The sequence below is a fragment of the Burkholderia sp. GbtcB21 genome (assembly GCF_019091065.1).
Classification (GTDB): Bacteria; Pseudomonadota; Gammaproteobacteria; order Burkholderiales; family Burkholderiaceae; genus Burkholderia; species Burkholderia pyrrocinia_C.
Window position 1 is genome coordinate 285,360 of record NZ_JAGXKA010000001.1, and the last position, 57,671, is coordinate 343,030.

The following is a 57,671-nucleotide window of genomic DNA, read 5'->3' on the forward strand; positions in this document are numbered from 1 at the left end:
TCGGCTGGGCCGAGCGCGAGACGGCCCATCGCGCGGCGCGCGATGCGGCGCTGCGCGCGCTCGCGTTTCCGCACGGGCAGTTCCGCAGCGGCCAGCGCGAGCTGGCGGTCGCCGTCTATCGCGCGGCGCGCGACGAGCGCTGCCTGATGGCGCAGGCGCCGACCGGCATCGGCAAGACGCTCGGCACCGTGTTCCCGCTGCTGAAGGCATGCGGCGAGGGCGAGCTCGACCATGTGTTCTTCCTCACCGCGAAAACGCCCGGACGCGCGCTCGCGCTCGAAGCGGCGACGACGCTCGGCGCCGGCACGCCGGCGCTGCCGCTGCGCGTGCTGGAGCTCGTCGCGCGCGACAAGGCGTGCGAGCATCCGGACAAGGCGTGTCATGGCGAATCGTGCCCGCTCGCGCAAGGCTTCTACGATCGGCTGCCGGCCGCGCGCGACGCGGCGATCGGCGCCGGGCTGCTGGATCGCGATACCGTGCGCGCGGCCGCGCTCGCGCACGACGTCTGCCCGTACTACCTCGCGCAGGAGCTCGCGCGCTGGTCGGACATGATGATCGGCGACTACAACTACTACTACGACGGCAGCGCGATGCTGCACACGCTCGCGCAGCAGAACCAGTGGCGCGTCGGCGTGCTCGTCGACGAAGCGCACAACCTGCTCGACCGCGCGCGCAAGATGTACAGCGCGTCGCTCGATCCGTTCGCGTTCGCGGCCGCGCGCGAAGCCGCGCCCGCGGCGCTGCGCAAGGCGTTCGACCGGCTCGCCCGCGCATGGGGCACGGTCAATCGCGCGCAGGCCGAACGCTATGCAGCGTATCCGGACATTCCGGGCCCGATCGTATCGGCCGTGCAGAACCTCGTCGCGGCGATCGGCGAACACCTGACCGACGCGCCGCGCGCGAACGGCGACGCGCTGCTGCGCTTTCATTTCGACGCGATCCAGTTCGGCGTGCTCGCCGAAGCCTTCGACAGCGCGTCGATCTTCGACGCGACGCTGCACGGCGAGCCGATGCCGCGCCAGCCGGCGCTCGACGGCGTCGCGTCGGCCGGCCGCCGACGCCGCGTCCAGTCGACGCTGTGCGTGCGCAACGTGATCCCGGCCGGCTTTCTCGCGCCGCGCTACGAAGCCGCGCGCGCGACCGTGCTGTTCTCGGGCACGCTGAGCCCGTTCCATTTCTACCGCGACACGCTCGGACTGCCCGGCGATACGGGCTGGCTCGACGTCGACGGGCCGTTCCGCGCCGAGCAACTGACGGTGCGCGTCGCGAGCCATGTATCGACGCGCTGGCGCGACCGCGACCGTTCGCTCGAACCGATCGCCGACCTGATCGCCGCGCAATACGCGGCGAGGCCCGGCAACTACCTCGGCTTCCTGAGCAGCTTCGACTACCTGGGGCGCGTGGTCGCGCTGATGCAGACGCGCCATCCGGACGTGCCGGTGTGGGCGCAGGCGCCCGGCATGGCCGAAAGCGAGCGCGATGCGTTTCTCGCGCGCTTCGACGCGGGCGGGCGCGGCGTCGGCTTCGCGGTGCTGGGCGGTGCGTTCTCGGAAGGCGTGGACCTGGTCGGCGAACGGCTGATCGGTGCGTTCATCGCGACGCTCGGGTTGCCGCAGGTCAACGATGTCAACGAGCAGATGCGGCGCGCGATGGACGCGCGCTTCGGCAACGGCTACGACTACATGTACCTGTATCCGGGCTTGCAGAAGGTCGTGCAGGCGGCCGGGCGCGTGATCCGCACCGAACACGACGAAGGCGTCGTGCATCTGATCGACGATCGTTATCGGCGGCGGGAAGTACGCGATCTGCTGCCGCGGTGGTGGCGGATCGGGTGAAGGGGGAAGATGCCCGGCCGGCAGACTGCCGGTTGTGGCGCGGGGGCGCTATCCGTTGCGTAGCGGTGCAGCAGGCGTACCCTGGGCCGCGGGGACGCTACAGCACGTTCAGCATCGCGAGCGCAGCTTCCTGCAGGTGCGGCAGCACGCGCCGCACGGCAGCGTCGGTCGTCTCCGTGCCGATCGGCATGTTCGTGCTCAGCGCGGCGACGACTTCGCCGTGACGATTCTTCAGCGGCACCGCGATCCCGCGCACGCCGACCTGCAATTGCTGCTCGATCGCCGCAAAACCTGCGTCGCGCGCGTGGTCGACCTGTTCGAGCAGGCGCGCCTTGTTGGTGATCGTGTGCGGCGTGAACGGCGGCAGTTCGGTGTCGTCGAGCCACGTGCGCACGGCCTCGCGATCCGGATGGTGCGCGAGCAGCACGACGCCCGGCGACGTCAGCGGCGCCGGCACGCGCGCGCCGAGCACGAAGCCGGTCGTCATCACGCGCGACACGCCGTTGCGCGCGATGAACACGAGTTCCCAGCCGTCGAGCACGCTCACGTAAGCCGATTCGTTCAACGACGCGCTCAGTTGCTGCAGATACGGCTGGACCGTGCGCGGCAGCCGCGCCGAGTCGAAGTACGACCAGCCGACCCGCAGCACGCGCGGCGTCAGGCCGTACAGCTTGCCGTCGGTATACACGTAGCCGAGCGATTCGAGCGTCAGCAGGTAGCGCCGCGCGGCCGTACGCGTGAGGCCGGTGCGCGCGGCGGCCTGCGTGGGCGTCATGCGCGCATGCTGGCTGTCGAATGCTTCCAGGATCATCAGGCCTTTTTCGAGGCCGGCAATCCAGTCGCGTCGGTCGAGTTCGGGCTTTTTCATCGTCGGGAGCGGTGCCGTCATGCGCGGTGATCGCGCGGGAGTGGGCGATTATCGCGCAGATCGAGCAGGCTGCGGGCACGCAGCCGGTCGCGTGGTTCGGGCTTGTATGATTCGGCGCAGGATTCTCGGCACCAGCGTGGGGAAACGAACGTCGACAACAACCGAATCACGCGCCATCTCGCATACTGCGCCGTGGCGCTGGTGCTCGCGGCATTGCCCGCGCATGCGCAGACGGCGCCGACCACGCCGGATGCGTGGGCGCTGGCCGTCAAGGAGACTATCGGAACACGGTTGATCGCGCCGACTGGCCCCGGTCATCCGCAGTCTGGATAGAATCGCCGGTTCGACTGGAACAAAAAATGAAAATTCGCGAATCCGCTCTCGCCGTGCTCGTCGCGGCCATGCCGCTGCTTGCCACGGCGAATCCTTCGACTGGCGCGGCACTCCCGAAGCCAACCGTCGACATCCGCGCATGGCCGCGCATGTCGTCGCCGGCATTCGGCTGTACCCTCGAAAAGACTTTCGACTATCACGACAAGCGCTTCAATTGCGCGCTGAAGAAGTACCGGAACACCGGCGACGCATGCAAGAACACGACCGCGTATTACGAAGGCCCCGCATTCCCCGACCGGCTCGCGGCCCGCGTGCATCCGCTCGCGACGAAAGTCGAGCTCGACTGGGAGCATGGCGACCTGCAGATGGTCACCGTCACGCTGAAGGGAACGTGGAACGAGGCGGACGTGCGCAAGGCGTTCGGGTTGCCGCGGACGGAAGGGCGCAAGCTGACCGAAGCGGAGTTGCGCAAGCAGCCGGACAACCTGATGGACACGAGCATCCAGTATCCGTCGAGCCCGACCGACGACAGCCTCGGCAGGCGGCCGAGCGATCCCGCGCACGGGACGACCGCCGTGATGCTTTACGGCTTCGACCACATGGGAGCGGGCGACGTCGAGTGCGGGGAGGGAGAGTAACGCCTGGAAGCGAAGCGGCGATCCTTCAATGCGCGCCGCTTGCCGGGCAGTCTGCCGACGCCGGCCGGGGAAGGAGGGGAGACGGATGCGGCGCCGATTTCACGCGAGCCGCACCCGCCGGAGCGGCATTATTCGCTGCTCGTCCACTCGACGTTCGCGCCGACCGAGCGCAGGTTCTCGACGAAATGCGGATGCGCGCGGCGGATCGGCAGCGCGTTCATGATTTCCGAGCGGCCTTCGATGCTCGCGGCCACCATCAGCAGCGCGATCGCGACGCGGATGATGTACGGGCTCTCGACGCGCGCCGGCGTCAGTTGCAGCCCGCCGAACGTGATCAGCCGATGCGGATCCGACAGCAGCACGTGCGCGCCGAACTTCGACAGTTCGCCGGACCAGCCGAGCGCACCGTCGTAGACCTTGTTCCAGAACATCGCGCTGCCTTCCGCGCGCACGCCGAGCGCGATGAAGATCGGCAGCAGGTCGACCGGCAGGTACGGCCACGGCGCGGCTTCGACCTTGGTCAGGATGTTCTGCGTGAACGGCCGGCGCACGCGCAGCGGGCCGTCGCGTTCCGCGCGCGACCAGCCGTCGCGGTGCGTGACGTTGACGCCGAACTTCGCGAACGTGCGGTCGATCAGCGGGAAATGCTCGGGCGACGAGTTGCGCACGGTGATGTCGCCGCCCGTGATCGCGCCGAGCGCGAGGAACGTCGCGATCTCGTGGAAATCCTCGGCGAAGCGGAATTCGCCACCGCCGAGCTTGCCGCCGCCCGTCACGCAGAGTCGCGACGTGCCGATGCCTTCGATCGTGACGCCGATCATCGCGAGGAACTGGCAGAACTCCTGCACGTGCGGCTCGGACGCCGCGTTCATCAGCGTCGACGTGCCGTTCGCGGCCGTCGCGCACAGCGCGAAGTTCTCGGTGGTCGTCACCGACGCGTAGTCGAACCAGTGATCGTTGGCCGTCAGCGGGCCGTCGGTGCGGACGATCAGCGAATCGGGCGTGCGCTCGATGTGCGCGCCGAAGCGCTCGAACACCTCGACGTGCGGATCGATCTCGCGCACGCCGAGCGTGCAGCCTTTCACGTCGTTCTCGAGGCGCGCGACGCCGAAACGCGCGAGCAGCGGCGGAATCAGCATGATCGACGAGCGCATCGCCTCGGGCAGCCGGTGGACGGCCGGATCGAACTTCGTATTGCGATGGTGGAGTTCGAGCAGGCCCGTCGTGAAGTCGACCGACACGTCGCTGCCGAGCGTGCGGAAGATGTCGAGGATCTTGCGCACGTCGGTGATGTCCGGCACGCCGACCAGGCGCAGCGGCTGATCGGTCAACAGGGTGGCGCACAGGATCGGCAGGACGGCGTTCTTGTTCGCGGACGGCTTGATGTCCCCGCGCAGCGGAGTGCCGCCGTGGACGATGAGATTCGACATGATATGGGGGCGTATCGGTAACTGACGTAGGCCCATATGATGCCATTGGTCGGCGGGCGGCGTGGAATGTTCGGAAGGGAAAAGGGGGATCGGCGCGCGCGATTGACGGTGTTTGACGTTGGGCGAAGAGGTGCCGCCGTTCGGCTGGCGGCCGACGCGGAGAAATGGCCGGCCGCTGATCGGGCCGGCCACGCGCTCACTTCGTCACTGCGCTGCCCGCATCCGCGCGGCAACCACCAGCGAGATCAGGCAGCCCACCGCGAGATAGCCGGCGACGAGGTGCCACGAGCCGCCGGCCAGGGTGACCAGGCCGACCGCGATGAACGGCGTGAACCCGCCGCCGACGACGCTCGCGAACTGGTAGCCGACACCCGCGCCGCTGTAGCGGTATTCGGCGCCGAACAGCTCGGTGAACAGCGGCTGCTGGACGCTCACGACCATGTCGTGCGCGGCGTTCGCGAGCAGGATCGAGAAGATCACGATCCACACGATCGACCGCGCCTCCAGCGCGATGAAGAACGGCACCGCGGATGCAAGGCCGATCAGCGCGCCGATCAGGTAGATGCGGCGCAGGCCGTAGCGGTCGGCCAGCCACGCGAAGCACGGGATCGTCACGCAGCTCACCGCGCCGACCAGCAGGCCGACGTTCAGGAACAGGTCGCGCGACATGCCGAGGTTCGTCGTCGAATAGCTGAGCGCGAACGCGGTGACGATATACATCGTGAACAGTTCGGCGAGCCGCAGCGCGATGATCAGCAGGAACGCCTTCGGATGGCGCGTCAGCGCTTCCAGCACCGGCAGGCGCAGCTTGCGGTTGCCGTGCTCGACCTTCTCGACGAACTCCTGCGATTCGTCCATGTTCTTGCGCACCCACAGCCCGACCAGCACGAGCACGATGCTGAACACGAACGGCAGGCGCCAGCCCCACGACTTGAACGCGGCTTCGCCGAGCGTGTGGCTCAGGATCGACACGATGCCCGTGGCCAGCACGAGCCCGACGCCATAGCCGACCTGCACGCCGCTGCTGTAGAACGCCTTCTTTTGCTTCGGCGCGCTCTCGACGGCCATCAGCGCCGCGCCGCCCCATTCGCCGCCGACCGCGAAACCCTGGATCGCACGCATCAGCACCAGCAGCACCGGCGCCCACCAGCCGATGGTTGCGAAGGTCGGCAGCAGGCCGATCGCGACCGTCGACAGCCCCATCAGCATCACCGTCAGCACGAGCATCCGCTTGCGGCCGAGCCGGTCGCCGTAGTGGCCGAACACGACGCCGCCGAGCGGCCGGAACAGGAAGCCGACGCCGAACGTCGCGAACGCCGCGAGCGTGCCCATCGTCGGGCTGACTTTCGGGAAGAACTCGGAATTGAATACCAGCGCGGCGACGATCCCGTACAGCAGGAAGTCGTACCAGTCGACGACGGCGCCGACGAAGCTGCCGATCGCGGCCTTGCGCGCCTGGCTGCGCGCGCGGGTGCCTGCGGCGGCGTCGAGGGTGTCGAAGGTTGGGGTCATGGCGGTGTCTCCTGGTACGGCGCATCGTGGAATCGTGGCGGCGCCGCGTCCGATGCTGCATTGAAGTCGATGAGTGAACGGAGAATAGGGTGCGCGCCGCACGGCGGCAATTGGCCAATCGGGCAAAGTGCGCGATTATCGTTCAATATCGTGCGATTATCGAACGCTTTTCGGGTTTGCACTAGGCGGCGCGACGATATCCCGTTCGGCCAGGGTGTGCCGCCGTGAACGATCTGGTTAAAATCTGCAGCATGAAAACTCGCCCGCTCGGAGCGGATGCCCGGTCGCCACATCGGCCGCGCATGCCGCCCGCGCCGGGCGCCATCCCCATCGACCGCATGCCCCCGGAGACTGGAATGCCCGGCAATTCCCACCCCCTGTCCAGCGATACGCCGCCCGTCGTCGATCCGGCCGCCAATCCGCTCGGGATGGCCGGCCTCGAATTCGTCGAATTCGCGGCGCCCGTGCCGGAAGCGCTCGCGCAACGCTTCGAGCAGCTCGGGTTCAAGGCGATCGCGCGGCATGTCAGCAAGAACGTCACGCTGTACCGGCAAGGGCAGATGCATTTCCTGATCAACGCCGAGCCCGATTCGTTCGCCGCGCGCTACGCGGAGGAATACGGGATGGGCGTCTGCGCGATCGGGCTGCGCGTGGCCAGCGCACGGCGTGCGTTCGAGCGTGCGATCGAGCTCGGCGCATGGGCGTTCGAGGGCGAGCGGGTCGGCGTCGGCGAGCTGAAGATCCCGGCGATCCAGGGCATCGGCGATTCGCACCTGTATTTCGTCGATCGCTGGCGCGGGCGAGACGGCCAGCGCGGCGGGGTCGGCGACATCTCGATCTTCGACATCGATTTCCGCCCGATCGACATCGCGACCGCACACACCGATCTCGATTGCGCGGGTGTCGGCCTGCAGCAGGTCGACCATTTCACGCAGACCGTCGGCGCGGGACGCATGCGGGAGTGGCTGGATTTCTACCACGACCTGCTGCATTTTCGCGAGATCCACGAAATCGACGCGCACTGGCACGTGTCGGAGGAATCGCGCGTGATGGTGTCGCCGTGCGGCGCGGTGCGGATTCCGGTCTACGAGGAAGGCACGCGGCGTACCGAGCTGATGCACGCGTATCTGCCCGACCATCCGGGCGAGGGCGTCCAGCACGTCGCATTGTCGACTGACGACATCCTGTCGTGCGTCGATGCGCTGCGCGCGAACGGCGTCGAATTCATCGAGCCGCCCGCACGCTATTACGACGACGTCGATGCGCGGCTGCCCGGGCATGGCGTCGATCTCGACGCACTGCGCCGCCGCGCGGTGCTGGTCGACGGCGAGATCGGCAGCGACGGCGTGCCGCGCCTGTTCTTCCAGACCTTCGTCAAGCGCCGGCCCGGCGAAATCTTCTTCGAGATCGTGCAGCGCAAGGGGCACCACGGGTTCGGGGAAGGGAACCTCGCGGCACTCGCCCGCGCGCGCGACGCGGGCTGAGCGGCTCGCGGCGCTCGTCAAACCTCACACGGCATCTCCCGCCCCGAGCTTGCGGCTCTGGCGACGCATGCCGTCGAAGATCGCGTCCGCCACATCCACCGGAAAATCCACCGGGATCTGCGCGGCGACTTCGGCAATCGCAGGCTCCGTGCGCGCGGCAACGGCCGCCATCGCGGCGCGCACGTCGTCTTCGGTCAGGCCGACGCGCCGCCCCTGCGCGATCCAGTGACGCGGCTGGATCTCGCCGATCACGTAGTGCCGGTTCTTCCCGCACACGGCCATCGCGAGCCGCGCGCGGCGCGGCGGCAACTGGTTGCGGCGTGTGCCGATGATCGGATGCGCGGACAGCACGTCGTACAGCGGCGTGCTGCGGTACGTATTGCCGGGCAGGTGCGCGATGCTGAAGTTCTTCGCATGGCCGTCGATCGCCGCCAGCACCCAGAACACGAGCTGTGCGACGAAGAAATTCATCCTGTCGTGCGCGGCGTCGGTCGAATTCGCGAGGATGCCCATGATCGTCTCGATGCCGGGGCCGCCGTCGGATTCGTATTTCGCGCCGGAAGGCGTGCCGGTCGCCTGGCACATGTCCTCCTGCGGCAGCCGCAGGATCCACGTGCCGTCGCGCGAAGGACGCCGGTCGAAGCGCTCGACGATCAGCGCCTTCTGATCGTCGAACCGGCCGATCTCGCACGGCGCGACCGGCAGGTCGTATGCGGCGACGAGCTTCGAGCACAGCCATTCGTTTTCGACGGACGTTCGCATGTCGGCCTGCATGTTCCCGACGCGCCCGAGCGGCAGCTTGAAGATGTGCGTCGTCGGCGTGCTGCCCGACGGCCGCAACCAGCGGTTGCCCTGACGCAGCAAGGCGGTCTTTTCCTGCGCGCCGGCGATCGACAGGCGCAGGTCGCCGTCCGGCTCCCCGCGGCCGGGCAGCGGCGCGGCGGTCGCGTGGCGCAGCACGTCGGCAACGGCTGCGTCGTCGAGCGTCACGCCGTCGATCGTCTCGAGGTCAACGGGCATCTCGTCGGGCGGCAGCATCTGGATCGCGCCGACGCAATCGCGGCCGATCGACGCGAGCAGTTCGAACGGCGCCGTCGATCCGAGCCGGTAACGCTGCGCGATGCGGCGGCGGATCGGCTCGCTGTCCGGCAGCAGGTTGTCAAAGTAGTCGGCGACGATCGCGCCCTGGTGCGGCTGGTTGCCGGGCGTGAAGGGCAGCGACAGCGATAGCGGCCGCCCCTGGGGATCGTCGAGCCAGCCCGGCAGGTAGACGAGGCGCTCGACGCCGCGCCGGATTTCCCAATAGCCGACCGGAATGCCGTTCATCCACAGGTCGAGCCGGTCGTGGCGGGCGCGCGGCGCCATCGTCACCAGTCCTCCCGTTTCGAGGTCCGCGGCTTGCCCGGTGCTGCCGTCGCCGGCCGCTTGCGCGCGGCGCCGGACGTGGCTTTGGTTCGGGCTTTTGCTGCCGTTGCGCCGCGCGCCGGGTCCGGGATGCGCTTTTTCGCGGCCGGCTTGCGAGCCGCCGAGCCGGCATCAGTATCGGACTGAGCGGATTCCGCCGGATCATCCTGCGCGCCCAGGTCGAGCGTCATACGAACGCCAAGCGTGTTCAGCACCTTGAAAAGCCGTTCGATGCTCACCGCCGACGGATTGGCTTCGAGCTGCGCATAGGATTGCTGCGTGACGCCCAGGCGGGCGGCCAATTGCGCCTGCGTGAGCCCCGCGGATTTCCGGAAACCGACGAGTATCGGGCGCAACTGGGTCAGGGTCTGGACAGGAAAGGCCATCGGGCGCTCCGCGGGATAACAGGCGATCGTTTGTAATCGGAAAATACAGTCTATGGCATGTATTGTCAAAATACAAACCCAAGACTGTATTTCACAAAAACAAACGATAACCTGTTATGCGAAAACCCGGCCAACCCTCCGGCCGGCGGGTGCCGTGCACGACGCCCGCGCATCTCCCCGCATCGCGCCGCCCGCCGAGACGTCGCTCGCGCTGCTGCAACGGGCTGACGCTCGAGCAAGCGGCGGAGGAGCCGGGGATCAGCAAGAACACGGCGCACACGCACCTGCGCGCGATCTTCTCGAAGACGGGTGCCACGCGCCAGGCGACGCTCGTACGGATCCTGCTCGGGAGTGTGGTGCCGCTCGGGTCTCGGGTAGCCGATCCATCGGAGTCGGCCAGCATTCGTCTGGCGACACGTCGTCATCGGTCAACGCCTCGCGTGACGCACGGCGATGACGGCATCATGCAAAAAAGCTCGCTCGTACGACGCGAGCCTTTTTGTCATTCACCCCAGCCGATAACCGATAGCGCGTATCGGAGGTTTCACGCGTCGGCGCCATGCACGACGACGGCGACCGCGTTCACGAACCGCGCGTCGAGCGATTCGCCCACGCGGCCAACATCGGCCATTGCGCACCGCCGCGCCGGATGAAACCGGCGCCCGTGCGGATCACGAGCGCGCCGATCGCGAGCGCGGCCACGTCGTCGAGACGGCCGAGGCCGACCAGCGCCGCACTCATCGCGAGCGCCGCCAGCAACGCCGACAACGCATCGGTACGCACATGCCAGCCGCTCGCCTCGAGCAGCGCTGAGCCCGTCTCGCGCGCCTTGCGCAGCATCCAGTGCGAAAGCACGGCCTTGCCGGCGAGCGTGACGGCGACGAGCGCGAGCGTCGTCGCGCCCGGCTGCACGGCGGGCGGCGTGTCGAACCGGTTGACCGCGTGCCAGATCATCTGCGCGCCCGTCGCGACCAGCAATGCGCCGAGACCCGCGAGTGCGAGCGGCTCGTAGGTCGGGCGCCGCTCCGGCGGCAGGCGCGCGTCGAGCCTGCATGCGACGAGGATCAAGGCATCGGCCGCGAGATCGATCGCCGCGTGCGCGACGTCCGCGAGCAGCCCGGACGAATGCGCGGACCACGCCGCAGCCGTCTCGACGGCGAGCAGCAGCAGGTTGATCGCGAGGCTGACGGCGAGGGCGCGGGACGTGGCCGCATAAACGTGGGGCGTGGCGCGCGACGTGCGCTGCATGGCGGATTCGTCTGTCGATAGCGTGGGTGAGCCCCGAACGCTACCGGTCGACGGTGGCAGATCAATGACAGGCGATGGCCGCGGCGTAACCGGTCGGCGATGCTTGCGTGCCGACGGCAGCAGCGCGGCGAAGCGATCCGCACGCACCGGGCGCGGCCGCGGCCGGCACAGATGCGAGACAAGTGGCCGAACAGGCGCTCACCGAGCGTCGCGATAGTGATCCCTGATGAATACGGGAAGATCGTTCGACGGTGGCGCGAAAGGCACCTGATACATCATGTCGCCGACAAAACCGCGGTGATAGGTGCCGTGATTGACGACATGCAACACGATTTGCTCGCGGGTCATGACGCCTTCTCCTCCACCGACAAACTCGAAATGAACGGCTTTCGCAAGATCCACGTCCGACCAGGTGTCGACAAGATCGATGTACCAGCAGTCCATTTCCTGAACCGCTTTCCAAAGATCGGAAACTGCAGGCGTATGGTCGGTGTTGCGCGAGGTATAGGTGTGCTTCTTTCCTTGCAGATGATGTCTGAAAATGTCGTCGACCACATAGACGTGATTCAAGGTATGCACCATGTTTCCGAACCGCGTCGGTCTCTGCCGAAGGGCTTCGCCGGCCGGCAGGTCCATCACGCTCTTGAACGTCAGTCCATTCGCCCAGGACTTGTAGCGCACCAGCATTCTCAGGGTGTCTGCTGCCGAGGCGGGCAGTGCGATGCGATCGGTGGTTACGGATGGAGCAATCCGGTTCTGCGAGGGGGCAGACATGCTGAAACTCCTTGCGTGTTTTCGAGCGTCAGACAACGCTCAGGTTGATCCGGTGCTGTCGCGTCACGCCGGCAAGCAGTCTTGCGAGCAGGCTGTTCGGCGTATGGGGCGACCCGGACAGGCGTCATGTGCGCCAGCTCGCCCGAACATCAGGTTGCCGCTTTCTCGTTTGCCTTTTCAAAAGCCGCGGAGCCGGCCTTCGACATGCGTACGCGTCTTGCCGCCGACCCAGATTTGGCCAGCCTCGTCGCGGGTCAAATGAATGCGGCCATGGCGGCCGACGCGTGTCCCCTGGGCGGCGACATAGTCGTCCTCAACCACACCTGTCGCGAACAGCCACTGCGCCATTGAAGCATTGAGGCTTCCAGTGACCGGGTCTTCGACGATAGCGCCCAGATGGTCGCTGAAGAAGGCGCGAACCTCGAAGGCCGCGTCGCCGCCTGTTGCATGAGGGCCAATAACGCCGACATCGATCCGGCCGGGCCAGTTGCGGAGCGGATCGAGGGCAAGCACCATCTCCGCCGATACCAGCCTGATGCCCAGCCATCCGGGGCCGTTGTCGATCCAGGCGGCATCAAGGACATCGCCGGATTCGATCCTCAGCAGTCGCCGAGCCTGGTCCAGTTCATCCTGTGTAGGCGCGCCGGAGCGGATCAGCGGCGGGGCGGCGAAGGAAAGCCGCTCGTGATTGCGTCGGATCGGAACCAGCCCGGCTCCGCACTCCTGGACGATTTCCGCTTCGCTCTTCGGCACGCGGCCCGTCGAGAGCCATGCATGACAGCTGCCGAGCGTCGGGTGCCCGGCAAAAGGCATCTCCCTGTCCAGCGTGAAGATCCTGACCCGGTAGTCGGCCTCAGGATGCGTGGGCGGCAAGAGAAAAGCGGTCTCGGACAGGTTGAACCACCGCGTCAGCCGCTGCATGTCATCCGTTGCCAGCGCATCGGCACCGATGACGACCGCCAGCGGATTGCCCGAAAGCGGCCCGGCGCCGAAGACATCGATCATATGGATCGCAAAGGTCATGACATCGCTCTTTCAATTCAGATCGGTTCGTGATGGCGCCGACAAACCGGAATATCAACGTTGCCAGGCAAGCAGATTGACTCCCGCAACGGCGAACACCGCGGATAGCGTGCCTTCAATCCAGCGCCGGAGGCTGGTATACAGGGCGATCATCCGGGCGGTCGAGAAGAGGACCGCATAACCACCAAACACGATGACGCCGAGGAACGCGCAACCACCGATGATCGCCGGCAAGGTGCCGCCGGGGGCGTGCTCCTGAAGCCCAAGGGACATGATTGCCATCCAGGCCAGAACCGCCTTCGGGTTTCCGACATGCATGAGAATGCCCTGGCGATAGAGCCGCCGATAGCGAGGCGTCGAGCGTCCTGGTTCGATCTTCGCGAAGCCGGAGCCCGGTTTCAGCGCCGACCTGCCCGTGCGAAACGCCAGGTAGAGCAGATAGACACCCCCAACCATCTTTATGATGAAAAGCGCCTCGGCATAGGCCGCCAGCACGGCGGAAACGCCGGTCGCCGCCAGGATCGCCCAGAAGAGCGAGCCCGTGATGACGCCGGCAGCCAGAACGAGGGCCGGCAGACGGCCGTCGCGCATCGCTGTTCCCATGATCGCCATGTTGCTCGGCCCGGGGCTGGCGGTGGCGATGAGATAGGTGCCGTAGGCGAGTGCGATCTGACTGGCGATCATTCGAGTTTCTCCAGAGATGCGGGGCGTCTCCAGCGTCATGGCTGGAGGTCTCCGCGATGAACGATATGAACCTTGTTCCCGTCGGGGTCGCGCAGATACGCGCCGAAGTAGCCGTCACCGTAGTGGGGGCGTAACCCGGGGGCACCGTCGCCCGTCCCACCGTGCTCGAGACCATTCGCGTAGGCCGTGTTCACGGCTTCTTGCGACGGGGCCAGAAAGGCGACCATGCTGCCGTTGCCGGTGGTCGCCGGCTCGCCGTCGTAAGGGATGTAGACATAGAAACGCGGCAGCGGCGCTTGACCGGTTACCCAGCAAAGCGCCGGAGGCCCGCCATCGGACATGACGACGCGACGCTTCAGTCCGAGCGGAGCGAGCACCGCGTCATAGAAACGGCCTGCCCGCCCAAGGTCACGCGCCCCAACAGTTACGTGGCTGAACATTTGACTCTCCATGCGCCCGTCATGGCGATCAGGCGCCTCCAGAAATGCATGACTTCATCCAATCACATCGCGCATGTTACTCTTTTCATTTATATAAATAGTGTCACGTGACACTAATATCTAGGCGGCGAACATGCTCCTGCAATCTCCCTGGTCACCACGGCTTGCCGACATCGACGCGAATACCGCCGAGCGGTTGGTCCTCGCGCTGGCCGACGACATCGTCGAGGGGCGGCTGACGGGAGGCGACCGTCTGCCCGCTCATCGCGATCTCGCGTTGAAACTGGGGATCGGCCTTGGCACGGTGACGAAAGCCTATGCCGCGCTTGAACGGCGAGGCCTGACGCGCAGCATCAAGGGTCGGGGAACCTTCGTGGCGATCCGCCAGGCGCATCAGGATCGCCAGATCGACCTTTCGTCCAATGTGCCGCCAGCCATGCTCGACGCTCGCTTGCTGGCGCGAACATTGACGGGGATCGCACGCAAGATCGATGCGGACCATCTCAATCTCTATGCCCCGCCCGCCGGGCATATGGAGCACCGACGTGTGCTGGCTCGCTGGCTCGAAACGCTGGGCCTGATGGTGGAACCGTCGCATCTGGTGCTGACGAGCGGCGCCCGCCAGGCGCTGTCATTGGCCTTCGATCTTGCCTGCGGCTCGCAAGGGCTGCTTCTGACCGAGCGGATCACCTATCCTGGCGCGATCGCGCTGGCTCGGCGCAACGGATATCGGATCCAAGGCGTCGACACCGACGCGCAAGGGATGGCGCCGGGGGCACTGGCGGACGCACTCGACGGCACCGCATCGACCGGCAGCAAGGCGGTCTATCTCACGCCGACGCTGCAGAACCCGACCACCGCAACGATGAGCGCGGAACGGAGGCAGGCCATCGTGGATATTTGCCGCCGGGCGGGCGCGTGGATCATCGAGGACGGCGTCTATGCGTCGGCAGAGCCGGCTTTGCCGCCGCTTGCGGCGTTGGCGCCCGAGATCACCTTTCATGTGAACGGGCTGTCCAAATCGCTTGGCCCCGGTTTGCAGATCGGCGTGCTCGTGCTGCCGGCCGGACTCGACGACGCAGCGGAAGACGCGCTGCGGGACCTGCCAATGGCGCCGTCGCCGCTCTCTTGCGCAGTGGTTGAGGAATGGCTGGCCACCGACGTCATCTCCTCGATCCAGCGGGATCTGCACCATGAGGCGCGGCGTCGATCCAATCTGGCCATCTCTCTGCTCGGCGCGAGCGAACTGGTCTCGCATCCCGGCGCCTACAACGCGTGGCTGCCGATGGAGCGTGACGCTGCCAATCGTGTCGCATCCGTCGCTGCAGCGATGCGCATCAAGTTGACCCCGCCGGTATCCATGATGGTGAACCCGGAAGATCGGGCGAGCGGGATTCGACTTTGCCTCGGCGGCCCGTCGTTCGAAGATCTGACAGAAGCACTGACGCTTCTGGCGGGGCTGCTGAAGCAGCGCGCTTGACGCCACCGGACGAGCGCCGGAGGTAATTGGCGGCTCAAAACCGTGCAAACGATCTGCTTCGATTCCACGCGCCATGCCCCCTCGATCATCTCGACATTATAGAAATAATGTCAAATCACTAGACCACGAGAATTGGATATTTAACGGTTTACGTTATATTATTTACGAAATCCCCGACAAAACCCCACCATGTCCGATCTCGCCGCCGACGAACCCCGCCTGACCGCCGAAATCGAGCGCCTCAAGGCCGACTTCCCGAAAACCCGCGAGCTATACCGCGAGGTCTGCGCGCTGCTGTTCTTCCGCTTCGGCATCACACCTACCGCGAACCGCCTGTACCAGCTCGTCCGCAAGGGCAGCATGAGCACGCCGACGGCTGTCCTCGGCGAGTTCTGGGCCGAGCTGCGGGAAAAAAGTCGCATGCGAATCGAACATCCCGACCTGCCAGCCGATCTGCAGGCGGCTGCCGGCGAGCTGGTCGCGGCATTGTGGAATCGTTCGAGCACCGACGCGGCCGCCGCGCTCGACGCACTGCGCGCGGAAGTCGAAGCCGAACGAACGGCGGCGAACGCGGAAGTCGCAACGCTGCAGGCCGAGCTGGCCCGCACCGAAACCGCGCTCGAACAACGCACGGCCGCGCTGCTGGCCGCGCAGGTGCGCATTCAGGAACTGGAGCAGGCGAGGGCGGCCGACGACGCATCGCGGCGCGCGCTGCAAGCGGAGATCGAGCGCCTGAAAGCCGACAACGCGGAAGGCGACCGCGCACTTGCGCAGGCGCGTGCGGATTTCACGACCCAGCTCGACCGGCTGCGCGACGACGCAGGCCGGGCCGAGGAACGCTTGCGCGCATCGGAGAAGCGCGCGCTTCAGGAGATCGATCGCGAACGGCTCGCCGCCGCCCGGCTGCAAAAGGAACTCGACGCGACGGCATCGCGCGCCGAGCAGCGCGATGCGCAGCAGCGGAAGGATGTCGCCGCGCTGCAGGCGCAACTCGGCGATGCACTGCATCGATGCGGGGTGCTTCAGGGGCAGCTCGACGGCGCGCAGGCGACCGATGCGGCGCGCGTCAAGGAGCTCGATGCGTTGAGGCGGGAGATGACGGTGCTCGCGCGGCGGGCACCGCTGCGCGGCACGAAAACGGCTCCGGCCGCACAGCGAAGCGAGCGGCGGGCGCGCACGAGGAAGCGTGCCGACGAAGCGGTGCGCTGACGGCGATCGATTGTCCGGTCGCGATCGGGTAAAGTGCCGCTCAACATGCCGGCCCGGCGTTACTAGACGACCGGTCTAATCGTTGCTACCATACGCCATCATGAATGCATCTTCAGGCGCGGAAGTCCGCCAGCACATCCTGAATATCGCGAAGCCGATCATGCTCCACAAGGGGTTCTCGGCGGTCGGTCTGAACGAGATTCTCGCCGCGGCGGGCATCCCGAAGGGCTCGTTCTATCATTACTTCGGCTCGAAAGAGGCATTCGGCGAAGCGTTGCTCGAAGCGTATTTCGAAGGTTATCTCGCGCATCTCGACAACCTGCTCAAGCATCAGGCCGGCACGGGCGCCGAACGCCTGATGACGTACTGGGGCAACTGGCTGCACACGCAATGCGCGGACGATCCGGAGGGCAAGTGCCTCGCGGTGAAGCTCGGCGCGGAAGTGTCGGACCTGTCGGAAGCGATGCGCGCGGTGCTGCGGCGTGGCACGAGCCAGATCATCGAACGGCTCGCGGGCGGCATCGAGGCAGGGCTGGCCGATGGCTCGCTGAGCGCGGTCGACGATCCGCCGCACACGGCCGCGATCCTTTACGAGCTGTGGCTGGGTGCAACGCTGCTGGAAAAGATTCACCGCAACCGCAAACCGCTCGAAAGGGCGATGGCCGAAACGCGGCGCATGCTGAACCTGCCGCCGGCCGCGCATGACGGAGCGCAGTCGTAACCCGGGCGCGCATCGGCGCGCCTTGTTTTTGCCCCGATTCTAGACGACTGGTCTACTTATCCACGCATGACGAATACCTCGCTCCGCGTTACTCTGTCCCGATTGTTCCAACCGCACGCGTGCAACCACGCCGGCCTGACCGCCGACGCTGCCACGCGTGCGCGCCTTCTGTCGGTCCATCCCTGATCCGATCGTGCCCACGAAGCACGTTTATTCCTGTTGACGGAGACTCACATGCCGCAAAGCAAGACCGCAAACCGCCAGATCATCCTGACGTCGCGCCCGGTCGGCGCGCCGACGCCGGGCAACTTCCGCACCGAATCCGGCGACGTGCCGACGCCCGGTGCCGGCCAGGTGCTGCTGCGCACGGTCTGGTTGTCGCTCGACCCGTACATGCGCGGCCGGATGAGCGACGCGCCGTCCTATGCCGCGCCGGTCGAACTCGGCGACGTGATGGTTGGCGGCACTGTCAGCCGCGTCGTGTCGTCGAACCTGCCGGCGTTCCGCGAAGGCGATCTCGTCGTTGCCGGCGCCGGCTGGCAGGACTATGCGCTGTCCGACGGCCGCGACCTGATTCCGCTCGGCCGCGACTTCGCGCATCCGTCGTACGCGCTCGGCGTGCTCGGCATGCCGGGCTTCACCGCGTACACCGGGCTGCTGAAGATCGGCGAACCGAAGGCCGGCGAGACCGTGGTCGTCGCGGCAGCCAGCGGCGCGGTCGGCTCGGTCGTCGGGCAGATCGCAAAGCTGAAGGGCTGCCGCGTGATCGGCGTCGCGGGCGGCGCCGACAAGTGCGCGTACGTGACCGACACGCTCGGCTTCGACGCGTGCGTCGACCACCGCGATCCGGCGTTTGCCGCAAAGCTGAAGGACGCCTGTCCGAACGGCATCGACGTCTATTTCGAGAACGTCGGCGGCGCGGTGTTCGACGCGGTGTGGCCGCTGCTCAACGACCATGCGCGCGTGCCCGTGTGCGGAATCATTGCGCATTACAACGACGCGGCATACGACGACACCGCAGTGTCGACCGGCCGTGATCGCGTGCCGGCGCTGATGGGTGCGATCCTGCGCAAGCGCATCCGCGTGCAGGGTTTCATCATCCTCGATCACTATGCGACCGGTTATGCGCCGTTCCTGAAGGAGATGAGCGAATGGGTCGCGCAGGGCAAGGTGAAGACGCGGGAAGATGTGGTCCCCGACCTGGCTGACGCACCCGAAGCGCTGATCGGCCTGCTGGCCGGCAAGAACTTCGGCAAGGTCGTCGTGCGCGTGGGCCCGGACGAACTGGCCTGATGCTGCGGCACGGCAACACAAACACACCACGGTTGCACGCTGGCGTCGCGCGACGCCGGCTTGTGGCATGCTCGATTCCGTTTCGAAAGGAGTGACAAGATGGCGCTTCACGTGATTGCTTCGCTGTTCCTGAAACCCGAACACGCACAGGCCGCCGAGGCCGAACTGCGCAGCATGGTCGTCAAGACGCGCACCGAACCGGGCAACCGGCGCTACGACCTGTTCCGCGAGCAAGACGGCTCGCCGAACCTGCACCTGTACGAGATCTACGACGACCAGGCCGCATTCGACGCACACCTCGCCAGCCCTTATTTCGGCGAATTCCGTACGAAGTCGGCCGACTGGTTCACGGCACCGCCGGTGATCAAGGTGCTGTCAGGCATCGACGTGGCCGAGTAACGACGCAGGACCACCGCCGCGGCCCGTCCCCATCCGGGCCGCGCGGCACCCGTCGCGCACCGCGCGACGGCGATGACAACGACGACCCGCGCGGCGCGCCATGCGCGCCGCTTCCCCAATACAACGGCCCCGGAGGCTGAATGGTCACCCTCAACATCAACGGCGAGACCCGCACGGTCGACGCCCCCGACGATATGCCCTTGCTCTGGGTGCTGCGCGACGTCGTGGGCCTCACCGGCACGAAGTTCGGCTGCGGAATCGCGCAATGCGGCGCGTGCACCGTGCATCTCGACGGCGTCGCCGCGCGCTCGTGCGTGCTGCCGGTCGCGGCCGTCGCGGGCCGCAGGATCACGACGATCGAGGCCGTCGGCGCGACGCCGGCCGGCCACAAGGTCCAGCAGGCGTGGCGCGAGCTCGACGTCGTCCAGTGCGGCTACTGCCAGTCGGGGCAGGTGATGGCGGCCACCGCGCTGATCGCATCGAACCCGAACCCGAGCGACGCCGACATCGACGCGGCGATGGCCGGCAACATCTGCCGCTGCGGCACGTACAACCGGATTCGCGCGGCGGTCAAGCAAGCCGCCAAGGGAGCGTGACATGTCGCGAGGACTGATCGAAGCAGGCAAGGCCGCCGGGCAAGCGGCCGGCGCCGGCGTGTCGCGCCGCGGGTTTCTCAAGCTCGGCATGTCGCTCGGCGCGGCGGCGGGCGGCGGCTTGCTGCTCGGCTTCAGCCTGCCGGCGGCGGGCGACGACACGCGCCGTTCGGTGATCGGCGGCGATGGCGATGAAACCGCGCGCGCCGGCGTGTTCGCGCCGAATGCGTTCGTGCAGATCGACCGCGGCGGCAAGGTCACGCTGGTGATGCCGAAGGTCGAGATGGGGCAGGGCGTCTATACGGCGCTGCCGATGCTGATCGCCGAGGAGCTCGAAGTGCCGCTGTCGAGCGTGACGCTCGATCATGCGCCGCCGAACGAGAAGCTGTTCCTCGATCCGCTGCTCGGCGGCCAGCTCACCGGCGGCTCGACGTCGGTGCGCTACGCATGGGAACCGCTGCGCCGCGCGGGCGCAACCGCGCGCACGCTGCTGGTCGCGGCGGCCGCGAAGCAATGGAATGTCGATCCGGCATCCTGTCGCGCCGCGAACGGCGAAGTGCAGCATCCTTCGAGCGGCCGGCGCGCATCGTACGGCCAGTTGGCCGACGCCGCGGCGAAGCTGCCGGTGCCGAAGGACGTCGCGTTGAAGAAGCCGGAGGATTTCAAGCTGATCGGCACGCCCGCGAAGCGGCTCGATTCGCCGGAGAAGGTCGACGGCACCGCGCAGTTCGGGCTCGACGTGCGCCTGCCCGGCATGCTGTACGCGGTGATCGTGAACAGCCCGGTGTTCGGCGGCACGGTTGCAAGCGTCGACGACACGGCCGCGAAGAAGATCCCCGGCGTGCGCCAGGTCGTGCGCGCGGACAACGCGGTCGCGGTAGTCGGCGATCACACGTGGGCCGCGAAGCGCGGCGCGTCGGCGCTCGTCGTGAAGTGGAACGAAGGCGCGGACGCGAAGGTGTCGACGAAGGACATCGTCGCCGATCTCGCGCAGGCCGCCGCGAACGGCAAGGGCGCGGTCGCGCGCAAGGACGGCGACGTCGGCAAGGCGTTCGCGAACGCGAAGACGCGCATCGACGCCGTCTACGAACAGCCGTTCCTGGCGCACGCGACGATGGAGCCCGTGAACTGCACGGTGCACGTGCGCGGCGACGGCTGCGAAATCTGGGTCGGCACGCAGGTGCCGACGCGGGCGCGCGATACGGTGCAGCAGCTCACGGGCCTGCCGCCCGACAAGATCGTCGTGCACAACCACCTGCTCGGCGGCGGCTTCGGCCGGCGTCTCGAGACGGACATGATCGGCCAGGCGGTGAAGATCGCCAAACAGGTCGGCGCGCCGGTGAAGGTGGTCTGGACGCGCGAGGAGGACATCCAGCACGACATGTACCGGCCGTACTACTACGACCGGATCTCGGCCGGCCTCGACGCGAACGGCAAGCCAGTCGCGTGGCAGCACCGGATCGTCGGCTCGTCGATTCTCGCGCGCTTCGCGCCGCCCGCGTTCAAGGATGGCGTCGATCCCGACGCGGTGGAGGTCGCAACCGACTTGCCGTACGACCTGCCGAACCAGTTGATCGACTACGTGCGGCAGGAGCCGCGCCACGTGCCGACCGCGTTCTGGCGCGGCGTCGGGCCGACGCGCAGCACCTTCGTCGTCGAAAGCTTCATCGACGAGCTGGCCGCGCAGGCCAAGACCGACCCCGTGCAATACCGCCGCTCACTGCTCGGCAAGACGCCGCGCGCGCTCAACGTGCTCGACGTCGCGACCAAGGCGGCCGGCTGGGGACCGTCGCTGCCGAAGGGGCAAGGGCGCGGCGTGTCGGTGATGCACGCGTTCGGCAGCTTCTTCTCGATCGTCATCGACGTCGCGGTGGACGACGGCGAGGTGCAGGTCAAGCGCGTCGTGTGCGCGGTGGACTGCGGGATGTTCGTCAATCCGAACACGATCGAGGCGCAGGCGCAGGGCGGCATCATCTTCGGGATCACGGGCGCGCTGTACGGCGAGATCACGATCGAGGACGGCCGCGTCGTGCAGAGCAATTTCACCGACTACCGGATGATGCGAATCAACGAGACACCGCCGATCGAAGTCCATCTGGTGAAGAGCGGCGAAGCGCCGGGCGGGATCGGCGAACCGGGCACGGCCGCGACCGCGGCGGCGCTGTCGAACGCGATCTTCGCGGCAACCGGCAAGCGGCTGCGCAAGCTGCCGGTCGGCAACCAGCTGAAGACGGCCTGAGGGGGAGACGAACATGCGAAACCTCACCCTGAACACGCTCGGTGCATCGCTGCTCGCACTGTCCGCGCTGCTGGCCGGCACGGCCGCCCACGCCGCGCAGGCGGCACCGGCCGACAGCGCGCTCGTCGCGCGCGGCGCGTATCTCGCGAAAGCCGGCGATTGCGTCGCATGCCATACCGCGCCGCGCGGCACACCGTTCGCGGGCGGCCTGAAGATGGCCACGCCGATGGGCGCGATCTACACGACCAACATCACGCCCGATCCGGACACGGGCATTGGCGGCTATACGGAAGCCGATTTCGCGAGCGCGTTGCGTAAGGGCGTCGCGAAAGACGGCCGTCACCTGTATCCGGCGATGCCGTATCCGTCGTACGCGAAGCTGAAGGACGACGACGTGAAGGCGCTGTACGCGTACTTCATGCACGGCGTCGAACCGGTGAAGCAGGCGAACCGGCCGTCCGACATCCCGTGGCCGCTCAACATGCGCTGGCCGCTCGCGCTGTGGAACGCGGTGTTCCTCGACACGACGCCGTATGCCGACAAGCCGGGCAAGGATGCGGCGTGGAACCGCGGCGCATATCTCGTGCAGGGGCTCGGACACTGCGGGTCGTGCCACACGCCGCGCGGTGTCGGCTTCCAGGAGAAGGCGCTCGACGAAGGCGGCACGGCGTTCCTGTCGGGCGCGGCGATCGACAACTGGTTCGCGTCGAACCTGACGGGCGAGCACAACACGGGGCTCGGCCGCTGGAACGAGGCCGACGTCGCGCAGTTCCTGAAGACCGGCGCGAACCGGCACGCGACCGCGTTCGGCTCGATGGTGAGCGTGATCAACCACAGCACGCAGGCGCTGAGCGACGACGATCTGGCAGCGATTTCCCGCTACCTGAAATCGCTGCCGGCCGCGGGCGGCACGGGCGCGCCGCCGTACAGCTACGATCCGAAGCCGACGCAGGTGGTGCTGGGCCGGCCGGCAGCCGACCCGGGCGCGAAGGTGTATAACGCTTACTGCCTGCATTGCCACGGCGCGGACGGGCGCGGCTACGCGCCGCTGCTCGCGCCGCTCGCCGGCAATCCGAACGTGCTCGAAACCGATGCATCGTCGCTGATCAACGTGACGCTGAACGGCAGCGACACGCTCGTGATCGACGGCGTGCCGTCCGCGTATCCGATGCCGGCGTTCTCGAACCAGTTGAACGATCGGCAGATCGCCGACGTGCTGACGTTCATGCGCGCCGGCTGGAACAACGGCGCGCCGGCCGTGCAGGCGGCGGACGTCGCGAAACTCCGCAAGGCGACGGCGGCCGCGCACTGAGCGCGGCCCCATGCGGGACGACGGCAGGCCGGTGTGCCTGCCGTCTGCACCTCCGGGTGGTTGTCAGCCCCGGCGGCTTTGCTCTTTCTGTCAACCGGCGCGCGGCCGCTCGCGGCAGCGCGCGTTTTATCGACGCAATGTAGGGGTGTCTGGATGGCTAACGTGACTTATACGGATACGCAACTGCTGATCGACGGCGAGTGGGTCGACGCCGCGAGCGGCAAGACGATCGACGTCGTGAACCCGGCGACCGGCAACACGATCGGCAAGGTGGCCCACGCGGGCATCGCCGATCTCGACCGCGCGCTCGCCGCCGCGCAGCGCGGCTTCGAAACGTGGCGCAAGGTGCCCGCGCACGAACGCGCGGCGACGATGCGCAAGGCGGCCGCGCTGGTGCGCGAGCGCGCCGACGCGATCGCTCGGTTGATGACGCAGGAACAGGGCAAGCCGCTCACCGAGGCACGCGTCGAAGTGCTGTCGGCGGCCGACATCATCGAATGGTTCGCGGACGAAGGCCGCCGCGTGTACGGCCGGATCGTGCCGCCGCGCAATCTCGGCGCGCAGCAGACGGTCGTGAAGGAGCCGGTCGGCCCGGTCGCCGCGTTCACGCCGTGGAATTTCCCGGTCAACCAGGTCGTGCGCAAGCTGAGCGCCGCGCTCGCGACCGGCTGCTCGTTCCTCGTGAAGGCGCCGGAGGAAACCCCCGCATCGCCGGCCGCACTGCTGCGCGCGTTCGTCGACGCAGGCGTGCCGGCCGGCGTGATCGGCCTCGTGTACGGCGATCCGGCTGAAATCTCGTCGTACCTGATCCCGCACCCGGTGATCCGCAAGGTCACGTTCACGGGTTCGACGCCGGTCGGCAAGCAGCTCGCCGCGCTGGCTGGCCAGCACATGAAGCGCGCGACGATGGAGCTGGGCGGGCACGCACCGGTGATCGTCGCCGAGGACGCCGACGTCGCGCTCGCGGTGAAGGCCGCCGGCGGCGCGAAGTTCCGCAACGCGGGGCAGGTCTGCATTTCGCCGACGCGCTTCCTCGTGCACAACAGCATCCGCGACGAGTTCACGCGCGCGCTGGTCAAGCACGCCGAAGGGCTGAAGATCGGCAACGGCCTCGAGGAAGGCACGACGCTCGGCGCGCTCGCGAACCCGCGCCGGCTGACCGCGATGGCGTCGGTGGTCGAGAACGCACGCAAGGTCGGCGCGAGCATCGAGACGGGCGGCGAGCGGATCGGCTCGGCAGGCAACTTCTTCGCGCCGACCGTGATCGCGAACGTGCCGCTCGAAGCGGACGTGTTCAACAACGAGCCGTTCGGCCCGGTCGCGGCGATTCGCGGCTTCGACAAGCTCGAGGACGCGATCGCGGAAGCGAACCGTCTGCCGTTCGGGCTGGCCGGCTACGCGTTCACGCGTTCGTTCGCGAACGTGCACCTGCTCACGCAGCGCCTCGAAGTCGGGATGCTGTGGATCAACCAGCCGGCCACGCCGTGGCCGGAAATGCCGTTCGGCGGCGTGAAGGACTCGGGCTACGGGTCGGAAGGCGGGCCGGAAGCGCTCGAGCCGTATCTCGTGACGAAGTCGGTGACGGTGATGGCGGTTTGACAACCGGTTGAGCGTAGCGAGGCCGCCGCTTCCGCGTATGGGGGCGGCGGCCTTTTCTTGGCGCGTTGACCGCGGCGAATCTCAGCGGGCCGGCAGAATGCCCTCGAAGACGCCTTTCACTGCGTCCTGCTCGCCGGGGTTCAGATCTCCGTAGGTTCGCGGAACCGCGCCGCATTGAGCGACCTCCGCGCTTGCGACCTTTCCTTTCGCGACTGCCCATTCGGCCGACAGATTGCCTTCGAATATCATGCCGAAGCGGCTATTGGCACCCGCCGCCTGACCCCAGCCGTTCACCATCATCGCTTCCTGCGCTCCGCCCCACGCGATCGGGTGCTTGCCGTTCTGCAACTCGCCGCGGTTCTGGCAGGACCCGGCATTCGGCACGCAGTGGCCCCCGATGATTTGCTCCGGCGCGGCCTTCTTCAGGTCGGCCAGGTCCATCAGCATGTAGTTCTCGAGATTGACCAGATAGTCGCGATTGCTTTCGGCGATCAGGATCGCCGCCATCGCGTTGCCGAGCGCCTGATCGTTCGCGGCGGTTCCGCTCAGGCCGCCCGAGTAAACCGTCTTCATCGCGTTGAGCAGGTCCGCCTGCTTCCTGTCTTTGGTGGCCCTGGCAAACATCGTCGGGTAGTCGCTGGCGAAACACGTGCTCGGGTTCCCGTACGCGCGTCCCCAGAAATGAATGTAGTTCGAGTATTGCCCGCCGCCACACTGGCGATAATAAATGGCCTGGTTCATCGAGAAGAACTGACTCTGGCCTCCTGTTCCCGCGCATTGATAGGCTGCGAGACGCAGGAACTTCAACGGGCTCACGACGTTGCCGAAGTAGTTGCGGGTGCCGGGACCCTCTGCAGGAAGGTGATCGTTCGCCCCGTCGCAACGTTTCGGGTCGGGCGGGGGCGTTACCGGCGTCAACGACGTATTCCCGGCGGCGGTGACTCGCGCGTTCGCGACCTTGAGCGCGGCGTCGCGCAATACATCCGACGTCACGTAGAGCGGCCCTCCGCGCATGCCGACGGCATAGCAGGCGGTCGCCCCCTGCGCCTGCGTGGCGAAAGAAAGTGCGGCGGCAAACGAACATGCGGCGATCCCCAGGGTGCCGCCGATAAGTTTACGATCGATATCCATGAACGGGCTCCAGTGATTTCGTGGATGGGAGAGGGCCCACGAGCGGGCATGCGTCAACGACAAGCAGGCGCACGCAGACGGCCTATGGGCCGAAAGCGCTGCCCGACATCATCGGGCGAAGGACACAGGAGGAAGGGACGTTCGGGGCGAGCGGTTGTGACCTGCCCGGGGAGCGGAGGGGCGCTGTGCGTCAGTCACGCCCGAGCGGCATCACGGGCCGCCGGTCCATTGGCTATTCTCTGATCGATACGAGTATCGGGATTTTCACGGACGGCAACGCGCGCGTAATGGAGAAATGACGATTGCGCCATAGGCTCTTCAACTGCCTCGCCCACAAAAATGCGGACAGGTTCGAATCCAGATCACGGAGTGATCGTTGCCTCGTCCACGACGATCACGTAGCGACCGCCATCCGAGCAGGTTACGGCGATCGTGCGGGTATCGTGCTTGTCTTCCGGCACGCGTGCGCCGATGACATTCATTCTCGCTTCTTGATTGAGCAGTGAGGAAATTCGTGTAGAACCCGGCACGAGGAACAGGGAAAAATATCGTCCGTAATCCCTGTCGAATGGGGGCGACGGCCCTTCAATAGTAGATTCCAGTTCCCAATGTGCATTCAACACCTGTCTGACGCACTTCCAGCCAATCCGTGCGGAACAACGACCGGCTCGAGTGGGACAATCCTGAACGCGCGACACGGTTTGAAGCCCATCTTTTTAAAGCGACGGGAAATGACTTTTCAGCCATCGCGGGCGAAACCGTGCAGTCGCCACACCGAGCGCGCCGTTGGCACCGTTGATCGTCGGGGTTCCTTTGTTTGTCGTGACGAGCAACGTCCGCGGTGGAGCAAACCCGGACCAGTCGAGTGACTGTCATTGCGGGGGGGCGGTCCATCGCCTATTCTCCGATCAGTACGAATATCAGGATTTCACGGACGGCAAAGGCGCCTGTAATAGAAGAACGGAAAATGCGCCATACGAAACGGGGATCATGCTGACAGAACTTGCAACAATCACCGAGCGACGCCATCTGATTGAAACAGTCTGCCTGTGATTCGGCGATCGGCTTGAATTGAGCGATCGGCAAACGATCGATACAGCTTTCAGGCACCCAGGTCAGAACCTGGCACTTTCAACAAACAAAGAAAAAGAGCAGAGGGGCGCAGTTCAGGCATTAACCACCACTACGGAGATATCTTCATGGCCAACTCGATAGCGAATCAATTCGTCGATTGGGGTTCGGAATTTCACAATCCGCCGTGGCAAGCGAACGACAGCATCGCGATTGCCCCCGGCGTGACAACCGTATTCGATCTGCTGACGGCCGACGGCGTGTCGCCCGCTCTCAACCCGCAATCGCAGGGTTCAGGCGCGAGCCTGTTCATTACGGCCTTGGGTGGAGTAGAGGCCAACCAGGGCGGCAACGGCTACTGGTGGGTGTATTTCGTCAACGGCCGGATGCCCGACGTCTCATGTGCGGTCTACACGCTGCAACCCGGCGATAGCGTGGCCTGGGACTACAAGCACTACTCGAGCGGCTTGAAGCAGGCGGTTCATCCGCCGCTGGCTTGACGGTCGTCGCGCGATCCATGCGACGCGGCCGGCATCGGCCCCTTCAATGCCGGCCGCTCCCCCGATAGCTCTCCACTTCCGCGTCGTACGCCGCCAGAAACGCCTTGCCGAACACCGACGCGAAATCGTCCTCGATCGCGAACACCGTATCGCGATGGGTCGCCGCGTAGCGATCCCACATCCGCGCCTTGTACAGCGCGGGCACGCGCTTCTCGTACCAGCGCATCGAATCGTCGCGTTCGCGCAGCCGTTGCGGCGAAAAGCGCGTCAGCAGATCCATCAGCGCGGCGCGCATGCCAGCGACCATGCCGATCTGGTGCGCGTGCAGATCCTGGAACGCATCGCTGACCGCGCTCTGCGGCGACATGAAGCCCGGCAGCGGCAGCCCGAACATCTGCCGCAGCACCGCGCCGCCGTCCGGCAGCAGCTTCAGCGGGTTGTTCTCGCGATCGAGCAGCATCGTCATGTGCGCCTTCACCTCGCGCTTCAGGATGCTGCGCGACGACAGCAGCTCGACCGTGCCGTTCGCGAACAGCGCCAGCAACTGGCCCGCGATGTAGAGCTGTTCGGCCGACCATTGATGCGATTCGGCGGCCGTATCGAGCCCCGCACCTTCGAAGAACGCGTTCAGCAATTCGTCGGGTGTCGGTGGCGCCGGCGCACGCGCGGCCTGCGGCGCCGGTTCGTCGGCCGGACGCACGTCGGCGCGCGCGGCTGCCGGTTGCACGCGCACGTGCTGCGTCCACTCGGGTGCGTGGTCCGCCTGCGTCGCGGACGACGACGCCTCGCGATCCGCATTGCGTCGATCGGCCGACGGCGCCGTGCCCGCCGCGCCGATATCGCCGGACGACTGCGCGAACAGGTCGAGCGGATCGGTCGATAGCTGATCCAGGTCGCGCTGCGACGGCGCGGATGGCATGGCGTGCCGTGCGGCACGGTTCGCCGGCTGCGCCGCATCGGCGCGGGCAGGACCGCCCGGCCCGGCGCCGGTATCCGCCGCCTTGCCGCGCGGGGCGAGACGATCCTGGAGCAGCGCCCACAGCCGGTTGCCGGCGCCTTTCGTGTCGTCGCGCGAAGGCGAGGGCGAGGGGGGCGGCGAAGGCTGCGCCGATCCGGCCGCCTCCGGCGCGCCGCGCCTGTCGATGTGCACGCCGCCGGTATCGGGCGCCATGTCGATGACCGGCGCGTCGCTGCCGTCGTCGCGTTCGGCCCGCAGCACGTACGGCCCGATGCGGATGATGTCGCCGGTGTTGAGCGGGCGTTCCTGCGCATAACCGACCGGCTCGCGATTCACCTCGATCGTCGACACGCTGCTCAGGTTCTTCAGCAGGCACGCGTCGTCGCCGACCTGCAGCAGCGCCTGCAGCCGCGAAATCTGCCGCGTGTCGTCGCGCAGCACCAGATGGTTGTCGCTGGCCCGACCGATGGTGCCGCCCGGCGGGTGAAACACGACGGCTTCGCAGGAGTCGTTTTCGACCGGTTCGCCGGCATGTTCGATCACGATCAGTTGCATGTCATACGTCGCTCGGTGGATGAAGCGCTCGCGTGGAAACCGGTTCGTTCAGGATGACGACGCATGTCTGCGGCGCGCGAACTCGAACGCGGGCCCCCAGACCGGATGCCCCTTCTCGGCGGCGGACAAGTCGAAGCGCGGGTTGAGGTCGAGAATCTTCGAGAATTCGGCGCGGCACTGCGCGACGCGATTCGTCACGCAATAGCTGAACGCGAGGAGCTTGTGCGCGGCGACCTGCGTGTCGGTGTCGGCACCGTCGATCTCCTTCGCGCGGCTCAGCAGCGCGATCGTGCGCCCGTAGTCGCCGGCGGCGTACGCGGCGCGCGCGCTGTCGACCGTCGCATGCGCGGCCGACCGGGTCGGCGACGTGCCGCACCCGCCGGCCCCCAGCAACAAGGCGCCGAGGAAAATAACGAGCAATGAACGGCCTTTCATTTTTGAAATGAAAATTCGGCGTAATTGGAAAATGTGAAAGGTGGCACACAAGCGCTGTTGGATTCTAGTGCCAATCATCGGCATCGATGCCGCTGTTACGTTTTGTTTCAACTGGACGATCCGATTCCATTTAAATCGAAAAATAGACTACGAACTTCAGCACTTGTTAATCCTAAAAAACGACCTATAGTTCGCTGTGTTTTTCGGATTCGTCAGTTGTTTTGTCAGCGCTCGGCAATGCACGAAAAACCGGACCGTCCGTTCGGGCGGCACGAACAGCCTGGCACACCATCAGCGTCGCGAGCATCCCTTGCCCGGCGGCCGGCTGGCTTGCGCCCCACGCTCATCCGACAGGTGTCCATGCAATAGAACCGGGCCGCCACGGCGAACCGGTCGGGTAAGTTTTTTCGATTAATAACCAATCTCGATTCAATTACCTTTCACCTCGACAATTCAACTTTCATAAATCCAGGATGATTTGCCCCGGTTTTTACGATAAGAATTTGCCGGAAAAAATTTCAGCGGAAGGATATGCCAAACACATAATTACCGGTCAATTAATTGTCCCTTTTTAATCCGATCAACCGGTTTCGAACTCGGCAACCGGCGGATGGCTATTGGGTGGCGAGGGTGGAATATGCAATGGCGGTCGAGCAGTTTCATCGTATGGGGATGCGTATTGCTGTTTCCGGGGTGCGGCGCGACGGAGCACGCAGCCGCGGTGCCGTATGCGATCACGGTCGACGTTGCGCCGGACGTCAACCCTGACATGAATCGCAAGCCTTCGCCGATCGTGCTGAAGGTGTTCCAGCTTCGCGCGGCGTCGGCGTTCGACAGCGCGGATTTCTTCTCGCTGCAGGACAAGCCCGGCAACGTACTCGGCGCGGATCTGCTCGGCACCGACCGCGTGATCCTGCGGCCGGGCGAATCGCGCACGCTGCACTATCGCGGCAACGTCGAGGCCGGCGCGATCGGCGTCGTCGCCGAATACCGGATGCTCGAAAAGAACCGCTGGCGGCTGACGGTGCCGCTGCCGCGCGCGAAGCAGCTCAACCTCTACAAGTTCTGGCAGACGTCGCCGGGCGAGCTGAAGCTGTCGATCGCGGTCCGGAACGGCGGCATCGCACTGAACGACGCGCAGGGGCGCCCATGACCGAACCGACGATGTCCGCGACGCCGGTCGCGGCCCTCCGCCAGCGCGTGGTGTGGACCGAGGGGATGTTCCTGCGGCCGCAGCATTTCCAGCAGCTCGAACGACACTGGGAACGCTACGTCGCGCTGCGCTGCCTGCCGCTGCAAGGGTTCTACTGGGGCTTCGATACGCTGGAAATCGATCGCGAGCAGCTCGCGCTCGGCAAGGTCGCGCTGCGCGCCGCGTCGGGCGTGATGCGCGACGGTACGCCGTTCGACCTGTCGCATCCGGACGATCTCCCCGAACCGCTCGACGTACCGGCCGACGCGAAGGACCAGCTCGTCGTGCTCGCGCTGCCGCTGTGGCGCGGCGGCGGCGAGGAGGTGTCGTTCGGTGCGGGTACAGCAAACGGTAGCAATGGCGCAAACGGCAACACCGACGTCTCGCGCTACGTCGTGCGCGAATACGAAGTGGCCGATGCGAACGCGGTCGCGCTCGGCCCCGCGCTGCTGCAGACGGGGCGCCTGAACGTGCGGCTGATGCTCGAAGCCGAGCTGACCGGCGACTGGCACGCGCTCGGCGTCGCGCGGGTCGTCGAGCGGCGCACCGACGCGCGGCTGCTCGTCGACGACGGCTACATTCCGCCGCGGCTCGTCGCGCAGCACGATGCCGTGCTGCTGGCGTATGCGCGCGAGCTGCACGGGCTGCTCACGCAGCGCAGCGAGGCGCTCGCGGAACGCCTGTCGGAGCCGGGGCGCGGCGGCGTGTCGGAAGTCGCGGACTTCCTGCTGCTGCAGCTCGTGAACCGTTATCTCGCACTGACCTGGCATGCGCAGCAGCACGTGTCGACGCATCCGGAAGCGCTGTTCTGCGACTGGCTGAAGCTCGCATGCGACCTGAGCACGTTCACGGCGGCCGGCCGCCGCCCGCAGTCGCTCGCGGTCTACGTGCACGACGACCTGCGCACGAGTTTCGCGGAACTGATGACGGAACTGCGCCGGTCGCTGTCGACGGTGCTCGAACAGAACGCAATCCAGATCGAGCTGCGCGACGCGGGCAACGGCATCCGGGTCGCGACGCTGGCCGACCCGACGCTGCGCGACACGGCAGGCTTCGTGCTGGCGGTGCGCGCGGACGTGCCGGCCGACAGCCTGCGCGCGCGCTTTCCCGCGCAGGCGAAGCTCGGGCCGGTCGAGCGGATTCGCGATCTGGTGCAGTTGCAACTGCCGGGCATCACGATGCGCCAGTTGCCGGTCGCACCGCGGCAGATCCCGTATCACGCGGGTCATACGTACTTCGAGATCGACAAGGGCAGCGACCTGTGGAAGCAACTGGCGCGCTCCGGCGGTCTCGCATTTCATTTCGCCGGCGAATTACCTGGGCTCTCGATGGAGTTCTGGGCGATCCGCGGGTGAGGGCGGGCATCGCGATGAATAGTTCTTCCGATTCGATCGCCACCGGCGCAGGCGCGGGCGGCTTTGTGCCGCCGAATCCGGGCGGCATGCATCCGGCCGCCGCATCCGGTACCTCCGGCGCGGCCGGGCCGACGGCCACGCAGCCGCGGCCGGGCCGCTGGGCCGCGAGCGGAACGAACCCGCTCGTCGCGGCCGCGAACCCGTTGCTCAACCTCGTGCCGCAGATCCGCTCGACCGTCCATCATCCGAACCCGGCGTGGCTGCGCGAGCATCTCGTCGTCGAGATCCGGCAGTTCGAGGCGCGCGCGCAGGAAGCCGGCGTGCCGTCCGAGGCGATCATCGGCGCGCGTTACTGCCTGTGCACGGCGCTCGACGAAGCGGCCGCGCTGACGCCGTGGGGCGGCAGCGTATGGTCGTCGCACAGCCTGCTCGTGTCGTTCCACAACGAGACGTGGGGCGGCGAGAAGTTCTTCCACCTGCTCGAACGCCTGTCACAGCAGCCGCGCCAGCATCTCGACCTGCTCGAGCTGCTGTATTTCTGTCTCGCGCTCGGCTTCGAGGGCCGCTATCGCGTGCTCGACAACGGCCACGCGCAGCTCGACGGGCTGCGGCGCCAGCTCGCGCAGACGATCCGTTCGGTGCGCGGCGAATTCGATCCCGCGCTGTCGCCGCACTGGCGCGACGTCGTCACGCGCGACGTCGCGCGCCGTTTCACCGTGCCGCTGTGGGTGTGCGTGGCGCTCGCGCTGCTGATCGGCTTCGGCGTGTTCGTCGGGCTGCGCATCGCGCTTGCCGGGCATTCGGATCAACTGTTCGCGTCGATCGACGCGCTGCATGTGCCAAAGCTGCAGCCCGCGCAGGCGCCGCCGCGCCCGGCGCCGGCGCCGCGCGTCGCGAAGTTTCTGGCACCCGAGATCGCGGCCGGCCTCGTGTCGGTGCGCGACGACGCCGATCGCAGCGTGATCGTGCTGCGCGGCGACGGGCTGTTCAAGTCCGGCTCGACGTCGGTGATCGACCGCTACGTGCCGGTGCTCGCGCGCGTCGCCGACGCGCTGAACAAGGTGCCCGGCAACGTGCGCGTGACCGGCTACACCGACGACACGCCCGTGCATACCGCGCGCTTCGCGTCGAACTGGGACCTGTCGCGCGAACGCGCGGAGGCCGTGCGCAGCATGATCGCCGCGCGGCTCGACCATCCGGAACGGCTCGCGGCGGAAGGGCGCGGCACGCTCGATCCGGTCGCGCCGAACGATTCGCCGGCGAACCGCGCGCTGAACCGGCGCGTCGAGATCACGCTGCTGCCGGCGCCCGGCAGCGCCGCCGTCGGCGCGACGCAGGGGGCCAACTGACATGAACCAGGCTGTCGCGCGTTTCGTCCGGCCGTTGCCGTCGCGGGAGATCTGGACCTTCGCCGGTCTCGTCGTGCTCGCGTGCTTCGTGTGGCTCGCGGGCCCGCTGTTCGCGTTCGCCGAGTTCCGGCCACTCGAAAGCGGCTGGGCGCGCGGGCTGACGATCGCGGTACTGTTCGCCGCGTGGGGCGCGCGCGTCGCGTGGCGCAGCTGGCGCGCAGGCCGCCTCAATGCGCAGTTGCTGAACCAGTTGCGCGAGGCCGTGCCGGGGCCGGCCACCGCCGACGATCCGGCGAAGGCGCAGCTCGACGAACTGCGCAGTCGCTTCGACGAAGCCGCAACGCTGCTGAAGAAGGTCCGCTTCGGGCAAGCCGATGCCGTGCGCAAGGGCCTGCCGCGCTGGTTCGACCGGATGTCGCGCCAGTATCTGTATCAATTGCCGTGGTACGTGTTCATCGGCGCGCCGGGCTCGGGCAAGACGACCGCGCTCGTGAATTCCGGGCTCAGCTTTCCGCTCGCCGAGCAGTTCGGCCGCGCGGCAATTCGCGGCGTGGGCGGCACGCGGCACTGCGACTGGTGGTTCACGAACGACGCGGTGCTGATCGACACGGCCGGCCGCTACACAACGCACGAAGGCAACCGCGCGCTCGACGAAGCCGAGTGGAAAGGCTTCGTCGACCTGCTGAAGAAATACCGCACGCGCCAGCCGCTGAACGGCGCGATGCTGACGATCAGCGTGGCCGACCTGCTCGGCGCGTCGGAAGCGGAACGCACGCAGCACGCGATGGTGCTGCGCAAGCGGCTGCTCGAACTGCGCGCGCAGCTCGGCATCCATTTTCCCGTGTACCTGCTCGTGACGAAGGCCGACCTGCTCGCGGGCTTCGCCGAGTATTTCGGCAACTACGGCCGCGCGGAATGCGCGCAGGTGTGGGGCTTCACGTTCCCGCTCGCGCAGAGCGAGGCGCCCGGCTTCGACCTGCGCGCGGCATTCGACCGCGAATACCGGCTGCTGCACCAGCGGCTGAACGACGGGCTGCCCGAACTGCTCGCCGCGCAAACCGATGCGCGCCAGCGCGAGATGACCTACCTGCTGCCGCAGCAGATCGCCGACCTGCAGGACATGCTCGGCCAGTTCGTCGCCGAGGTGTTTTCCGTATCGAGCTTCGAGCCGATGCCGATGCTGCGCGGCGTCTACCTGACGAGCGGCACGCAGGAAGGCACCGCGTTCGATCGCGTGATGAGCGGCATCAAGCGCTTCCTGAAGATCGAGGGCGTGCCGCCGGTTGCGCAGGTCGGCTCGACCGGGCGCAGTTTCTTCCTGAAGTCGCTGCTGCAGGAGCACATCTTCCGCGAAGCCGCGCTCGCCGGCAGCGACCTGCGCTGGCATCAGAAGCGGCGCGTGCTGCGGATCGCCGGCTACGCGCTGCTCGCGCTCGCATGCGTGGCCGTGCTGGTCGCGTGGCTGCGCAGCTATTCGAACAATCGCGCGTATCTCGACCAGATCGCCGCGCGCGTGCCGGCCGTCGATTCACGGATCGCCGGCGCGAAATTCTCCGACGCGTCCGACATCGCGCGGCTGCTGCCCGTACTCGACGCGCTCGGCGGGCTCGCGAATGCGGGCGGCGTCGACTTGCAGCATCCGCCGCTCGCATATCGGTGGGGACTGTTCCAGGGCGAGAAGATCGACGAAGCCGTCGATGCCGTGTACCGGCGCGCGCTCGACGACGTGCTGCTGCCGATCGCCGCGAGCCGGATGGAAGCCGCGCTGCGCGACGCGCGGCCCGACGAAACCGACTACGCATATGCGGCGCTGAAGGCATACCTGATGCTGTACGACAGCGCGCACTACGATCCCGCATTCGTGCAGGCCGTCGTCGATCTGGAAATGGAGCGCTCGCTGCCGCCCGAATTCTCGCCGGCCGAACGGTCCGCGCTGCGCGCGCATCTCGCCGCGCTGTTCGGCAACCGCGTCGCGGTGTCGCCGTATCCGATGAACGAGCGGCTCGTGGCCGACGTGCGCGAGCGGCTGCGACAGGTGCCGTTCTCGCAGCGGCTGTACCGGCAGCTCACGCGCACGCTGCGCCCGGCGACGTCCGCGTTCGACTTCAGCGTCGCGCGTGCGGTCGGCCCCGACGCGTCGCTGGTGTTCCGGCGCCAGAGCGGCAAGCCGCTGTCGGAAGCAGTGCCGGGCCTCTATACGCGCAACGGCTATCGCAACGTGTTCGCGCCGCGCCTGGCCGGCGAGGTCGAAGCATACGGGCGCGAAGAGGTGTGGGTGCTGAACCTCGGGCTGTCCGAAATCCCCGGGCCGAACGACGCGGCCGCGTGGGCGCGCGATATCCGCCAGCTCTACCTGAACGACTACCTGAAGATCTGGGACGACTATCTTGCCGACATCAAGCTGCAACGCACCGCAACGCTCGCGCAAAGCATCCAGGTGGCGCGTGCGCTGTCGTCGGCCGATTCGCCGCTCACGCGGCTGATGGTCGCGCTCGCGCGCGACACGGCGCTCGGCGATGCGCCGGGCGGCGCGCGCAATCTGGCGGCGCGTGCGCAGGACAAGGTCGACGAGGCGCGCAGTTCGCTGTCGCAGATATTCGCGGGCCAGGCCAGCGACGCGAATCCGTCCGCGGCGGCGCCCGCGAGCCCCGAGCAGATCGTCGACAGCCACTTCGCCGGCTTGCGCGCGTTCGCGCCGGGCAGCGGCGACCAGGCGCAGGGATTCGACGCGGTGCTGAAGTCGATCGACGCGCTGTACACGTACCTGACGGCCACCGACGACGCGCTGCGCAGCGGTGCGCAACCGCCGCCGTCCGACGCGCCCGCGCGGCTGCGCGCGCAGGCCGGCCGCCTGCCGACGCCGTTCCGCGAAGTGCTCGACGACCTGTCGAACGTCGCGAACGGCAGCGTCGCGACCGTCGAGCAGCGCAGCGTCGCGCTGCGGGCCGGCGCGAATGTCGGCGACTTCTGCCGGCAGGCGATCGCGGGCCGCTATCCGTTCGCGCGCGGATCGTCGCGCGACGTCGCACCGGCGGATTTCGCGCAGATGTTCGCGCCGGGCGGCCTGATGGACGATTTCTTCCAGAAGAACCTGCAGTCGATCGTCGACACGACGTCGCACCCGTGGCGCTTCGCGAACCGCAATGCGGACGCCGACCCGTCGGCGGCCGCGATGCTCGCGTCGTTCGAGAAGGCCGCGGTGATCCGCGACGCGTATTTCGGCGGCGGGGCGCGCACCGCGCAGTTGAAGGTGCAGATCCAGCCGCTCGAAATGGACCCGTCGATCACGGAGATGGTGCTCGACGTCGACGGGCAGATCGTCCGCTACGCGCACGGCCCGCTCGTGCAGAGCGCGGTGGACTGGCCGGGCCCGCGCGGCAGCAACCAGGTGCGGCTGCAGGTGTCGGCGCAGGCCAGCGCGGCCGACGGCTTCACGACCGGCGGGCCGTGGGCGCTGCACCGGCTGTTCGACCGCGCGGCCGTGTCGGCCGGGCGCGGCTCGGACCAGATGATTGCGCGCTTCACGGTCGACGGCAAACCGATCGTGCTGCAGGTGAATGCGGGCAGCGTCCGCAACCCGTTCAGGCTGGCCCAGATGGAGTCCTTTACATGCCCTCCGAAGCCATAAGCCCCACACCGCCGCTCGCGCGCGCCGCCGGCGACGCGCCGGCCTGGTACGGGAAGATTCCCGGCGCCGGCGACTTCGTGAACAGCCGGCTGCCGCATGCGCTCGCGCTGTGGTGGGAACGCTGGCTCCAGCAGGGGATGGCCGCGATGCGCCAGCGCGGCGCGGACGAGATCGAGCGCCATTACACGGTCGCGCCGGTCTGGAATTTCCTGATCCCGACGGGTGCCGGCGCGTCGTGCGTGCAGCCGGGCTGCCTCGCGCCGAGCTGCGACCGCGTGGGGCGCTACTACCCGGTGATCGTCACGCTGCCGATGCGCGCGGCCGATTACTGGAACGGGCTGCCGGACACCGCCGACGCGTTCTACTGGCAGGTCGGCCATGCGCTGCTCGACGCGATCCGCCATGCGCGCGCGCCGGGCGATCTCGAACGGACACTGGAACGCGTGCGGCTCGTGCCGGGCGGCGGCAGGCATGCGGAACGCGTCGACGGCATGCCGGCGACGCTGCCGGAGCAGCCGGCGCCGGCCGCGTGGCCGGGGCTGTCCGGCTATTTCGATCCGCACGGCGGCACCAGCTTCTGGTGGACCAACCGCGCCGACGGATCGCCGCTGCGCACGCATGCGCATACGGGCACGCCCGACAACGCGCTGTTTCTGACGCTGTTCGGCGGCGGTCAACAGCCCGGCTGAAGCGCGACGGGCAGAAGGCACACGGTTTCAAGAGGTGGACATGAAGGACGCTGGATCGAGAGACAACGAGTACGACACGGCGACACGCGGCGACGCATCCGAATTCACGGTGCGGCCGCTGCCGCTCGGCCATCGCCTCGGTGAGCTGCAGCTCGACGAGGTGCTGGGGATCGGCGGTTTCGGGATCGTCTATCGCGCATTCGACCGCACGTTGCGGCGCGCGGTCGCGATCAAGGAGTACATGCCGTCGATGCTCGCGACGCGCGGCGGCGACTACACGGTGTCGCTGCGTTCCGAGCGGTTCGCGCAGGCGTTCGACGCAGGGCGCGGCGCGTTCCTCAACGAGGCGCGCCTGCTCGCGCAATTCGATCATCCGGGGCTCGTCAAGGTCCTGCACTTCTGGGAAAGCCACGGCACCGCGTACATGGTGATGCCGTTCTACGAGGGGCGCACGCTCAAGCAGCTGCTCGACGGCGGCATGCGGATCAGCGAGACGCAACTGCGCAACATCGTCGGCGCGCTGCTCGGCGCGCTCGACACGCTGCATCGCGCGCAGTGCTTCCATCGGGACGTGGCGCTCGACAACGTGCTGATCCGCCCGAACGGCAGCGCGATCCTGCTCGACTTCGGCGCGGCGCGCAAACGGATCGGCGATCTCGTCGACGACGGCGCGATGATGATCAAGCCCGGCTACGCGCCGATCGAGCAGTACACCGACGATCCGGCGTTCAGCCAGGGGCCATGGACCGATCTCTATGCGCTCGGCGCGGTGATGCACGCGATGATTACCGGCGAACTGCCGCCCGCGGCCGTCGTGCGCAGCATCAAGGACACGTACCGGCCGCTCGCGTCGCGCGAGTTGCCGGCCGGCGAGGTGTACAGCCCGGCGTTTCTCGCGGCCGTCGATCATGCGCTGCAGCTGCGGATTCCGGATCGGCCGGAATCGGTTGCGGCGTTCGCGGCGGAGCTCGGGTTGCGGGACTTCGACCGGACGGGTGCCGGGTATGGCGCGGCGGTCGTGCCGCCGGTGGGTGATGCGGGCAGCGGCGGCGAAGGGAAGGGCGAGGCGTCGGCGGGTGCCGCTGCGTCGGGCATCGCGTCGGCTGCTGCTGGTGCTGCTGCTGCGATCGGCGAGGGTGGGACGGCTTCGGGCAAGGTTGCGTCGGATGTGCAGTCGTCAACGCCTGAGCGTCAGGACGATGTATCGGCACCGACGGACAGCGCATCTGCTTCGCCTGCCGAGTCCGGCGCCAAGCCGGAGGCCGGCGCGCCTTCAGCATCGAAGGCGGCTGCAGAGGGCGCCACGATTGCGGCCACGAGCGCGCTGGCATCGTCGGCCTCGCATGCGTCACAGCCGGCGGAGAAGCCGGTTGAATCCGGTGCGCCGAACGGAAACGCCGAGCGTGCAAAGGAGCCAGCCTCCGCAAGAACCGATACGCACCACGAAGCAGATACACGATCCACGAGTGCCGACGCAGACATCGGCAAGCACAGCGCAGCGGATTCCGGGAACACGAACGGGAACGGGAACACGTACGCGTCTGCCGGCGCCGCCGATACGACCGCACCGCATCCCGCTGCATCGCCATCGAGCCGGGCATCCGCGCCGTCCGGTACCCAACGCAGCCCCTTATTCGCAGGATCGCGCCGCCGCATACCGGCCTACATCGGTGGCGCGCTCGTCGCACTGATCGCCGTCGGCCTCGCCGCAAACTATCTGTCGCGTCCCGCGCGCGTCGCCGACGAGGCCGCACCGGGCGCGAGCCAGCCGCAGGCCGGCACGTCGTCGCCCGCCAGTACGCCGGACACCACGCTGGCCCAGCACGGACCGACGCCGATCGTCGTGCCGCCGTCGAGCCTGCCGGCCGGATCGTCGGCGCAGGTTCCGCCGCCGCCCGTTGCCGCCGCGCCGGCCAGCACACCGGCCGTCGACGCCGCCGCAACCGCACCGCAGGTCGCGACCACCGTCACGAACCCGGCCCCGTCGCAATCCGGCTCAAGTTCGACCATCGCGCCCGCCGGCAGTCTCGACACGTCGGAGCGCGTCGTCAGCGTGTCGCCGTCGGAAGCGGCCGCATCACCGGCGGCGACGCCCGCCCCGGCGCCGAAGCCGCCGTCGGAAGCCGATACGGCCGTCGCCGCCGTGAACGTGCTGCCTGCCGAGCAGCGCCCGCCGAAGGCGCAGGAAACCGTCCAGGTGCGCTTCAACGTGCGGCCGTGGGGCGACGTGTACGTGAACGGCGCGCGGCGCGGCGCGAGCCCGCCGCTGCGTTCCGTGTCGCTGACGCCGGGCGTCTACCAGATCGAGATCCGCAACGGCTCGCTGCCGCCGTTGCACCGCACCGTGGCGGTCGATTTCGGCAGCAAACCGATCAACATCGACTATGCATTCGAATGACATCAGCCAGGCGGCACTCGCCGCCGCCGTGCTTTCCCCTGGGTCGCCTGTTCTGCCGGCGCCGTCGCCGCGCGCCGACCTGATCGGCCGGCTGCTCGCGGACGTCGCGCCCGATGCGCCGTGCGGCGCGAACCTCGAATACGACGCCGAGTTCCTGCAGTTGCAGGAGCGCGCGACGCCGCGCGCCGAGCAGCAGTACGGCGACACCGTGATCCCGGCCGAGGCGCCCGACTGGGGCGCGGTCGAGCGGCTCGCGCTGGCGCTGTCCGCACGCACGAAGGACCTGCGCGTCGTCGCACACCTCGCGCGCAGCTGGATCGAGCAACACGGCATGCCCGGCTATGCGGACGCGCTCGCGGTCGTCGCGATCCTGCTCGAGCGCCGCTGGGACGATCTGCATCCAAGGCTCGACGCCGACGGCGAAGCGGACCCGACACCGCGGATGAACGCGCTCGCCGACGTGGCCGGCGCGCACGACTGCGCACGTGCGGCGCGCCGCCAGCCGCTGTTCGACGGCGGCCCGAGCGTGCGCGATGCCGAACGGCTGCTCGACGGCCGCGACGAAGCCGGCGGCCGTGCGAGCCTGATTGCCGCGCTGTCGGCCGTGCGCGGCGACGGCACGACGCCGCTCGACGCCGCGCGCACCGCGCTGCAAGCACTGGACACGATCCGCGCGTGCGTGATCGACAAGCTCGGCCGCGAGTGGGCGCCCGATGCAGGCGATGCGGAGAAGGCGTTGCAACGGATCGTGCGCGAAGTGCCGATGCCCGAATCGCAACCGGGCGCGCCGGATGGCGCAGGCTCCACGCTGCAGGCCGTATCCGGTGACGCATCGCAGGCCGGCGTCACACCCGTTGCGCCCGCGGCGATGCCGAACGCACACGCATGGCGCGATGCCGAGCTAACGAGCCGCGACGACGTACGGCTCGGCCTCGACAAGATGTGCCGCTATTTCGAGCTGCACGAGCCGAGCCATCCGGCGCCGCTGCTGCTGCGGCGTGCGCAGCGGCTGCTCGCGCTCGACTTCTACGAAATCATCCGCGATCTCGCGCCGGAGAGCCTGCCGAAACTGGACCTGCTGAGCGGCGAGCGAAGCGAATGAAACGAACGAACTAAGGAAGCCGCCGCGCGGGCGGCGGCAACGTACTGAGCAACCTGATCGACCTGATCGACGTGAAGGAGTGGACGATGACTGACAGAACCAAGGCAGCGGGCAGCGGACAGAAGTTCATCGCGCGCAATCGGGCGCCGCGCGTGCAGATCGAATACGACGTCGAAACCTACGGCGCCGAGCGCAAGGTGCAGTTGCCGTTCGTGATGGGCGTGATTTCCGACCTGGCGGGCAAGCGCGCCGAGCCGCTGCCGGATCTGCCGGAGCGCAAGTTTCTCGAGATCGACGTCGACAACTTCGACGAGCGGATGAAGTCGGTGGCGCCGCGCGTCGCGTTCCAGGTGCCGAACACGCTGACGGGCGAAGGGATGCTCAACGTCGACATGACGTTCGAGCAGATCGACGATTTCTCGCCGGCCGCGATCGCGCGCAACGTCGACGCGCTGCGCCGGCTGCTGGAAGCGCGCACCGAGCTGTCGAACCTGCTGTCGTACATGGACGGCAAGCACGGCGCCGAACAACTGATCGAGCGCGCGATCAACGATCCCGACCTGCTGAAGACGCTCGTGCGCAATCCTCACGAATCCGCGCAGCGCGGCGATGCGACCCAACCGGAGGCCCGCGATGAATGACCCTGTCCAAACCCGTGCCGATGCGCGCGACGCCGCGCAGCCGGCCGTCGAGCGCGACGAGTTCGCCGCGCTGCTGCAAAAGGAATTCAAGCCGAAGACGGCCGAGGCGCGCGAATCGGTGGAGCGCGCGGTGCGCACGCTCGCGCAGCAGGCGCTCGAACATACGGTCGGCATGACGACCGACGCGTACGGCAGCGTGAAGCAGATCATCGCGGAGATCGACCGGAAGCTGTCCGACCAGATCAACCAGATCCTGCATCACGACGAGTTCCAGACGCTCGAAGGCGCGTGGCGCGGCCTGCATTATCTCGTCACGCATACCGAGACCGACGAGCTGCTGAAGATCAAGGCGCTGCCGGCGTCGCGCAACGAGGTCGCGCGGATGCTGAAGCGCTACAAGGGCGTCGCGTGGGACCAGAGCCCACTGTTCCGCAAGATCTACGAGGAAGAGTACGGGCAGTTCGGCGGCGAGCCGTTCGGCTGCCTCGTCGGCGATTTCCATTTCAACCACAGCCCGCCCGACGTCGAGATGCTCGGCGAGCTGTCGAAGATCGCGGCGGCCGCGCACGCGCCGTTCATCGCCGGCGCGTCGCCGGAGCTGATGCAGATGGATTCGTGGCAGGAGCTGTCGAACCCGCGCGACCTGACGAAGATCTTCCAGAACACCGAATACGCGGCGTGGCGCAGCCTGCGGCAGTCGGAGGATTCGCGCTACGTCGGCCTCGCGATGCCGCGTTTTCTTGCGCGGCTGCCGTACGGCGCGCGCACCAACCCGGTCGACGAATTCGACTTCGAGGAAGACACCGACGCTGCGAACCACGACCGCTACACGTGGGCAAACTCGGCATACGCGATGGCCGCGAACATCAACCGCTCGTTCAAGCAGTACGGCTGGTGTTCGTCGATCCGCGGCGTCGAATCGGGCGGGGCGGTCGAAGGGCTGCCGAGCCATACGTTCCCGACCGACGACGGCGGCGTCGACCAGAAATGCCCGACCGAGATCGCGATCAGCGACCGCCGCGAGGCCGAACTCGCGAAGAACGGCTTCATGCCGTTCGTACACCGGAAGAACTCGGATTTCGCGGCGTTCATCGGCGCGCAGTCGCTGTACCAGCCGGCCGAATACCACGATCCCGACGCGACCGCGAACGCACGGCTGTCCGGCCGCCTGCCTTACCTGTTCGCGTGCTGCCGCTTCGCGCACTACCTGAAGTGCATCGTGCGCGACAAGATCGGCTCGTTCCGCGAGCGCGACGACATGGAGCGCTGGCTGAACGACTGGATCATGAACTACGTCGACGGCGACCCCGTGAACTCGTCGCAGGAAACCAAGGCGCGCAAGCCGCTCGCGGCCGCGCAGGTGGTCGTCGACGAGGTCGAGGACAACCCCGGCTACTACACGTCGAAATTCTTCCTGCGACCGCACTACCAGCTCGAAGGGCTCACCGTGTCGTTGCGGCTGATCTCGCGGCTGCCGACCGCGAAAGCGGCGAACGAATGAGTTGCAACACGGCATTCAACCTGACCTCGAACCGAAACGGAGACGGCAATGGGCGTGGCAATGTTTATGAAAGTGGACGGCGTGACCGGCGAATCGGCGGACGCGCAGCACAAGGGCTGGACCGACATCCAGTCGTTCACGTGGGGCGCGAGCCAGCCGGGCGCGATGGCGAGCGGCAGCGGTGGCAACGCGGGCAAGGCGAGCTTCAACGATCTCGTCGTCGCCGCGTACATGGACAAGGGTGCGCCCGCGATCATCAAGAACTGCGCGAACGGCAAGCATTTGTCGTCGGTCGAGATTTCGGCGTGCAAGACGGGCGGCACGCAGGTCGAGTTCATGCGCGTGACGCTGCAGGAGGTGCTCGTCACGTCCGCGCAGGTCGCGGGCATCGATCCGGGCGACGTCGCGGACCGGCTGATGATGCATTACGGCTTCCAGGCCGCGAAGGTGAAGAAGCAGTACTGGCAGCAGAACGACAACGGCGGCAAGGGCGCCGAGGTGACGGTCGGCTGGAACATCAAGGAAAACACCGAGATGTGACGGGGCGGGCACGCACGGAGACGACGATGGACGACCCGCGAACCGGCGACAGCCGCGACGGCCGGGAAGGCAGCCTGCGCGACCGGCTGCAGCCCGCGTTGCTCGACCGGCTCACCGACGACGCGCCGCAGCGCGCGGCCGAAGCGCCCGGCGCGCAATGGATCGGCACCGAGCGGTTGCGCACCGCCGTGCTGCGCGATCTCGCGTGGCTGCTCAACACGCGCAACGCCGAGGACGGTTTCGTCGACTGGTCGGCGTTCGCGCACGCGCAGGCGTCGGTGCTCAACTACGGGATGCGGCCGCTCGTCGGCAAGCCGATGTCGGGCGTCGAGCGGATGTCGGTCGAGGCGTCGATCCGCGATGCGATCGTCCGCTTCGAGCCGCGCATCGCGCCCGACAGCGTCGAAGTCCGCAGCGTGATCGACGCGCCGGGCGGCCGGGCCGGCGAACGGCGCCACAACGTGCTGCTGTTCGAGATCCGCGGCACGCTGTGGTCGATCCCGCATCCGCTCGAATTCGTGCTGCGCTCCGACCTCGATCTGGAAACGGGCGCGATGTCGCTGCAATCCGCGGCGGGGGCCTGACGCGATGGATACGCGCCTGCTCGACTACTACAATCGCGAACTCGCTTACCTGCGCGAGCTCGGCGGCGAATTCGCGCAGCAGTTCCCGAAGGTCGCCGCGCGGCTGCGGCTGCATGAATCGGGGCCGCCCGACCCGTACGTCGAACGGCTGCTCGAGGGCTTCAGCTTCCTCACCGCGCGCGTGCAGCTGAAGATGGACGCCGAATTCCCGCGCTTCACGCAGGCGCTGCTCGACGCCGTGTATCCCGGCTATATCGCGCCGCTGCCGTCGATGGCGATCGTCCGGTTCGCGCCGCTGATGAACGAAGGCAGCCTCGCACAGGGCTGGCGGCTGCCGGCCGGCACCGCGCTGCGCGCGCGACCGGCCGCGTCCGAGCAGACCGCGTGCGAATTCCGTACCGCGCACGACCTGACGCTGTGGCCGCTCGAACTGACCGATGCGACCGTCACCGGCGCGCCGTCGTGGCTGCCGCGCGGCGCCGTCGCGGCGCGGCAGGACGTGCGCGGCGCGCTGCGCATCCGGCTGAAGGCGCGCGGCGGTGCGAAGCTGTCGCAACTGCCGCTCGACCGGCTGACGTTCCATCTCGCGGGTCCCGAGCGCGACGCGCTGCACCTGCTCGAACTGATCGCCGCGCATGCGCTCGGCGTCGTGTGTCACGACCCGGCCCAGCCGCCGCGCTGGCTGCATACGCTCGACGCCGACGCGATCGTCCACGAAGGTTTCGATCCGGCGCAGGCGATCCTGCCCGACGACGGCCGCAGCTTCCACGGCTACCGGCTGCTGCGCGAGTATTTCGCGTTTCCGGCGCGCTTCCTGTTCTTCAGCATCGGCGGGCTGCGCGCCGCGCTCGCGCGCGCGACCGGCGACGAGTGCGAGCTGACCGTGCTGTTCGATCGCCACGACGCGGCGCTCGAAGCGGCCGTCGACGCGCGCCATCTCGCGCTGAACTGCACGCCGGCCGTGAACCTGTTCGCGCGCCGCGCCGATCGGATTCCGCTGCAGCCGGGGGCGCGCGAGCATCATGTCGTCGTCGACCGCAGCCGGCCGCTCGACTACGAGGTCTATGCGGTGCAGCGGCTCGCAAGCGAGCAGCGCGACGACGGCCAGTCGCGCGAATTCCGGCCGTTTCACGCATCGTTCGCCGGCGACGACGGCAACCACGGCGCGTACTACACGGTACGGCGCGAGCCGCGGCTGGTGTCCGCGCAGGCGCGCGCGAACGGCACGCGCACCGGCTATGTCGGCAGCGAGACCTACGTGTCGCTCGTCGACAGCCAGTGCGCGCCGTACGACGAAACGATGCGCTACCTGTCCGCCGATACGCTGTGCACGAACCGCGATCTCGTGCTGCTGCAGCCGCCCGGCGACGCGAACACGTTCACGCTGCGCGTGTCGGCCCCGGTCGAGCGCATCGTCGCGATCCGCGGCCCGTCGCGGCCGCGCCCGCCGATCGCCGACGCGCAAACCGCGTGGCGATTGATCCGCCATCTCGGCCTGGCACGCCACACGCTGACCGATCTCGACGACGACGAGGGCGCGCATGCGCTGCGCGAGTTGCTCGGCCTGCATGCCGACCCGGCCGATGCCGCGATGCGCCGGCAGATCGACGGCGTGCAGCGCGTCGCGTTCTCGCCGGTGTTCCGCCGGCTGCCGGCGCTCGGGCCGCTGATGTTCGGGCGCGGCGTGCAGGTCGACGTGACCGTCGACGACCATGCGTTCTCCGGCGACAGCCCGTTCCTGCTCGGCGCGGTGCTCGAACAGTTCTTCGCGCGTCACGTGTCGATCAACGCATTCGCCGAATGCGTGCTGACCAGCGCGCAGCGCGGCACGCTCGCGCACTGGCCTGCGCGCATCGGCAGGCGGCCCGCGATATGAAACGCGACACGACGCCCGGCGTGCAGCCGACCGCCGCCGACGCCCGCCGCGATGCGTGGTGGGCTCGCTTGCGGGCCGCGCCGCACGGCTACGACCTGTTCCAGGCGCTGCGCTGGCTCGACGCGCTGTCGCCCGGCCGCGCGCCGCTCGGCCATGCCGCGCGGCCGCGCGACGAGCCGGTGCGGCTCGGGCAGCAGCCGTCGCTCGCATTCGCGGCGTCGATGCTGGCCGGCGTGCACGAGAACGGCGCCGCGCCGCCGCGCATCGCGATCCACGGTTTCGGGCTGTTCGGCCCGAACGGGCCGCTGCCGACGCACCTGACCGAATACGCGCACGAGCGCGCGGCGCAGCACGACGACCCGACGTTCGCCGCGTTCGCGGACCTGTTCCATCACCGGCTGATCCTGCTGTTCTACCGCGCGTGGGCCGACGCGCAGCCGACGGTGAGCCTCGATCGCCCGGAGCGCGCACGGTTCGACGGCTATATCGCGAGCCTGATCGGGCGCGCGGTGCACGGCGACAGGCCGGCCGCGCAAGCCGGTGCTGCGGCCACGGCAACCGCCGACACGCTCGCGCCGCATGCGCGCTATTTCCATGCCGGCCATCTCGTGCGGCACACACGCAACCCGGAAGGGCTCGTGCAGATCCTGCGCCGGCATTTCGGCGTCGACGTGCGCATCGTCGAGCACGTGCCGCAGTGGGTCGCGATCGAGCGCTCGCAGCGCTGCACGATCCGCGCGACGCGGCCGACGTTGCGTGTCGGCGCCGTCGCGCTCGGCGTCGCGGTGCGCGATGCGCAGTCGCGTTTCCGGATCGTGCTCGGCCCGCTGTCGCTCGACGCCTACCGCGGCTTCCTGCCGGGCGGCCCGCATGCGCGGCAGCTTGCGCAATGGGTGCGCGAATACGTCGGCATCGAGTTCGACTGGGACGTGCAGCTCGAACTGGCGGCCGACGCGGTGCCGGCGATCGCGCTCGGCGCGCGGCAGGGGATCGGCCGCACCGCGTGGCTCGGGCAGCGTCTCGAACCGGGCCCCGCGCGCGACCTCGTCGTCCGCTACGACGTGCGGCGTGGCGGTGCCCCCCTTCATCGCGAAACCGCCTAAACGGGAGCCGTCATGTCCGATATCGGCCGCGTCAACCTGTTCGGAAAACTGAATCCGTTCCTCTACGAGACGCTCGAGCAGGCGACCGGGTTCTGCCGGCTGCGCGGCAATCCGTACGTCGAACTCGCGCATTGGTTCAAGCAGATGCTGCAGCGGCCCGACGGCGACCTGCAGCGCGTGCTGCGCCGCTTCGACATCGACGCAGCCGTGATCGACCGCGCGCTGGTCGCCGCGCTCGACCGGCTGCCGCGCGGCGCTGGCTCGGTGTCGGACCTGTCCGTGCACATCGACGACGCGGTCGAACGCGCGTGGGTCTATGCGACGCTGAAATACGACGCGACACGGATTCGCGGCGCGGTGCTGCTGCTCGCGATCCTGAAGACACCGCAGTTGCGTAACGTGCTGATTGGTATCACGCGTGAATTCGAGCGCATCGTGCCTGATCTGCTCGCCGACGAACTCGAATCGATCGTCGAAGGCTCGCCCGAGGCACAACCGGCCGCGCAGGCTACGAAGGCTGGCAACGCGTTGCGCGCCGCGCCCGCCGACGACTCGGCGCTCGCACGCTTCGCCGTCGACCTGACCGCCCGCGCGCGGGCCGGCGAGATCGATCCCGTCGTCGGCCGCGACGCCGAGATCCGCCAGATCGTCGACATCCTGCTGCGGCGCCGCCAGAACAACCCGCTGCTGGTCGGAGAGGCCGGCGTCGGCAAAACAGCCGTCGCGGAAGGCTTCGCGCTGCGGATCGCTGCCGGCGACGTGCCGCCGTCGCTGCGCGACGTCGCGCTGTACCTGCTCGACATCGGGTTGCTGCAGGCCGGTGCGAGCGTGAAGGGCGAGTTCGAGAGCCGGCTGCGCGGCGTGATCGACGAAGCGATGTCGTCCGAGCGTCCGGCGATCCTGTTCATCGACGAAGTGCATACGCTCGTCGGCGCGGGCGGGGCGGCCGGCACCGGCGACGCCGCGAACCTGCTGAAACCCGCGCTCGCGCGCGGCCTGCTGCGCACGATCGGCGCGACCACGTGGTCCGAGTACAAGCAATACATCGAGAAGGACCCCGCGCTGACACGGCGCTTCCAGCTCGTGCACGTGCACGAACCGGAAGAAGCGGCCGCGCTGACCATGCTGCGCGGCCTCGCCGCGAAGCTCGAGGCCCATCACCGCGTACTCGTGCTCGACGACGCGCTGCAGGCCGCCGTCACGCTTTCGCACCGGTATATCCCCGCCCGGCAGTTGCCGGACAAGGCGATCAGCCTGCTCGATACGGCCTGCGCGCGCGTCGCCGTCAGCCAGCATGCGGTGCCCGCGCCGATCGAGGACGCGCGCCGCCGCATCGACAGCCTGCGTGTCGAGCAGGAGCGGATCGGGCGCGAATGCGCGCTCGGCACCGGCGACGCCGCGCGGCGCGACGCGATCGAGTCGGACATTGCCGCCGCGCAGGCCGCGCTCGACCAGCTCGACGTGCGTTGGCAAACCGAACGCAATGCATTGGCGGCGATCGTCGAATCACGCACCGCGTTGCTCGACGACGATCCGTCGCGCGAACTCGACGCCGCCACGCGCGCCGATATCCAGGCACACCTCGCGACCGCTCAGCAGGCGCTGGCCGACGTGCAGGGCGACGCGCCGCTCGTGCTGCCCGCCGTCGACACGCACGCAGTGGCGGCCGTGGTCGCCGACTGGACCGGCATTCCGCTCGGCCGGATGGTGCGCGACGAGACGCAGGCCGTGCTGAAGCTCGCCGATACGCTCGGCGAACGCGTAGTCGGCCAGCGGCATGCGGTCGAACTGATCGCGCAGCGCATCCAGACCGCGCGCGCGAAACTCGACGACCCGACCAAGCCGCACGGCGTGTTCCTGCTGTGCGGCCCGTCCGGCGTCGGCAAGACCGAGACCGCGCTCGCGCTGGCCGACACGCTGTACGGCGGCGAGCACAACGCGATCACGATCAACATGAGCGAGTTCCAGGAAGCGCATACCGTATCGACGCTGAAGGGCGCGCCGCCCGGTTATGTCGGCTACGGGCAGGGCGGCGTACTCACCGAGGCCGTGCGCCGCCGGCCATACAGCGTCGTGCTGCTCGACGAGATCGAGAAGGCGCACCGCGACGTGCACGAGATTTTCTTCCAGGTGTTCGACAAGGGCTGGATGGAGGACGGCGAGGGGCGCGACATCGATTTCCGGCACACGGTGATCCTGCTGACGTCGAACGTCGGCGCCGATCGCGTGATGCAGCTCTGCCGCGACCCCGAGCGCCTGCCCGACGTGCAGACGCTCGCCGATGCGCTGCGCGCGCCGCTGCTCGACGTGTTCCCGGCCGCGCTGCTCGGCCGGCTGACCGTCGTGCCGTATTACCCGCTCACCGATGCGACGCTCGCGCGGATCGTTGCGTTGCAGTTGCGGCGGATCGAGAAGCGGATCGACGCGCATCACGGCATCCGGTTGCGCTGCACCGATGCGGCGACCGCGCTGATCGTCGAGCGCTGCCGGACGATCGAATCCGGCGGCCGGATGGTCGACGCGATCCTCACGCACACCGTGATGCCGCGCATCAGCCGCGCGATCCTGCAGGCCACGCTCGAAGGCCGCGCGTTGTCGTCGATCGAGGTCAGCGCGGCCGACGGCGAATTCGCTTACCGGTTCGACGAGGAGGCAACGACGTGAATCGCGTATTCACTCTCGACAGCCCGCACGGCGACGACCTGAAATTCCACACGCTCGACGGCAGCGACGAGCTCGGCCGGCTGTTCGAATTCCGGATCGAGGCGCTGGCGGACAGCCACAGCCTGTCGTTGAAGGACATGCTCGGCAAGCCCGTGACGGTCCGCATCGAACAGCAGGACCAGTCGACGCGCTACCTGAACGGGATCGTTGCGCGCGCATCGCTTGCGGGCAGGCGTGCCGAGCGGCACTACGGCTACGAGCTGGTCGTGCGCCCATGGCTGTGGCTCGCGACGCGCCGGTCCGATTGCCGGATCTTCCAGAACAAGACCGTGCCCGAGATCGTGCAGGAGGTGCTGTCGACGTACGGCTTTCCGATCGAGAACCACCTCGCCGAATCGTATGTGCCGCGCGAGTATTGCGTGCAGTACAACGAAACGGATGCCGCGTTCGTGTCGCGGCTGATGGAGTTCGAGGGCATCTATTACTGGTTCCGGCACGCCGAGGACACGCATACGCTGATGCTGAGCGACGCGATGTCGTCGCATACGGCGCTGCCCGGCTACGAGACGATTCCGTATATCGCGCGCGACCGCACCGCGATCGCCGACGAAGAGCACATCGACGGCTGGCTGCCTGCGCAGGAGGTGAGCGTCGGCAAGCACCAGACCACCGACTACGACTATACGAAGCCGCGCGCCGATCTTTCATCGCAGAAGGTCGATCCGCGCGGCCACGATCACGACAGCTTCGCGTCGTTCGAGTGGCCGGGCGGCTATCGCGACGATGCGCCCGGCGCGCATTACAGCCGCGTGCGGCTCGAGGAACAGCAGGCCGAGCACGAACGCGCGAGTGCCGATACGGATGTGCGCGGCGCCGCGCCGGGTTATCTGTTTACGCTCGCGCATTGCCCGCGTGCCGACCAGAACCGCGAGTACCTGATCGTGCGGTGCCAGTACCGCTTTCAGGAGAACGCTTATGCGAGCGATCAGGGCGCGGAGGCGGTGGTGCATCAGACGATGATGCTCGTGCAGCCGTCGAGTTTGCCGTTCCGGTCGCCGCGTGAGACGTCGCGGCCGCGGACCAACGGGCCGCAGACGGCGACCGTCGTCGGGCCGCCGGGTGAGGAAATCTGGACCGATCAATACGGGCGCGTGAAGCTGCAGTTCCGGTGGGACAGGTATGGACAGAGCAACCAGGATTCGTCGTGCTGGGTGCGAGTGTCGAGCCCGTGGGCCGGCGGTGGGTTTGGGGGCGTGCAGATTCCGCGTGTGGGCGATGAGGTCGTGGTGGATTTTCTGAACGGCGATCCGGATGAGCCGATCGTGACGGGGCGTGTTTATAACGGCGAGAAGATGCCGCCGTGGGGGCTGCCGGGGAGTGCGACGCAGAGCGGGCTGCTGTCGCGGTCGTCGCCGGGCGGGACGACCGAGCATGCGAATGCGTTCCGCTTCGAGGACAAGAAGGGCGCTGAGCAGCTGTGGATGCATGCGGAACGGAATTTCGACGCGGAGACGGAGGCCGATCATTCGCTTTCTGTCGGGAACAACCATACGCATACGGTCGGCAACGACGAAACGATGCAAGTGAAGAACAACCGGCAACGGAGTGTCGGGCAGAACGAAACGGTGAATATCGGGCAGAACCGGGTTGCACAGATTGGGGCGAACGAGACGCATGGGGTTGTCGGGAATCGAACGCGGACGGTCGGACAAAACGAAACCGTGACGATTGCCGCCAATCGCGATGCGACCATCGGCGGCATTCACAACGAGACGGTTGCGAAGGGCAAGACGGAAACGATCGGCGAAGGCAAGACGCTGAACGTCGGACAGCTTTATCAAACGACATCGCAAGACATGAAGACGCTGGTTGCAGCATCGCATACCGAGGAAATCGGTGCGCGCACGTCGACGATTACGAACGCGCATACGCTCACGGTCGGCGGTGAACACACCGTCAGCGTCGGCGCGAACCATACGACGAGCGTGCGGCATCAGGTGCTCGTCAATGCCGGCGACCAGCTTGCGCTCGTCTGCGGGAAGTCGAGCATCGTGATGATGAGCAATGGCACGATCACGATTCAGGGTGTCAACGTCGCATCGACCGGCACGGACACGCACAGCGTGAACGGCAAGACGGTGACGTCGTCGGCGACGGGCGAGCATACGGTCGAAGGCACGATCCTGAAACTGAATCCGTGACGGAGGTTCGCACGAATGCAGAACTGGCAGCCGACCAATCCGGTGGAGTGCAGGTTCATGGACGCGCATACGGACTGGATGAGTTTCGCGAAGGAACGCGACGCACGATTGATGATCTGGCAGACCGACGAGACGGATGCGCAGCTCGTGCGGCTGTATTTCCAGGTTCAGGATGAGACGTCGTGCGCGGTCAGGACGATGCGTGCGTCGTTCGTCAATGAATCGAGCTATGCGAAGGCGCTGACGGACGAGCTCATTGCGTTCTACGACAGCCGGCGTGAGGCGTCCGATGCGCAGGGCGTGCGAGCCGACTGGCAAGCGCCGTACGACGATGGCAAGAATCCTTTGCTGTATCTGTTCACGGTTGCCGACAGCCTGATGCAGCACCATCCGGATGTTTTTCCGTCGATGGTTTTCGTGCTGGAGCCGGCGAAAGTGCGGGATGACGCCGCATGGGTGCAGTGGATGGATGGTTTGCTGACGATCATTGCGGTCGCTCCGCAGCTTGGCGAGCGCGTGCGCTTTGTCGTGCCGCGTATCGATATCGCGCCGTTTGCAGCGCTGATGCAACGGCACCGGGCTTCGGTGCGCGTCGTGCAGGGCAAGTATTCGATGGCGAGCGTGCCGCGCGAATTGCTGGCGGAATCGGGCGAGCGCGGGCCGAGTGGTGAGTTTAGACGGCATTTCGTGATGCTGACCGAGACGATCGAAGGCGGTAACCCGTCGCGGCTCGAAGAATTGCGTGCGGCTGCGCTGAAGGTCGCGGAACGCGAGCAGTGGTTTGATCAGTGTGTCGTCGTGCATTTGATTGCCGGTGCTGCGTATCTGAAGTGGCGCGATCGGGAGCGCGCGATCGATGCGTATCGGAGCGCGGCCAGCAGCGGGATGCGTGCGGTTGAGGCCGGGCATCCGGCGGGGCACAAGCTTGTTGCAAACGGGTTGTTCGGCGAGGCGAGCGTGCATCTGACGCACAAGGATTACGCGCACTCGGCGTATTGCTATGAGCGTGCGGCGGCATCGACCACGGCTGCGAAGGACGGGCTGATGACGGTCGAGGCGTGGCGCATGAGCGCCGTGTGCTGGGAGCGGGCGGGAGAGCGCGAGCATGCGTTGGAGGCCGGGTTCAATGCGCTCGATGCGGGGTTGATGGTCGACGAGCCGATGCGCGCGAACAGCAACCTGCCGCTCGTCGTCGAGTGGATGGTCTCGCAGTTGGGTGCGATGGACCGGCGGCGCAATGCGCTCAGCGAGAAGGTCGCTGGGTTGCGTGGCGGACGCTGAGCGGGGAGGGCGACGTGGGACTGCTGGCGGTCAAGCATCTGGATCCTGTCGTCGGGATCGATGTCCACTCCGTATTGGTCGCGCCGAGCCCGACGCCCGTATTCCTGCCGCATCCGCATGTCGGGTTCATGCTCGATCTGCGGGAATACGTCGAAGCTGCGAAAGGCGTGGTGGGCAGCATCGCGATGGCGATTGTCCAGGAGAAGGTGACCGAGTATCTCGAGGACCATCCGGATGTCGTGAAGAAGCTCGACGATGCGGCAGCGTTCACGTCGGGAAAACTGGCGGATATCCAGGACAACGCGATCGTTGCGGAGGGGCTGAAACTCGAGCAGCAAGCCGCGGCACTACAGAGCAGCATTGGAAGCGTGCTCGGCGCAGGCGTCGGAATGGGAGGCGCCGCCGGCAGGCCGATATTCGTGAACGGCTTGATGCGGGCCACGGTCGGGACGCATTCGTATCACGTTCCGGGGTTGCATTTTCCGCTCGGGGAGTCGTTTGCACCTCCGCCTGCGCCGGATCCCATCCCTTCGGACGACGCGGAGTCGTACATGGGTAGCCGGACGGTACTGGCCAACAACGATCCGATGTCGTTCATGGCACTGCCGGCGCTGAGCTGCTGGTCGATCGGCATGGAGCCGCCCGGTCACAACAGCGCGCATACGGAGCGGACTTATCCGTCGATGCCGAGTTCGGTGATGCTGCCGATTCCGGCAGGGCGTCCGGTGATGGTCGGGGGGCCGCCGGTCATGAATATGGCTGCGGCGGCGAAGGGGTTGTTCAAGGCGTTTCAAGGGTCGAAGTGGGCGAAGGCGCTGGCGGACAAGCTGAATTTGAAATCGGGATTCTTGCGGTGCAAGGTGCTCGATGCGGAACCCGTCGATTCGACCACCGGCGAGGTGATCGTCCATCAGCACGATTTCACGGTGACAGGGCGCCTGCCGCTCGTCTGGGACCGCTACTACGCGAGTCACGATAAGCATTGTGGCGCCGTCGGGATCGGTTGGCGGACACCCGCCGACATCCGGCTCGAACTGACGCGGAACGGAGATTCGGTCGGGGTCGCTGCGTATTTCCCCGATCACGCAACCGCTTTCGATGCGATGCCGGACGCACCGGGATGGGCAGCACACGTCCATGACTGGCAATATGGCCATGCCCTGTATCGACGGGACGCGTGGCTCGTCCTGCGCACACGTACCGGAATCGAACATGTATTCGCGTTGCCCGCCGGATGGCAACGCGCGGTGACGGAGCTTGTGGAAAACGCTGCGCTGGCGCTCCCTCTCAACAGAATGACCGACCGCCACGGGAATGCCTGGGCGTTCGAGTACGGGCCGGAAAGCAGCCTCGTGCGCGTGGTCGAGTGGAAGGGCGAGGAGGCGAGCGGGCGCGTGATCGAATGCGACACGCACGCAGGCCAACTCGCCGCGCTGACGCTGGTCGACAGCGAGGGGCACGGACATCCGATCGTCCGCTACGAACACGACCGCAACCGCGATCTGGTTTCAGCCCTCGACGCCATGGGCCAGGCGCATCGATTCGCGTATGCCGACGATCATCGGATGGTCCGTCACACGAGCCCCCGCGGAATCTCTTTCAGTTATAGCTATCGCCCGTATCGCGACGGAGTGTGGCGAGCCGAGCGGGCGTGGGGCGAGGATGGACTGTTCGATTACCGCTTTGCCTACGATATCGACCATCGCGAAACGCGGATCACCGATTCGATCGGGAACCTAACGATCCTGCAGACGAACGAGCGCGGTCTGCCCGTCGTGCGGATCGATCCACTTGGAGGGGTAACGAGTTACCGATACGACGCGCACGGGCGCACGAACGGCGTCACCGATCCCGCAGCGCGAACATCCACATGGGAGTATGACGCGTACGGCAATTTGCTTGGCCATACGTTTTCGGACGGGAGCGCTGTGCGTGCCGAGTACGACGCGGACCATCGACCGGTGTGCCTGACCGCCCCGGGCGACAGGCAGTGGCGCTATGCATGGGACGAGCACGGCAAGCTGATCGAGCAAACCACACCCGGGCACGCAAGCTCACGATACGACTACAACCGTCATGGGCAACTTGCATCGCATACGGGGCCGCGAGGAGCGGTGACGCACTTCGACTACGATCGTGATGGCAATCTGGCGGAAATCGCCGACGCGCTCGGCCGGCGCACCCGCTACCTCCATGATGCACGGGCCAATATCATCCAGACCGTCAGTGCAATGGGGCAGGTGAGCTGCTACGAATACGATCGAAACGGTAACCTGACGCGGGCAATCGAGCCGGGTGGACAGGAAATCCGTTGTACTTACGATGTCGACGGAAACCTGACGCACTGTCGCGATCCGAATGGCCAGCTCACGCAACTGGAGTATGGCGCGCTGGGCCAGATCAGCAAGCGGGTGGCGCCTGACGGGTGCGTTGTGGAGTATCGGTATGACACCGAGCAGCGGCTGATTGGCGTCGTCAACGAACGCGGCGAACTGTATCGATTCAAACGCGATGCCGTCGGCCGGATCGTCGAGGAAACGGACTACTGGGGGCAGACGCGATGCTACCGGTACGGGATGTCAGGCGAACTGCTCCACAGCGTCGATCCGCTGGGACAGGCCATCGAATACCGGTACGACCGATCCGGCCGCCTCGTTCAGAAACGTGCGACAGCCCCCGGGCATGATGACGGCGTGCGCACGGACAGCTTCGCGTACGGTCCGCACGGCGATCTGGTACTGGCACGGAATCCGGCCGGCCGCGTCGAATTTTGCTATGACGCGGATGGCTGGGTAATCGAGGAACGTCAGAGCGACGATACGCAGGGCGATATCTTCACGATCGCAAGCACTTATGACGCATCCGGCAACCGGATCGAACGCAAAACCCGATTCGCTGCGGGCGGTGAGGTCGTCGAGCATGTCGTGCGCTACGAGTACGACACATTGAACGCGGTCACGTCGATCCGGATCGACGATGCACCACCGGTCGTCCTCGAACGCGATTCGCTCGGCCGGATCCGTACTGAACATCTGGGCACGGACTTGTGGCGCGAACTGTCGCATGAGGCAGGTGGCCAGCTTGCGTCGCAGACACTGCGGACGGCCACCGACGTGCTGTTCGCATGCGAGTACGTGCATGATGCGAATGGCGAGATGGTTGAAAGGCGGACCGCTCACGACAACGTCGAGCAGTTTCATTACGATCCGATGGGGCGTCTGACAACTCACCTCGATCCCGGGGGGCGTCTGCGCCGATTGCTTCGCGATTCAACGGGCGACCTACTGAAGACGCGTGTTTGCGAACGCCGCACGGCGATCGGCAGCAATGCGACGCAGTGGGTCCGCGAAGGCGAATTCGATGGCCACTATCTGGCCTACGACCGCGTGGGCAACCTGATCCGCCGACATGACGCCACACAGGACCTGACGTTGCGTTGGGACGCTGCGGGTCAACTGGAGGAAACGGTGGCGATACGATCGGCGGCGGCCGACATGGCGGGAACGCAGGCGCGTATCCAAGCACGGTACGAATACGATCCGTTCCAGCGACGCGTGCGCAAAACAGTACATGTCGGGCCGGCCGGCAAGGAAGATCCACTGCAGCCGTTCCGTACCAGTCGCTTCTTCTGGGACGGCAATGCGCTCGTGGGCGAGTACACCACAGGAGATGGCAAGCCTGGCGATCCGGCCGGGCAGACACCGGCACGTGCTTTTGCGCGTGAATGGGTCTACTACCCGGAGACGTTTCGGCCGCTGGCAACGGTGCACTGCGACTGGACGGCAGATGTCGCGTCTGCACGGACATCCGGACATGCATTGCCGCACTCCCGGGCGGCCTATCTCTTCCTGAATGATCCCAACGGGGCACCCGTGCGACTGCATGATCTGCAGGGAGGGCGTGTTTGGGAAACGCGCTACGGCCCGACAGGAGGCGCGGAAGCATGCGTCAGCGCCCAGGCAATGACGCAGCCGCTCAGGTTGCAGGGACAGTATTTCGACGAGGAGTCGCGT

Annotated in this window: 44 protein-coding genes and 1 pseudogene (2 of these 45 cut by a window edge); 32 read left to right on the forward strand and 13 right to left on the reverse strand. The window is 67.2% G+C overall.

The genetic code is table 11. The features are described 5' to 3' along the window. On the forward strand, positions 1–1,835 hold the 3' portion of the coding sequence (locus KVT39_RS01260) for an ATP-dependent DNA helicase (protein WP_217587115.1). 466 nt of this gene lie to the left of the window's left edge; 1,835 of the gene's 2,301 nt are visible here — the last part of the coding sequence; its start codon lies beyond the left edge, outside the window; it ends in the stop codon at positions 1,833–1,835. A 97-nt stretch (positions 1,836–1,932) separates the two neighbouring features. Here the strand turns inward: KVT39_RS01260 and KVT39_RS01265 are convergent, their stop codons facing one another. Then, on the reverse strand, positions 1,933–2,703 hold the full coding sequence (locus KVT39_RS01265; protein ID WP_034179541.1) for an IclR family transcriptional regulator C-terminal domain-containing protein: 771 nt from the start codon (positions 2,701–2,703) through the stop codon (positions 1,933–1,935). 359 nt (positions 2,704–3,062) lie between these two features. Between KVT39_RS01265 and KVT39_RS01270 the strand changes: the two genes are divergently transcribed. Beyond that, complete coding sequence (locus tag KVT39_RS01270) at positions 3,063–3,674, forward strand: hypothetical protein (protein ID WP_217587117.1); 612 nt, start codon at positions 3,063–3,065, stop codon at positions 3,672–3,674. 128 nt (positions 3,675–3,802) lie between these two features. Here KVT39_RS01270 and KVT39_RS01275 read toward each other — a convergent pair whose 3' ends face one another. Both KVT39_RS01275 and shiA read right to left on the reverse strand, forming a co-directional pair. Continuing rightward, the gene (locus KVT39_RS01275) at positions 3,803–5,104 is read right to left on the reverse strand and encodes a UDP-N-acetylglucosamine 1-carboxyvinyltransferase (protein ID WP_034179537.1); all 1,302 of its coding nucleotides are present in this window, start codon (positions 5,102–5,104) and stop codon (positions 3,803–3,805) included. A gap of 204 nt (positions 5,105–5,308) precedes the next feature. Continuing rightward, positions 5,309–6,616, reverse strand: coding sequence for a shikimate transporter (shiA, locus tag KVT39_RS01280; RefSeq protein WP_034179536.1), 1,308 nt, complete (start codon positions 6,614–6,616; stop codon positions 5,309–5,311). 356 nt (positions 6,617–6,972) lie between these two features. Here shiA and KVT39_RS01285 point away from each other — a divergent pair, with 356 nt between their 5' ends. Further along, positions 6,973–8,100, forward strand: coding sequence for a 4-hydroxyphenylpyruvate dioxygenase family protein (locus tag KVT39_RS01285; RefSeq protein ID WP_217587128.1), 1,128 nt, complete (start codon positions 6,973–6,975; stop codon positions 8,098–8,100). Positions 8,101–8,124: 24 nt separating this feature from the next. Here the strand turns inward: KVT39_RS01285 and KVT39_RS01290 are convergent, their stop codons facing one another. Together KVT39_RS01290 and KVT39_RS01295 are read right to left on the reverse strand one after the other, a co-directional pair. Continuing rightward, a complete protein-coding gene (locus KVT39_RS01290; RefSeq protein ID WP_217587130.1) occupies positions 8,125–9,465 on the reverse strand; it encodes a type II toxin-antitoxin system HipA family toxin in 1,341 nt (446 codons plus the stop codon). Between the two features lie 2 nt (positions 9,466–9,467). Beyond that, positions 9,468–9,890: a helix-turn-helix transcriptional regulator gene (locus KVT39_RS01295; protein WP_034179533.1), complete on the reverse strand. Its 423-nt coding sequence runs from the start codon at positions 9,888–9,890 to the stop codon at positions 9,468–9,470. 190 nt (positions 9,891–10,080) lie between these two features. On the opposite strand from KVT39_RS01295, the pseudogene KVT39_RS37815 reads away from it, so the two are divergent. Then, positions 10,081–10,258: pseudogene (locus KVT39_RS37815) on the forward strand (helix-turn-helix transcriptional regulator); the annotation flags it as partial. A 214-nt stretch (positions 10,259–10,472) separates the two neighbouring features. Here KVT39_RS37815 and KVT39_RS01300 read toward each other — a convergent pair. The 5 genes from KVT39_RS01300 to KVT39_RS01320 form a co-directional block, all read right to left on the reverse strand. Continuing rightward, entirely contained in the window at positions 10,473–11,138 is a 666-nt protein-coding gene (locus tag KVT39_RS01300) for a cation diffusion facilitator family transporter (protein WP_175748408.1), read from the reverse strand. A gap of 198 nt (positions 11,139–11,336) precedes the next feature. After that, positions 11,337–11,912 carry a DinB family protein gene (locus tag KVT39_RS01305; protein WP_175748406.1) on the reverse strand — a complete coding sequence of 192 codons (576 nt, stop codon included), beginning with the start codon at positions 11,910–11,912 and terminating at the stop codon, positions 11,337–11,339. 177 nt (positions 11,913–12,089) lie between these two features. Further along, complete coding sequence (locus tag KVT39_RS01310) at positions 12,090–12,935, reverse strand: PhzF family phenazine biosynthesis protein (RefSeq protein WP_217587132.1); 846 nt, start codon at positions 12,933–12,935, stop codon at positions 12,090–12,092. Between the two features lie 54 nt (positions 12,936–12,989). Further along, positions 12,990–13,619 (reverse strand): LysE family translocator, encoded by a 630-nt coding sequence (locus KVT39_RS01315; RefSeq protein WP_034180072.1) that lies wholly within the window; start codon positions 13,617–13,619, stop codon positions 12,990–12,992. 35 nt (positions 13,620–13,654) lie between these two features. Then, complete coding sequence (locus KVT39_RS01320) at positions 13,655–14,059, reverse strand: VOC family protein (protein WP_217587134.1); 405 nt, start codon at positions 14,057–14,059, stop codon at positions 13,655–13,657. Between the two features lie 133 nt (positions 14,060–14,192). Between KVT39_RS01320 and KVT39_RS01325 the strand changes: the two genes are divergently transcribed. From KVT39_RS01325 to KVT39_RS01365, 9 genes are all read left to right on the forward strand, one after another. Continuing rightward, entirely contained in the window at positions 14,193–15,539 is a 1,347-nt protein-coding gene (locus tag KVT39_RS01325; RefSeq protein WP_217587136.1) for a PLP-dependent aminotransferase family protein, read from the forward strand. Between the two features lie 189 nt (positions 15,540–15,728). Then, a complete protein-coding gene (locus KVT39_RS01330) occupies positions 15,729–16,748 on the forward strand; it encodes a DNA-binding protein (protein WP_217587144.1) in 1,020 nt (339 codons plus the stop codon). Positions 16,749–16,848: 100 nt separating this feature from the next. Then, positions 16,849–17,469 (forward strand): TetR/AcrR family transcriptional regulator, encoded by a 621-nt coding sequence (locus KVT39_RS01335; protein WP_034179527.1) that lies wholly within the window; start codon positions 16,849–16,851, stop codon positions 17,467–17,469. A 234-nt stretch (positions 17,470–17,703) separates the two neighbouring features. Then, positions 17,704–18,762, forward strand: a complete 1,059-nt coding sequence (locus KVT39_RS01340; RefSeq protein WP_217587146.1) for an NADP-dependent oxidoreductase — start codon at positions 17,704–17,706, stop codon at positions 18,760–18,762. 99 nt (positions 18,763–18,861) lie between these two features. Then, on the forward strand, positions 18,862–19,161 hold the full coding sequence (locus tag KVT39_RS01345) for a putative quinol monooxygenase (protein ID WP_034179525.1): 300 nt from the start codon (positions 18,862–18,864) through the stop codon (positions 19,159–19,161). Between the two features lie 140 nt (positions 19,162–19,301). Further along, on the forward strand, positions 19,302–19,757 hold the full coding sequence (locus KVT39_RS01350; protein WP_131948378.1) for a (2Fe-2S)-binding protein: 456 nt from the start codon (positions 19,302–19,304) through the stop codon (positions 19,755–19,757). Between the two features lies 1 nt (position 19,758). Next, entirely contained in the window at positions 19,759–21,993 is a 2,235-nt protein-coding gene (locus KVT39_RS01355; RefSeq protein ID WP_217587149.1) for a xanthine dehydrogenase family protein molybdopterin-binding subunit, read from the forward strand. Positions 21,994–22,006: 13 nt separating this feature from the next. After that, positions 22,007–23,305, forward strand: a complete 1,299-nt coding sequence (locus KVT39_RS01360) for a cytochrome c (RefSeq protein WP_105390006.1) — start codon at positions 22,007–22,009, stop codon at positions 23,303–23,305. Positions 23,306–23,458: 153 nt separating this feature from the next. Further along, a complete protein-coding gene (locus KVT39_RS01365; RefSeq protein ID WP_034179521.1) occupies positions 23,459–24,904 on the forward strand; it encodes an NAD-dependent succinate-semialdehyde dehydrogenase in 1,446 nt (481 codons plus the stop codon). Between the two features lie 81 nt (positions 24,905–24,985). Here KVT39_RS01365 and KVT39_RS01370 read toward each other — a convergent pair whose 3' ends face one another. Then, complete coding sequence (locus KVT39_RS01370; RefSeq protein ID WP_217587151.1) at positions 24,986–26,035, reverse strand: hypothetical protein; 1,050 nt, start codon at positions 26,033–26,035, stop codon at positions 24,986–24,988. Between the two features lie 786 nt (positions 26,036–26,821). Between KVT39_RS01370 and KVT39_RS01375 the strand changes: the two genes are divergently transcribed. Further along, positions 26,822–27,088, forward strand: a complete 267-nt coding sequence (locus KVT39_RS01375; RefSeq protein ID WP_217587159.1) for a hypothetical protein — start codon at positions 26,822–26,824, stop codon at positions 27,086–27,088. 146 nt (positions 27,089–27,234) lie between these two features. Further along, on the forward strand, positions 27,235–27,606 hold the full coding sequence (locus KVT39_RS01380; protein WP_105393402.1) for a DUF4430 domain-containing protein: 372 nt from the start codon (positions 27,235–27,237) through the stop codon (positions 27,604–27,606). 43 nt (positions 27,607–27,649) lie between these two features. Here the strand turns inward: KVT39_RS01380 and tagH are convergent, their stop codons facing one another. Both tagH and KVT39_RS01390 read right to left on the reverse strand, forming a co-directional pair. Then, positions 27,650–29,119 (reverse strand): type VI secretion system-associated FHA domain protein TagH, encoded by a 1,470-nt coding sequence (gene tagH / locus KVT39_RS01385; RefSeq protein ID WP_217587169.1) that lies wholly within the window; start codon positions 29,117–29,119, stop codon positions 27,650–27,652. A gap of 48 nt (positions 29,120–29,167) precedes the next feature. After that, positions 29,168–29,554, reverse strand: coding sequence for a TssQ family T6SS-associated lipoprotein (locus KVT39_RS01390; protein ID WP_034179517.1), 387 nt, complete (start codon positions 29,552–29,554; stop codon positions 29,168–29,170). 637 nt (positions 29,555–30,191) lie between these two features. Between KVT39_RS01390 and tssJ the strand changes: the two genes are divergently transcribed. From tssJ to KVT39_RS01475, 17 genes are all read left to right on the forward strand, one after another. Next, positions 30,192–30,707, forward strand: a complete 516-nt coding sequence (tssJ, locus tag KVT39_RS01395) for a type VI secretion system lipoprotein TssJ (RefSeq protein ID WP_034179516.1) — start codon at positions 30,192–30,194, stop codon at positions 30,705–30,707. Continuing rightward, positions 30,704–32,101, forward strand: a complete 1,398-nt coding sequence (tssK, locus tag KVT39_RS01400; protein WP_217587181.1) for a type VI secretion system baseplate subunit TssK — start codon at positions 30,704–30,706, stop codon at positions 32,099–32,101. The genes tssJ and tssK overlap by 4 nt, the downstream gene beginning before the upstream one ends. A 14-nt stretch (positions 32,102–32,115) precedes the next feature. Further along, positions 32,116–33,450 (forward strand): DotU family type VI secretion system protein, encoded by a 1,335-nt coding sequence (locus KVT39_RS01405; protein WP_217587183.1) that lies wholly within the window; start codon positions 32,116–32,118, stop codon positions 33,448–33,450. Position 33,451: 1 nt separating this feature from the next. Beyond that, positions 33,452–37,078: a type VI secretion system membrane subunit TssM gene (gene tssM, locus KVT39_RS01410; protein WP_217587185.1), complete on the forward strand. Its 3,627-nt coding sequence runs from the start codon at positions 33,452–33,454 to the stop codon at positions 37,076–37,078. Then, positions 37,060–37,767 carry a type VI secretion system-associated protein TagF gene (gene tagF, locus KVT39_RS01415; protein WP_217587193.1) on the forward strand — a complete coding sequence of 236 codons (708 nt, stop codon included), beginning with the start codon at positions 37,060–37,062 and terminating at the stop codon, positions 37,765–37,767. The genes tssM and tagF overlap by 19 nt, the downstream gene beginning before the upstream one ends. Positions 37,768–37,807: 40 nt before the next feature. Then, the gene (locus tag KVT39_RS01420; RefSeq protein ID WP_217587195.1) at positions 37,808–40,165 is read left to right on the forward strand and encodes a serine/threonine-protein kinase; all 2,358 of its coding nucleotides are present in this window, start codon (positions 37,808–37,810) and stop codon (positions 40,163–40,165) included. Continuing rightward, on the forward strand, positions 40,152–41,267 hold the full coding sequence (gene tssA / locus KVT39_RS01425; protein ID WP_217587197.1) for a type VI secretion system protein TssA: 1,116 nt from the start codon (positions 40,152–40,154) through the stop codon (positions 41,265–41,267). Before KVT39_RS01420 ends, tssA begins: the two co-directional genes overlap by 14 nt. Before the next feature lie 86 nt (positions 41,268–41,353). Beyond that, complete coding sequence (gene tssB, locus KVT39_RS01430; RefSeq protein ID WP_034179510.1) at positions 41,354–41,908, forward strand: type VI secretion system contractile sheath small subunit; 555 nt, start codon at positions 41,354–41,356, stop codon at positions 41,906–41,908. Continuing rightward, positions 41,901–43,409 carry a type VI secretion system contractile sheath large subunit gene (gene tssC / locus KVT39_RS01435; RefSeq protein WP_105393408.1) on the forward strand — a complete coding sequence of 503 codons (1,509 nt, stop codon included), beginning with the start codon at positions 41,901–41,903 and terminating at the stop codon, positions 43,407–43,409. The genes tssB and tssC overlap by 8 nt, the downstream gene beginning before the upstream one ends. Positions 43,410–43,457: 48 nt before the next feature. Continuing rightward, on the forward strand, positions 43,458–43,949 hold the full coding sequence (locus KVT39_RS01440) for a type VI secretion system tube protein Hcp (RefSeq protein WP_027791618.1): 492 nt from the start codon (positions 43,458–43,460) through the stop codon (positions 43,947–43,949). A 26-nt stretch (positions 43,950–43,975) separates the two neighbouring features. Next, a complete protein-coding gene (gene tssE / locus KVT39_RS01445) occupies positions 43,976–44,533 on the forward strand; it encodes a type VI secretion system baseplate subunit TssE (protein ID WP_217587199.1) in 558 nt (185 codons plus the stop codon). Positions 44,534–44,537: 4 nt separating this feature from the next. Beyond that, on the forward strand, positions 44,538–46,409 hold the full coding sequence (gene tssF, locus KVT39_RS01450; protein ID WP_217587201.1) for a type VI secretion system baseplate subunit TssF: 1,872 nt from the start codon (positions 44,538–44,540) through the stop codon (positions 46,407–46,409). Next, positions 46,406–47,512: a type VI secretion system baseplate subunit TssG gene (tssG, locus tag KVT39_RS01455; RefSeq protein WP_217587221.1), complete on the forward strand. Its 1,107-nt coding sequence runs from the start codon at positions 46,406–46,408 to the stop codon at positions 47,510–47,512. The genes tssF and tssG overlap by 4 nt, the downstream gene beginning before the upstream one ends. A 12-nt stretch (positions 47,513–47,524) precedes the next feature. After that, positions 47,525–50,176: a type VI secretion system ATPase TssH gene (gene tssH / locus KVT39_RS01460; RefSeq protein WP_217587224.1), complete on the forward strand. Its 2,652-nt coding sequence runs from the start codon at positions 47,525–47,527 to the stop codon at positions 50,174–50,176. Next, positions 50,173–52,377, forward strand: coding sequence for a type VI secretion system tip protein VgrG (gene tssI / locus KVT39_RS01465; protein ID WP_217587232.1), 2,205 nt, complete (start codon positions 50,173–50,175; stop codon positions 52,375–52,377). Before tssH ends, tssI begins: the two co-directional genes overlap by 4 nt. A 15-nt stretch (positions 52,378–52,392) precedes the next feature. Continuing rightward, the gene (locus KVT39_RS01470; protein ID WP_217587240.1) at positions 52,393–53,658 is read left to right on the forward strand and encodes a hypothetical protein; all 1,266 of its coding nucleotides are present in this window, start codon (positions 52,393–52,395) and stop codon (positions 53,656–53,658) included. Positions 53,659–53,672: 14 nt separating this feature from the next. Beyond that, positions 53,673–57,671 carry the 5' portion of an RHS repeat-associated core domain-containing protein gene (locus KVT39_RS01475; RefSeq protein WP_217587242.1) on the forward strand. The gene runs 561 nt beyond the window's last position, so 3,999 of the gene's 4,560 nt are visible here — the first part of the coding sequence; its start codon is at positions 53,673–53,675; its stop codon lies off the right edge, out of view.

Excerpts from the sequence above, each read along its gene's own strand:
- KVT39_RS01265 (WP_034179541.1), bottom strand. The coding sequence starts at position 2,703 with ATGAAAAAGCCCGAACTCGACCGACGCGACTGGATTGCCGGCCTCGAA.
- KVT39_RS01270 (WP_217587117.1), top strand. The coding sequence starts at position 3,063 with ATGAAAATTCGCGAATCCGCTCTCGCCGTGCTCGTCGCGGCCATGCCG.
- KVT39_RS01275 (WP_034179537.1), bottom strand. The coding sequence starts at position 5,104 with ATGTCGAATCTCATCGTCCACGGCGGCACTCCGCTGCGCGGGGACATC.
- shiA (WP_034179536.1), bottom strand. The coding sequence starts at position 6,616 with ATGACCCCAACCTTCGACACCCTCGACGCCGCCGCAGGCACCCGCGCG.
- KVT39_RS01285 (WP_217587128.1), top strand. The coding sequence starts at position 6,973 with ATGCCCGGCAATTCCCACCCCCTGTCCAGCGATACGCCGCCCGTCGTC.
- KVT39_RS01290 (WP_217587130.1), bottom strand. The coding sequence starts at position 9,465 with ATGGCGCCGCGCGCCCGCCACGACCGGCTCGACCTGTGGATGAACGGC.
- KVT39_RS01295 (WP_034179533.1), bottom strand. The coding sequence starts at position 9,890 with ATGGCCTTTCCTGTCCAGACCCTGACCCAGTTGCGCCCGATACTCGTC.
- KVT39_RS01300 (WP_175748408.1), bottom strand. The coding sequence starts at position 11,138 with ATGCAGCGCACGTCGCGCGCCACGCCCCACGTTTATGCGGCCACGTCC.
- KVT39_RS01305 (WP_175748406.1), bottom strand. The coding sequence starts at position 11,912 with ATGTCTGCCCCCTCGCAGAACCGGATTGCTCCATCCGTAACCACCGAT.
- KVT39_RS01310 (WP_217587132.1), bottom strand. The coding sequence starts at position 12,935 with ATGACCTTTGCGATCCATATGATCGATGTCTTCGGCGCCGGGCCGCTT.
- KVT39_RS01315 (WP_034180072.1), bottom strand. The coding sequence starts at position 13,619 with ATGATCGCCAGTCAGATCGCACTCGCCTACGGCACCTATCTCATCGCC.
- KVT39_RS01320 (WP_217587134.1), bottom strand. The coding sequence starts at position 14,059 with ATGTTCAGCCACGTAACTGTTGGGGCGCGTGACCTTGGGCGGGCAGGC.
- KVT39_RS01325 (WP_217587136.1), top strand. The coding sequence starts at position 14,193 with ATGCTCCTGCAATCTCCCTGGTCACCACGGCTTGCCGACATCGACGCG.
- KVT39_RS01330 (WP_217587144.1), top strand. The coding sequence starts at position 15,729 with ATGTCCGATCTCGCCGCCGACGAACCCCGCCTGACCGCCGAAATCGAG.
- KVT39_RS01335 (WP_034179527.1), top strand. The coding sequence starts at position 16,849 with ATGAATGCATCTTCAGGCGCGGAAGTCCGCCAGCACATCCTGAATATC.
- KVT39_RS01340 (WP_217587146.1), top strand. The coding sequence starts at position 17,704 with ATGCCGCAAAGCAAGACCGCAAACCGCCAGATCATCCTGACGTCGCGC.
- KVT39_RS01345 (WP_034179525.1), top strand. The coding sequence starts at position 18,862 with ATGGCGCTTCACGTGATTGCTTCGCTGTTCCTGAAACCCGAACACGCA.
- KVT39_RS01350 (WP_131948378.1), top strand. The coding sequence starts at position 19,302 with ATGGTCACCCTCAACATCAACGGCGAGACCCGCACGGTCGACGCCCCC.
- KVT39_RS01355 (WP_217587149.1), top strand. The coding sequence starts at position 19,759 with ATGTCGCGAGGACTGATCGAAGCAGGCAAGGCCGCCGGGCAAGCGGCC.
- KVT39_RS01360 (WP_105390006.1), top strand. The coding sequence starts at position 22,007 with ATGCGAAACCTCACCCTGAACACGCTCGGTGCATCGCTGCTCGCACTG.
- KVT39_RS01365 (WP_034179521.1), top strand. The coding sequence starts at position 23,459 with ATGGCTAACGTGACTTATACGGATACGCAACTGCTGATCGACGGCGAG.
- KVT39_RS01370 (WP_217587151.1), bottom strand. The coding sequence starts at position 26,035 with ATGGATATCGATCGTAAACTTATCGGCGGCACCCTGGGGATCGCCGCA.
- KVT39_RS01380 (WP_105393402.1), top strand. The coding sequence starts at position 27,235 with ATGGCCAACTCGATAGCGAATCAATTCGTCGATTGGGGTTCGGAATTT.
- tagH (WP_217587169.1), bottom strand. The coding sequence starts at position 29,119 with ATGCAACTGATCGTGATCGAACATGCCGGCGAACCGGTCGAAAACGAC.
- KVT39_RS01390 (WP_034179517.1), bottom strand. The coding sequence starts at position 29,554 with ATGAAAGGCCGTTCATTGCTCGTTATTTTCCTCGGCGCCTTGTTGCTG.
- tssJ (WP_034179516.1), top strand. The coding sequence starts at position 30,192 with ATGCAATGGCGGTCGAGCAGTTTCATCGTATGGGGATGCGTATTGCTG.
- tssK (WP_217587181.1), top strand. The coding sequence starts at position 30,704 with ATGACCGAACCGACGATGTCCGCGACGCCGGTCGCGGCCCTCCGCCAG.
- KVT39_RS01405 (WP_217587183.1), top strand. The coding sequence starts at position 32,116 with ATGAATAGTTCTTCCGATTCGATCGCCACCGGCGCAGGCGCGGGCGGC.
- tssM (WP_217587185.1), top strand. The coding sequence starts at position 33,452 with ATGAACCAGGCTGTCGCGCGTTTCGTCCGGCCGTTGCCGTCGCGGGAG.
- tagF (WP_217587193.1), top strand. The coding sequence starts at position 37,060 with ATGCCCTCCGAAGCCATAAGCCCCACACCGCCGCTCGCGCGCGCCGCC.
- KVT39_RS01420 (WP_217587195.1), top strand. The coding sequence starts at position 37,808 with ATGAAGGACGCTGGATCGAGAGACAACGAGTACGACACGGCGACACGC.
- tssA (WP_217587197.1), top strand. The coding sequence starts at position 40,152 with ATGCATTCGAATGACATCAGCCAGGCGGCACTCGCCGCCGCCGTGCTT.
- tssB (WP_034179510.1), top strand. The coding sequence starts at position 41,354 with ATGACTGACAGAACCAAGGCAGCGGGCAGCGGACAGAAGTTCATCGCG.
- tssC (WP_105393408.1), top strand. The coding sequence starts at position 41,901 with ATGAATGACCCTGTCCAAACCCGTGCCGATGCGCGCGACGCCGCGCAG.
- KVT39_RS01440 (WP_027791618.1), top strand. The coding sequence starts at position 43,458 with ATGGGCGTGGCAATGTTTATGAAAGTGGACGGCGTGACCGGCGAATCG.
- tssE (WP_217587199.1), top strand. The coding sequence starts at position 43,976 with ATGGACGACCCGCGAACCGGCGACAGCCGCGACGGCCGGGAAGGCAGC.
- tssF (WP_217587201.1), top strand. The coding sequence starts at position 44,538 with ATGGATACGCGCCTGCTCGACTACTACAATCGCGAACTCGCTTACCTG.
- tssG (WP_217587221.1), top strand. The coding sequence starts at position 46,406 with ATGAAACGCGACACGACGCCCGGCGTGCAGCCGACCGCCGCCGACGCC.
- tssH (WP_217587224.1), top strand. The coding sequence starts at position 47,525 with ATGTCCGATATCGGCCGCGTCAACCTGTTCGGAAAACTGAATCCGTTC.
- KVT39_RS01470 (WP_217587240.1), top strand. The coding sequence starts at position 52,393 with ATGCAGAACTGGCAGCCGACCAATCCGGTGGAGTGCAGGTTCATGGAC.